This is a genomic window from Flavobacterium psychrophilum DSM 3660 = ATCC 49418 (genome assembly GCF_002217405.1).
Classification (GTDB): Bacteria; Bacteroidota; Bacteroidia; order Flavobacteriales; family Flavobacteriaceae; genus Flavobacterium; species Flavobacterium psychrophilum.
On sequence record NZ_MUHE01000014.1, the window covers coordinates 57,672 to 115,342 of the forward strand.

Genomic DNA, 57,671 nt, shown 5'->3' on the forward strand with positions numbered 1-57,671 from the left:
ACGGAGCTGCTTCAACTTTGGCTAAAGCCACTTCAAAAGGATTAGAATTGGTATTATATACTAAAACTGGTTTAGGAGATGGTCAGCAAGCAAATAATCCTTGGTTGCAAGAATTTCCAGATCCAATTACAAGAGCGTCATGGGATAATTATTTAACAATATCTCAGGCTGATGCTACTACTTCAGGTATTGAAAACTGGAATGTAGCTAATGGTGGGCTTAACGGAAGTTATGTTACTTTAACTGTAGATGGAGTAAAACTGGAAAAAGTTCCGGTAATAATTCAGCCAGGTCAAGCAAAAGGTACTGTTGGATTGGCTTTGGGTTATGGTCGTAAAGCGGCTATGAAAGAAGAAATGCAAGTGGGAGTAAATGCTTACACTTTATACAATAACTTTAGTAATGTGCAAAATGTATCAATTGCTAAAGAAGACGGAGAACATGAGTTTGCTTGTGTTCAGTTGCAAAGAACATTAATGGGTCGTGGAGATATTATCAAAGAAACTTCCCTTGATATATTTAATACAAAAGATGCTGAAGAATGGAATTTAGTTCCTATGGTATCTTTAGATCATAAAGAGGTGCCTGCTACTAGTGTAGATTTATGGGAGTCTTTCGATCGTACTGTTGGTCATCATTTTAATCTTTCTATCGATTTGAATGCTTGTACTGGTTGTGGGGCTTGTGTTATCGCTTGTCATGCAGAAAATAATGTACCAGTAGTTGGAAAATCTGAAGTGAGAAGAAGTCGTGATATGCACTGGTTGCGTATCGATAGGTATTATTCTTCTGAAACAACTTTTGAAGGTGATAATAAAGCCAAAGAGGGTAGCGAAGGGTTAATAGATTCTGTTGCTACTTTGCGTGGTATGGAAGTTCCTTCGGATAATCCTCAAGTTGCTTTCCAACCTGTTATGTGTCAGCATTGTAATCATGCGCCTTGTGAAACTGTTTGTCCTGTGGCAGCAACCTCTCATAGTCGCCAAGGTCAGAACCACATGGCTTACAATAGATGTGTTGGAACTAGATATTGTGCTAACAACTGTCCTTATAAAGTTCGTCGTTTTAACTGGTTCTTATATAACGGAAACGATGAGTTTGATTATCACATGAATGACGATTTAGGTCGTATGGTATTAAATCCTGATGTGAATGTTCGTTCTCGTGGAGTTATGGAAAAATGTTCGATGTGTATTCAAATGACACAAAAGACAATTTTAACAGCAAAACGTGAAGGACGAGAAGTTAAGGCTGACGAATTTGAAACAGCTTGTTCTAACGCATGTACTTCTGGAGCTATGGTTTTTGGAGATGTAAACAACAAAGAAGATAAAGTAACAGAATTGTCAGAAGATAAAAGAATGTATCACTTGTTAGAACACATTGGAACAAAACCAAATGTATTTTATCACGTAAAAGTTAGAAATTAGTAATAATAGGTACAAAGTAGAATTGTAAAATATAGATAAGAAAGATGATTTTTATAAATCTGAAATCTAAAATCTAAAATCTAAAATTAAATTATGTCGTCTCATTACGAAGCACCCATTAGAAAACCTTTGGTTTTTGGTAACAAAAGTTATCATGACGTTACTGTAGATGTAGCAAGACCAGTAGAAGGTAGAGCAAACAAACAATGGTGGACAGTATTTTATATCGCTTTAGCTGCATTTTTGTGGGGATTAAGCTGTATGATTTATACCATCACAACAGGAATAGGAACTTGGGGATTAAATAAAACAATTGGTTGGGCTTGGGATATCACTAACTTTGTTTGGTGGGTTGGTATCGGTCATGCTGGAACCTTAATTTCTGCGGTATTATTATTATTCCGCCAAAAATGGAGAATGGCTATTAACCGTTCTGCAGAAGCAATGACTATTTTTTCAGTAATGCAAGCAGGTTTATTTCCTATAATTCACATGGGTCGTCCTTGGTTGGGATATTGGGTTTTGCCCATCCCTAATCAATTTGGTTCTCTTTGGGTAAACTTTAATTCACCATTGCTTTGGGATGTTTTTGCAATCTCAACTTATTTGTCAGTGTCATTAGTTTTCTGGTGGACTGGTTTGTTGCCTGATTTTGCAATGATTAGAGATAGAGCTGTAACGCCATTTAATAAAAGGGTTTATTCTATATTAAGTTTTGGTTGGTCAGGTCGTGCAAAAGATTGGCAACGCTTCGAAGAGGTTTCACTTGTTTTGGCAGGTTTAGCAACTCCATTGGTTCTCTCTGTACACACAATTGTATCTTTTGACTTTGCTACTTCAGTAGTTCCAGGTTGGCATACAACTATTCTTCCCCCTTATTTTGTGGCAGGAGCTGTGTTTTCTGGTTTTGCGATGGTAAATACTTTGCTTATTATAATGAGGAAAGTATCTAATCTAGAAGATTATATCACAATTCAACACATCGAATTGATGAATATTGTCATCATGATCACTGGTTCTATTGTGGGATGTGCATATATTACAGAACTTTTTGTAGCTTGGTACTCAGGTGTTGAATATGAACAATATGCGTTTTTGAACAGAGCTACTGGTCCTTACTGGTGGGCATATTGGGCCATGATGTCTTGTAATGTTTTTTCTCCACAGTTCATGTGGTTCAAAAAATTGCGTACTAGTATAATGTTCTCATTTGTAATCTCTATTGTAGTAAATATAGGAATGTGGTTTGAGCGTTTTGTAATTATTGTAACTTCGTTACACCGTGATTACTTGCCATCATCTTGGACAATGTTCCAGCCAACATTTGTAGATATAGGTATTTTTATAGGTACTATTGGATTCTTTTTTGTATTGTTTTTACTTTACTCTAGATCATTCCCAGTGATTGCTCAGGCAGAAGTAAAAACTATCTTGAAATCATCGGGAGATAATTACAAAAGAGAAAGAGAACAAAATGGACATAATCACGATAATCACTAATCAGTCATGAGTAATAAAGTAATACATGCACTATATAATGATGACGATGTTTTGATGGATGCTGTAAAGCAAACCAGATTAGCACACCATCATATTGAAGAGGTTTATACCCCATTTCCAGTCCATGGTCTAGATAAGGCTATGGGATTGGCACCAACAAGAATTGCAATTTGTGCCTTTTTGTACGGATTAACAGGTTTGTCTTTTGGAACTTTTATGATGAATTATATCATGATTCAAGATTGGCCACAAGACATAGGTGGAAAACCAAGTTTTTCTTACATTCAAAATATGCCTTCTTTTGTGCCTATTATGTTTGAAGAAACAGTTTTTTTTGCTGCTCACTTAATGGTTATTACTTTTTATATGAGAAGTAAATTATGGCCGTTTAAACAGGCAGAAAATCCTGATGTTCGTACAACAGATGATCACTTCTTGATGGAAGTTGCAGTAAATAATAATGAAGATGAATTGACTTCTTTCCTAAAAAACACAGGAGCTGTTGAAGTTAAAGTAGTAGAAAAGCATTAATCAGAACTATGAAAAAAGTATATACACTAGCAGTTTTAATGGGGATGTCCTCATTGCTGTTTTCATGTCAAGATAAGTTAAAGCCTAACTATCAGTTTTTTCCTAACATGTATGAGTCTGCGGGTTACGAAACCTATTCTGAATCATCTGCTTTCAAAAACGGAAAAGAAGGACAGCTTCCTGTACAAGGAACTGTAAAAAGAGGTTTTGTTCCTTATGAAATACCAAATACTCCTGAGGGTTATTTAGCTTCGAAAAAGATTAATACCACACCTTTATACTCTACGAAAGTTGATTCAGATAAAGGAAAAGTATTATTTGATATTTACTGTGCTATTTGTCATGGTGAAAAAGGTGATGGAAAAGGTAATTTAGTAAAAAGAGAGAAGTATCTTGGTGTTCCTAGTTATGCAGACAGAGAAGTTTCTGTTGGAAGTATTTACCATGTTGAAACTTATGGGCTAAATTCTATGGGATCTTATGCTAATCAGTTATCACAAACTGAAAGATGGCAAGTTGCCGCTTATGTTTTGAAACTTAAGTCTGAATTATAATTGTAAAACAATCTATTTATAAATTATGTATACATTTTCAAGCAAATTAAAAAACTTATCATTTATCTTAATGCTTTTAGGAGCATTAGGTATAGGATATGGTTTTTTCACTGCCCCTAAAAATACACAAGATGTAGAAGCAATTCTTGCATCAAGTCATGGTGAGCATCATGAAGTATCTGCTCATGAACTTAAGGCAACTCATGTAGATGTTGCTCATGCAACATCGGTTGTTAAAAATTCAGTAGCTTTAAATGAAAATCATTTAGATTCTGTTTCAAAAATGGCTACAGAAAAACATATTGTATCTAAAGAAAAAGTAAGCCTTACAGATGCTCATGTAGAACACGAAGAGCATGTAGCGCATGTCTTAGGTCAGTTGCAAAACAAGCCTTGGGCCGCTTTGTACGTTGCTGCCTTATTCTTTATGCTAATATCACTTGGAGTCTTAGCGTTTTATGCTATTCAGCATGCTGCACAAGCAGGATGGTCTCCTGTATTGTTTAGAGTGATGGAAGCTATAACTTCTTATCTGGTTCCTGGTGCTATAATCGTTTATGTGTTATTGGTACTTTCAGGTTTGCATTTTAATCATTTATTCATTTGGATGAATGAGGGTGTTACTGAGCTCGGAAATGAAAATTATGACGAAATAATTGCTGGAAAATCTGGGTATTTAAACGTTCCGTTTTTCCTAATTAGAGCTGCTATTTTTATGGGTGGTTGGATATTGTATCGTAACTATACCCGCAAAAATGCCTTAGCATTAGACGAGACAAATGATGTGACTTATTATAAGAAAAATTTCAAAGCTTCAGCAGGATTTTTAGCCTTTTTCTTAGTGTCAGAATCTATGATGTCTTGGGATTGGATTATGTCTGTAGATCCTCATTGGTATAGTACTCTATTTGGTTGGTATGTTTTTGCAAGTTTTTTTGTAAGCGGAATTACTGTTATTGCTTTAATAACCTTATATTTAAAATCTAAAGGATATTTAGAAAACGTAAACAACAGCCATTTTCATGATTTAGCTAAATTTATGTTTGGTATATCCGTATTTTGGACTTACTTATGGTTCTCTCAATTTATGTTAATGTGGTATGCAAATATCCCAGAAGAAGTAACATATTTTAAATTTAGAATCGAACATTATAACTTGCCTTTCTTTGGTATGGTAGCTATGAACTTTGTGTTCCCAATTTTAATATTGATTAATACAGATTTCAAACGTGTCCCTTGGATAATATCTATGGCTGGCGTTGTAATTTTATGTGGTCATTATTTAGATTTTCATAATATGATTTATCCTGCTTCAGTAGGAGATCAATGGTTTATAGGAATTTCAGAAATAAGTTCAATATTATTCTTTGTGGGATTGTTTATATTTGTTGTCTTTACAACACTTGCAAAACAACCATTATTGCCAAAAGGTAATCCACTTATCGAAGAAAGTAAGCATTTTCATTATTAATATTTAAACAAAAAACAGATGACAAGTTTGTTGGTAATTATAGTTTTACTTTTAGTAGGTGTTGCAATTTGGCAAATGACGAAAATTTTCGATTTGACACAAATTGGCGCAAATAAAAATAGTTCTCAAATAGCAGATAATAAGGATAATAATCTTCAAGGTTATTTAATGTTCGGATTTCTCGCCTTTCTTTACATTTTTATAATCTTTGGATTGTTTAAATGGAGTCATCTAGTTTTAGTTGATCCTGCTTCAGAGCACGGAAAAGATTATGATAGTTTGATGGCTATAACATTTTGTGTTGTATTTTTTGTTGTAGCAATTACCCAAGCGCTTTTGCATTACTTTGCATTTAAATACAGAGGAGCAGAAGGTAAAAAGGCAATTTATTTTGCAGATAATGATAAATTAGAGTTTATCTGGACAATTATTCCAGTATTTGTTTTGGCAGGATTAATCCTTTACGGATTATATACTTGGACAAATATTATGTTTGTTGATGAAGACGAAGATGTAATGTATGTAGAGTTATATGCTAAACAATTTGCTTGGACTGCACGCTATTCTGGTAAAGATAATGTTCTTGGAAAAGCAAATGTACGTTTGATAGAAGGTGTTAATACAATGGGTGTTGATATGGAAGATCCAAATGCACAAGATGATATTTCGGTGTCTGAATTGCATATTCCAAAAGGTAAGAAAATTGTGTTCAAATTGCGTTCGCAAGATGTATTGCACTCTGCTTATATGCCTCATTTTAGAGCGCAAATGAACTGTGTACCTGGTATGGTTACTCAATTTGCTTTCCGACCTATTATGACTACTGACGAAATGCGTCAAACTGAGCACATGATAGAAAAAGTAGCAAACATTAACAAAATTCGTGCAAAGAAAAGTATCGAATTAGTGGCTAATGGAGAATCTCCTTTAGATCCTTATACTTTTGATTACCTATTATTGTGTAACAAAATTTGCGGAGCATCTCACTATAATATGCAAATGAAAATTGTTGTTGATACACCCGAGGAATACCAAGATTGGTTAAAAAGTCAGAAAACAATTGTAAATGCAATTGCTGATGATAAAGCAGCAAAAGCGGCCGAAAGTACTCCAGGAGCTACAACGGTAGTAATTAAAAAAGTAGATTCAGCAAAAGTTGCGGTAGTTGCAACTCCAGTTGCAGTAAAATAATTATACAATTAAAATTTAAAATAAAAACACTATGGCAGCAGCATCTCATGACCACGATCACGCACATGATCACGATCACGAACACCACCATAAAGATACTTTTATAACTAAATATATTTTTAGTTTAGATCACAAAATGATTGCTAAGCAATACCTGATTTCAGGTATTATTATGGGAATTATTGGTGTTATTATGTCCTTGCTTTTTAGATTGCAAATTGCTTGGCCTGAACAACCATTTAAAATATTCGACTTTCTTTTAGGAGATAAATTAGCACCAGGAGGTGTTATGCGTAACGATATTTATTTAGCATTAGTAACCATTCATGGTACTATTATGGTTTTCTTTGTGTTAACCGCTGGTTTGTCAGGAACTTTTAGTAATTTACTAATTCCTCTTCAAATTGGTGCTAGAGACATGGCTTCAGGTTTCTTAAATATGCTTTCTTATTGGCTGTTTTTTACTTCGGCTGTGATTATGTTGTCTTCTCTTTTTGTAGAGTCAGGACCAGCGTCTGCGGGGTGGACAATTTATCCGCCACTAAGTGCCTTGCCTCAAGCTATTCCAGGTTCTGGTACAGGTATGACATTATGGTTAGTATCTATGGCTATATTTATTGCTTCTTCATTAATGGGGTCATTAAATTATGTTGTTACCGTAATTAACCTAAGAACAAAAGGGATGTCTATGACCAGATTGCCTCTTACTATTTGGGCTTTCTTCGTTACCGCTATTATTGGTATTGTTTCCTTTCCAGTATTATTGTCGGCAGCATTATTATTGATAATGGATAGAAGTTTTGGAACATCATTCTTCTTATCAGATATTTTTATCTCAGGTGAAGTTTTACATTACCAAGGTGGTTCTCCAGTTTTGTTTGAACACTTATTTTGGTTTTTAGGTCATCCAGAAGTTTATATTGTATTATTGCCTGCTTTGGGTATTACATCTGAAGTTATTGCAACTAACTCTCGTAAACCAATTTTTGGATACCGTGCTATGATTGCTTCTATTTTAGCTATTGCGTTTTTATCGACAATTGTTTGGGGTCACCACATGTTTGTTTCAGGAATGAATCCGTTTTTAGGATCTGTATTTACTTTTACAACTTTGTTAATTGCAATACCATCTGCAGTAAAAGCTTTTAATTATATCACAACACTTTGGAAAGGTAACTTACAGTTAAATCCTGCTATGTTATTCTCTATCGGTTTGGTTTCTACTTTTATTTCTGGAGGTATTACAGGGATTGTTTTAGGTGATAGTACATTAGATATAAATGTTCACGATACTTATTTTGTGGTTGCTCACTTTCACTTAGTAATGGGTATTTCTGCATTGTACGGATTCTTTGCTGGTGTTTACCACTGGTTTCCAAAAATGTTCGGACGTATGATGAATAAAAATTTAGGTTATATTCACTTTTGGATTACTGCAATTTGTGCTTATGGTGTTTTCTATCCAATGCATTTTATAGGGATGGCTGGATTACCACGTCGTTACTACACAAATACTAACTTTCCATTATTTGATGATTTAGCTGATGTGAATAAAGTAATTACTACTTTTGCTTTGATTGGAGCAGCTTTCCAATTGGTATTTATGTGGAATTTCTTTACTAGTATTTTTTACGGAAAAAAAGCTGTGCAAAATCCATGGAGGTCTAATACCCTTGAGTGGACTACACCAGTGGAACATGTACATGGAAACTGGCCAGGTGCTATCCCAGAAGTTTATAGATGGCCTTATGATTACAGTAAACCAGGGCATGACGAAGATTTTGTTCCTCAAACTGTGCCAATGAAAGAAGGAGAAGAAGAACTTCATCATTCATAATAAAATTTAAAAATGCCTTTCTTAGTGAAAGGCATTTTTAGTTTAAAGTATTTTACTAACTTTAATCCATAAATATATATTATGCAAAAGCTTTTTAATGTTGTGTTATTACTTTTTTGTTTAAATGTTTTTTCGCAAGAGGAACTTAATTTTTCTGCAATAGATTCTTTATACCGTGAAGATCAGTTTTATTTTGGGGTTACTTATAATATCTTAAATTTGAAACCAATGGATGTTTCTCAAAACTCATTTTCTACAGGGTTGAATCTTGGTTTTTTGAGAGATTTTCCAATAAATAAAATGAGAACTTTTGCTGTAGCGCCAGGTTTGGGTTTTTCGTATAGTAATTATAAAGAAAATCTTCGGGTAGATGATTTTGGAGGAAGTATCAATTATAGTGTTATACCGTCGGGTGTTAGTTATGAAAAAAATAAATTGGCACTATATTTTGTCGATCTTCCAGTCGAATTCCGTTGGAGAACTTCTACCTTCGAATCGCATAAATTCTGGAGAGTTTATGCGGGTTTTAAATTAAGTTATTTGTTTTTAAGTCAGTCACGATATGTTGATGGGGATAAAATTTTTAAAATAAATAACAATCCAGATGTTAATAAAATTCACTATGGTGCTTACCTTTCTGCGGGATATAATTCTTGGAATTTGTATGCTTATTACGGATTAAATAACATGTTTAAAAATGGTGCTTTAAGTAGGGATCCTATCGAATTAAGTACTTTAAATGTGGGCTTGATGTTTTACATTTTATAGCCAAAAAAACAGCAGTAATAATTGTGAAAATAATCCTATTAGATAACCTAAAACTAGTTCTTTAATCGAATGCGCTTTCATATATAACCGTGATGAGGCTACAAGGCCAGTACTAAGTAGTAATGTGCTTATGATAATTATTTCGCGAACTTGAAAATACATACAACTGCTAATGCAAAAAACAGTTAATGACGCCATTCCTAGCATATGTAAGCTTACTTTCTTGCCAAAATAAACTAATAATAATGCAATTAAACTGCTAATTATACTGCCTAAAAAGAAGTAAAATAGTTCAGGAACTGTTTCTTTTGTGCCGCTTCTTATGATAAATAAAGAAAGTAGTGAGATATGTATAATTAGCGGTATTTTGCGTTGGGAAACGTTTGTAACCATTACCGAATCTATTTTTTCTAAAGCAATAAGTAAATAAAATATAGCCAAAGGGATAAATACAGTAACTATTAGTACTTGTATAGTGTACAAGTAAATAGCTTCATATATAAAATACCTGTCTTTTGTTATGAAAAAATAAAAAACAGTTGCCAGCACCGATATAAAAATAGGGTGGAAGAGGTAAGAAAAAAAAGGAAGTATCTTTTTCATCAAAATGTGTTTACGCAAATATACTTTTTTGAATTTAAAGTTTAATTAAAATAATCCATCCGTTTTGCTAAATAGAAAGCTGTGTTGGGTCATGTGTTGTTGTTTCTTTTATGTCGCTTAATTGTATAATAAACAGTTTTTTTAAATCTTATTATTTGGGAGTTGTTACAAGTGTTGGGCTTTGCGTTACAAGCGAAGTTCGCACAACTCTTATAAAAATAAAAATATAGTGAAGTAGTTTCTTTGAGCCAAAAAAAGCCTCGAAAAGAATTTTCCCTTCAATACCTAGCCAAAAAGCTGTTTTTAATGGTGTTAAGTCTTCTATGTTATTATAAGTACTTTAGAAACACGCCAAAAGGCTAATTGTTTTTCTAAAAACACCCTTTTAAACACCAAAATGATTTTACTATTTTATTTCCAATAAAATCAAAAATAGTATCTTGCAACACTATAAATTATATAATGCTATGAAATATTTAAAACTATTCCTTCTGTTATTTATTATTCAAACACAAGCCCAACAAGGGGGCATGTGGATTCCTTCTTTACTGAGCGGAATGAATGAAACCGAAATGAAAAACTTGGGTATGAAAATCTCTGCCGATGATATTTATTCGGTAAATCATTCGAGTTTAAAAGACGCTGTTCCTCATTTTAATGGCGGTTGTACATCGGAAGTTATCTCTCCAAAAGGATTAATTCTTACTAATCATCACTGTGGTTTCGATGCCATTCAGAACCATTCATCGGTAGACCATGATTATTTAACCAATGGTTTTTGGGCAATGAAAATGGAAGACGAATTGCCAAACGAAAATTTAGTGGTAACCTTTATCGTAAGTATAAATGACGTAACTGCTCAAATTTTAGATGGTGTTGCCTCAATTACTTCGGAAACCGAAAAACAAAATAAAATTCAAGAAAATATAACCAAAGTTACTGCCAGTTTTGCAAAAGAAGCTTGGCAGGAGAATAAAGTTCGTACCTTTTTTGAAGGGAATCAGTATATTCTATTTGTTACAGAAGTCTTTAAAGACGTTCGTTTAGTTGGTGCGCCACCAAGTTTGATTGGTAAATTTGGTTCCGATACCGACAATTGGGTTTGGCCACGCCATACAGGAGATTTCTCGATGTTTAGAGTTTATGCCAATAAAAATAATCATCCAGCAGCTTACTCTAAAGATAATGTTCCTTATATACCAAAACACTTTTTACCAGTTTCTTTAGACGGTGTTCAAGAAGACGATTTTACAATGGTTATGGGGTATCCTGGAAAAACACAAGAATATTTGCCGTCATTTGCCGTAGCGCAAATTGTAAACGAAACCAATCCTGCAAAAATAGAAATACGAGAGGCAGCGTTAAAAGTGCAAGATGGTTTTATGAGAAAAGACAACGCAATCAAGATTCAATACGCTTCAAAATATGCTGGCGTAGCAAATTATTGGAAAAAATGGATTGGGGAAAGCCAAGGGTTAAAAAAATCGAATGCCATTGGTCTTAAACAAAATTTCGAAAAAGATTTTCAACAAAAAGTAATTGCAGCTGGCAAACAGAACGAATACGGAAATTTATTAGCAGATTTTCAGAAATACTATACCGAAATTACTCCTTATGCAGTAAGTAGAGATTATTTTAATGAAGTGGTTGTAAAAAACACCGAATTATTAAGCTTAGGCTACAAATTATATCAGCTAGAGCAAGTGTTTATTACCAAAGGCGAACAAGCTTTTAATGACAGAAAAGAAAATTTAATAAAATCTCAAGCAGATTTCTTTAAAGATTTTAATTCAACTGTCGATGAGAAGGTTTTCGAACAATTGGTAGCTCTTTACGCAACCAAAGCACCAAAAGAGTTTTTGCCTATTTCTTTATTAAATGTAGAGTATAAAAAATTTGCACCATCAATATATAGTAAATCGAAATTAGTAGATTATGCAAATTTTAAAGCACTTTTGAGTGGCGATGCAAAAGCAGTGTTGAAAAAAATTAGTTTAGACAAAGGTTATGCTTTTGTGAAATCATTAGCAGATAATTACAGCAAAAATATTGCACCACGATACGACGAAATTAATCTAAAAATAAACGCTTTGCAAAGAATTTATATGAAAGCACAGTTAGAATTGTATCCCAACTCCCGCATTTTTCCTGACGCTAACAGTACTTTGCGTGTAACTTACGGAAAAGTAAAAGGGTATTCTCCAAAAGATGCAATCTATTACAATCCTACAACATACTTAGATGGGGCTATCGAAAAATATATTCCAGGAGATTATGAATTTGATGTTCCGAAAAAGCTAATTGACTTGTATAATAACAAAGATTACGGACAATATGGAGAAAACGGAAAGTTGCCAGTTTGCTTTATAGGTACAAATCATACAACAGGAGGGAATTCCGGTAGTCCTGCGGTAGATGCTCAAGGTAACCTTATAGGATTAAATTTTGACCGTGTTTGGGAAGGTACCATGAGCGACATACATTATGATCCTTCTATTTGTAGAAATGTAATGGTAGATATGAGATATGTCTTATTTATTGTTGATAAATTTGCTGGTGCAAAACATTTAATTAATGAGATGAAACTTGTTCACCCTAAGAAAAAATAAGATATTAATAACCAGTGATTTAAAAAGCAGGTGTTTATTTTAAAATAATTGTTTAACTCGTATTTTTTGGCACAGAAATTGTAATTTAATTACATGTTGACAAAGATTGATTTTTTTTTAAAAAAAGTAAAAAAAAAGTTTTACCTATCAAAAAATTTATATCTTTGCAAAGAATTAATAATTAACCTTTATAATTAAGTAAGATGAAAAAAGTTGTTTTAAGTTTAGCTTTAGTAGCTATGATGAGTGTTTCTTTCGTATCATGTAAAGATGCTGCTGCTGAGGCTCCAGTAACTGAAGAAGCTACTCCAGTAATGGAAGAAGCTGTTGATTCTGCAGCTGTTGTTGCTGATTCTGCTGCTACTACTGCAACTGAAGCTGTAGCACCTGCTGCTGAAGCTGCTGCACCTGCTGCTGAAGCTGCTGCACCTGCAAAAAAATAATTAGAAAACACTTCTAAAAATTTTAAACCACGCCATTGGCGTGGTTTTTTAGTTATAATAGTTTTTAAAGATTCTTCCAAAATTAAATAATGCTAATTTTATTTAGTATTCGAATTTGCTGGAAACAGGCGTGCTAGTTTTGTTGTTTGAAGGATTGTGGTCTATTAGGTCTAATGCTTGAATTCTTAGCTAATTAGGTGCTAAAAATATCATTACGTACCGCAATAAGTTTTTATAAGGCGAGGCGTGTGTAAAAGAGCGCTATTGCTCTTGTTCTAAATCATCAAAGAAAGTGAAATCATTATTGGAAAAATCGAGAATTTCTGATTTTGATGCGTATTTAATAATTTCATCAATCCCCTTCTGTAGCAGTAATTGTGTGGTGTATTTTCGGCTAATCGCCATTTCTTTATCATGAATAATTAGTCTAAAGAAAAACTTGCCTCTAGATGATTTGAATTTTAGAAAAACGGCATCGCCTACGGTGGCTTTTAGGAATTCAATTTCATCTTCACATTCAAATTTTAGTTCGAAATTATTGCTTGTAAAAATAACTTTACCTCTTCTGGAGGTAAATTCAAATTTATATTCGTCGTTAATTCTTTTGCTAATAATAAATGCGCTCATTTTTTTAAATAGGTTCTAGAAGGTGCAAATTCTAAAGAGGTTAAAATTTTTATTTGAGTTGTTAATAAATTAAAAATAAGATCTTAATTTTATTACGATCATTGTTTGATAAAATGTTGGTATTAATTTATTTGTGTAAAGTTTCTAAGTTGTCAGGTTTTCGATTGATGTCTTGTAATTTTGTTTTCGGATGCAGATGAAAACTAAATAAATTATTCGTTTTTGTGTTGTTTGTGGTAATGTTTCTTAGTGTGTTCCTGTGTGTTTCTGTTGGGTTTTTATTTTGTTTAAAGAGGTTTTTGTGGTTTTGTATAAAATTTGTTGATTTTTTTTAGTGTGTATAAGTCCTAGGTTTCTGCAAGGGGTGTAATTTGCATTACAAACGTAGTTGGCTGAACTCTAATAAAAGTAAAGTAAAAATTCCTAATGCAAAATGCTGTAATTAATAGAATTAAGCTAGCTGATTAGTGGTAATAATATTATTTAATGTGTTTAGGTGGGTGATATAAATAAAAAAAGCTTCAAACATAGTTTGAAGCTTTTGTACTCGGGACGGGACTTGAACCCGTACGACCATTACAGTCACTGGATTTTAAGTCCAGCGTGTCTACCAATTTCACCACCCAAGCAGTTTTGTTTTTCCAAAATTAAATATAATTTTGTTTGGTATAGAGCGAAAAACGGGGCTCGAACCCGCGACCTCGACCTTGGCAAGGTCGCGCTCTACCAGCTGAGCTATTTTCGCATTTCATTTTTTTAAAGAGCATCAATACGTTGCTGTATTGCGAGGGCAAATTTAAGACATTTATTTAATTAAACAATGGTTTTTTTAATAAAAAAAAAACTTTTTTATAATGTCCTGTAAATCTATGCTTTACAAAACTTATTTTTTGCTTAACATTCGTTTTATTTCGTTTAACTTCATTAATGCTTCAACTGGAGTTAAGGTATTGATGTCTAAATTGAGTATTTCTTCTTTTATTTCTTCCAAAAGAGGGTCGTCGAGATTAAAAATACTCAGTTGCATATCGTCTTTATTTCCTTTTGTGCCACTTAAAGCTTCGGCCGAATGGTTTTTTTCTAATTTTTTTAAAATCTTTTCTGCCTTCTGCAAAACGATTTGTGGCATTCCAGCCATTTTTGCCACGTGAATACCAAAACTATGTGCGCTTCCGCCTTTTACTAATTTACGAATGAACAAAACGGTATCTTTTAGTTCTTTAACCGATACATTATAATTTTGTATTCGTGGCAACGATTCGGTCATTTCGTTTAGTTCATGATAATGCGTAGCAAACAATGTTTTGGGTTGTGCTGGGTTTTCATGTAAGAACTCGGCTATTGCCCAAGCGATAGAAACTCCGTCGTAAGTACTGGTGCCACGACCTATTTCGTCGAGTAAAACCAAACTTCTGTCGGAAATGTTATTCAAAATAGATGCGGTTTCATTCATTTCGACCATAAAGGTAGATTCCCCCATCGAAATATTATCGCTAGCTCCTACTCGGGTAAAAATTTTATCAACAATTCCCATTTGAACGCTTTCTGCGGGCACAAAGCTTCCCATTTGTGCTAGCAGTACAATAAGTGCTGTTTGGCGTAAAATAGCCGATTTACCCGACATATTTGGTCCAGTAATCATAATTAATTGCTGTGTATCTCTATCTAAATAAACATCGTTCGCAATATACGGAACGCCAATTGGTAATTGTTTTTCGATAACAGGATGGCGTCCGTTTTTAATATCTAAAGCAAAAGAATCATTTATCTGGGGGCAAACATATTTATTATCTATAGCCAATTGTGTAAACGAAATTAAACAATCTAGTTGTGCTATTAGGTTTGCATTCAATTGCACTGGCTTTATGTAAGTGGCAATCCAACTAACTAATTGTTCGAATAACTGGTTTTCTATTTGCTGAATTTTTTCTTCGGCTCCTAAAATTTTAGTTTCGTATTCTTTGAGTTCTTCGGTAATATATCGTTCGGCATTTACAAGGGTTTGTTTTCGGATCCATTCTGTTGGGACTTTATCTTTGTGTGTATTTCTGACTTCGATATAATACCCAAAAACATTATTGAATGATATTTTTAATGACGAAATGCCTGTTTTTTCAGATTCTCGTTTTTCAATTCCTTCTAAATATTCTTTTCCTAAAGCAGAAATTCCTCGCAATTCGTCTAATTCAGGATGAATACCAGCCGCAATCGCATTTCCTTTACTTATCGCAACGGGTGCTTCTTGGTTTAGTGTTGTTTTAATTTTTTCTCGCAACAAATCGCAACTGTGCAAACTATCGCCAATAACTTTTACCGCTTCTTGTGGGCTTTTTAATGCCAATTCTTTTATCGGAATAATAGCGTCTAATGATTCTTTTAGGTAAATAATTTCTCGTGGACTAATTCTGCCTGCTGCTACTTTAGATATTAATCGTTCTAAATCTGAAATTTGTTTAATCTGATTTTGAACCTTTTGAAGTATTTCTTGGTGGTCTTTAAAATAAGCTACCACTTCATGGCGTGATTTTATTATAGTAGCATTTTTTAGCGGAAGTGCCAGCCATCGTTTGAGCATTCGTCCGCCCATTGGCGAAAGTGTCTTGTCTATAATGTCGAGCAAAGTTACCGCATTTGGGTTGTAACTATGGTATAATTCTAGGTTTCTAATCGTGAATCTATCCATCCATACGTAAGCATCTTCGGCAATACGGTGTATCGATGTGATGTGCTGAATCTTATTGTGTTGTGTTTCCGATAAATAATACAAAATTGCTCCTGAGGCTATAATTCCGCTTGCTAATTCTTCGATACCAAAACCTTTTAGTGAATTTGTTTGAAAATGATTTGTTAAAGTTTCTGTGGCATAATCTTCTTTATAAACCCAGTCTTCGAGATAAAAAGCATGAAAATTATCTCCGAATTTTTCTTTGAAATCGCCTTTGTTTTGTTTGGGAACTAAAATTTCGCTTGGGCTAAAGTTTTGTAACAATTTGTCTATATATTCTTCGTTTCCTTCGGAAGTAAGAAATTCGCCAGTAGAAACATCAAGAAATGAAACGCCAATGATTTTTTTGCCAAAATAAATCGAAGCTAAGAAATTATTTGTTTTCGAATTTAACACTTCATCATTCATCGAAACCCCAGGAGTAACCAGTTCCGTTACTCCTCGTTTTACAATGGTTTTGGTCATTTTCGGGTCTTCTAACTGGTCGCAAATAGCCACTCTAAGTCCTGCTTTTACTAATTTGGGTAAATAAGTATTAATAGAATGATGCGGAAAACCAGCCAAAGCTGTTTCGGTAGGTGAGCCAGCACCACGTTTTGTAAGTGTAATGCCTAAAATTTTTGAGGCTCGAACAGCATCGTCTCCAAAGGTTTCGTAAAAATCGCCTACACGAAATAGTAAACAAGCATCAGGATATTTCCTTTTTATCTCGTTATATTGCTTCATTAATGGTGTTTCTTTGATTTCTTTTGTAGACAAAATTTTTAATTTTAATTAATAGGTTACGAAATTACTTATTTTACCTAAATATACGGTCAAAAATTTAACAACAATTTTAGATAAAAAAAGTATTGTAATTCGAATTTATTTTTACATTTGCTATGTTAAACTATAACTAAAAATTAGAAATGAAAAAACTTATATTTATTTTGTCAGCTATTGCTTTTTTTGGAGCAAATGCTGTTAGTGCTCAGGAAGTTGCTACTAAAGCAAAAGTAGAAGTAACAAAAACTAAAAAAGCAATAAAAGCCAAAAAAGGAGCCGTTGCAGCACTTCCAAAAGTAGAAGGAGCTGGAATGGTTTTTGAAAACGAAACTATCGATTACGGTACAATTGCGCACAATGCAGAGCCAAATCGTCAGTTTGTATTTACAAATAATGGTAACAAACCACTTATTATTACAAATACTCAAGGGTCATGTGGTTGTACAGTGCCTACAACACCAAAAGAACCAATTGCTCCAGGGGCAAAAGGAATTATTGGTGTAAAATATGCTACTGATAGAGTAGGACCGTTTACAAAAACGGTAACTGTGAGTTCAAATGCAGAAGGAATGCCATCAAAAATACTAACTATTAAGGGGACTGTTTTGCCAGATGCGACTCCAGCAGCAGGTACAGTAACAGTAGAGCCTGTAAAGAGCTAATAAATAAAGAATAATATTACTAAAGCTTCCTAAATATTTAGGAAGCTTTTTTTATAAAAATAACATGAGAAAATTAGAAAACAGCGAACTAGACAGGAAATCTATTTCGGATTTTAAAGAAGCTAAAAAAACACCTATAATCATTGTTCTTGATGATATTAGAAGTTTGCATAATATAGGATCCGTTTTTAGAACTGCCGATGCTTTTCTTATCGAAAAGATTTATCTGTGCGGTATAACTGCAACGCCACCCAATAAAGAAATTCACAAAACGGCACTTGGTGCAACCGAAACGGTTGTTTGGGAACACCACGAAAATGTTTTGGAAGTGATTGAAAATTTAAAAAAAGACGAGATTTCTGTTTTTGCAATCGAGCAAGTAGAAAATGCTATTTTTCTTAATGATTTTAAAGTAGAGGCGACTAAGAAATATGCTCTAATTTTTGGTAACGAAGTTTTTGGTGTAAACCAAGAAGCTATAAAATTATGCGACGGAACTATTGAAATTCCGCAATTGGGAACCAAACATTCGTTAAATATTTCGGTAAGTACGGGAATTGTAGTTTGGGATTTGTTTTGTAAATTGAATGATTTAAAAAACAGAATAATCTAAATTTGAAGGTCTAATTTTTCCTGAATTATATCTAAAATCTTTACGTAATCTTCTTGTTTTTCTACAAAATCGAAATCAGAAACATCAATTACCAAGACATTCAAATCTGTTTGAGATTTAATATAATCTAGATAACCGTGGTTTATTTTTTCTAAATATTCGGCTTCAATTTCTTGCTCGTAGCTTCTGCCTCTTTTTTTAATATTTTGCAGTAATCGGTCTGTGTTTTGGTACAAATAAACATACAAATCAGGTTTTGTCATTTCTTTGTAAATAATGTCGAAAAGTGTTTTGTATAGCCTAAATTCGTCTTCTTGCAGGGTTACTTTAGCAAAAATTAGAGATTTGAAAATATGATAATCGGTCACAACAAAATCTTTAAACAAATCAAATTGCGATAAGTCATCAGATAACTGCTGGTATCTATCGGCTAGAAACGACATTTCTAGAGGAAAAGCATATCGGTTTTGGTCTTTATAAAATTTGGGTAAAAAAGGATTGTCAGCAAAACGTTCTAATACTGTTTTAGCGTTAAAGTCTTGGGCTATTTTTGTGGTTAATGTTGTTTTTCCTGCACCAATATTTCCTTCAATAGCAATATAGTTTAGCGCATTGATCTTGTATTTTTTTAAAAATAGATTTAAATTTGAAATCACTTTACAATCACTTATGTCTTCGCAGGCCTTAATAAGTTCTGGAACTGATTTTTGCAGCATTGGGTGTTGCCATTCTAGTTTCAAATCTAACATTGGTAATAAAACAAAAAGTCTATTTTGCATTTGCTGATGCGGAATAGTTAATGTTTCGGAATTGTGTATTTGTTCATCAATAGCAATAATATCAATATCAATAACCCGAGCTTGGTAATGGCCCGTGTGATGTTTAATGCGGCCTAAATCTGTTTCTATACAGGCAATTTTTTCAAGTATTTTTTCGGCAGCAAAAGAAGTATGCAAAATTAACGCACAATTGTAAAAAGCATCACTACTAAAACCCCAAGAGGGTGTTTCGTATAAATTAGAAATACGCAGAATTAATCCAATTTTCTGATGAATAAGTTGGATACAATTTTCGATATTTTTTAGACGATTTCCTTGGTTACTGCCAAGGGATAAAATTACTTTTTGCTGCATTTTCATATATAAAGCAAATTAACTAAAAAGAAATTTACAATCTTATTATATTTGCCAAGTGTTAATAACTAATTTGATTTGTAACAAATTCAATAAAAACACGACTTATTAAGTATTAAATAATTAATTATGAAGTTTTTAGGAAACGTATTGGCGACCATTGTTGGTTTGTTTGTGTTCTGCATGTTGTTCTTTTTTGGAATATTATTTATTGCAGCTATTTTTGGGGGTGGATCGGCAACAACTTTTGTCGAAGATAATTCGGTTTTAGAGTTAAATCTAGAAGAGGTAACTAATGATTACGGTGGGAAATTTAATTTTGCAGAAATAGGATATTACGAAGCCAAGCATGATGGGCTTACAGATATTCTAAAAGCTATTGATGCGGCAAAAACCGATGATAAAATAAAAGGAATTTCAATTCTAAATAACACTTTGGCACTTGGTGTAGCACAAACCAAAGCCCTACGTGACGAATTAGAAATTTTTAAAAAATCAGGAAAATTTATCATGGCTTATGGTAATGTATATTCGCAAAAAGATTATTATTTGAATTCGGTTGCCAATACAGTTTATTTAAACCCTGTTGGAGAACTAGATTTTAAAGGACTCTCGACCGAAGTTATGTATTACAAAGATTTTCAAGACAAAACAGGATTGAAGATGGAAGTCATTCGACACGGAAAATACAAAAGCGCTGTCGAACCCTTTTTGCTAAACGAAATGAGTCCAGAAAATAGAGATCAAATTACCACTTTCTTAACTTCGATTTGGAATTCGATGGTTAACGATATTTCTAAATCCCGAAAAATTTCGATAGCACAATTAAACACTATTGCAACAGGATTGCTAGCTAGAACGCCAGAATTGGCTTTAAAAAACAAACTAATAGATAAAATTGCTTACGAAGATGTATATCACGACGATATTAGAAAAGCACTAAAAGTAGCGGCTAACGAGGATTACAAAACCGTAAATATTATAGATTATGCTCAAGATATTGCTACATCAACTTCCGATTCTAATACAAAAGACAAAATAGCAGTCATTTATGCTCAAGGAGAAATAGGTTCTGGCGAAGGTGATATAAATACAGTTGGCGAAGGCTCTATGCGTCGTTCGTTGCAAGAAGCTAGAAAAGATGATAACATAAAAGCTATTGTCTTGCGAGTAAATAGTCCAGGAGGAAGTGCTTTAACTTCCGATTTAATTTGGAGAGAAATAGAAATTACTAAAAAAGTAAAACCAGTGATCGTATCTATGGGGAATTTAGCCGCTTCTGGCGGTTATTATATTGCCTGCAATGCTAATAAAATTTTTGCCGAAGCTAGTACAATAACAGGATCTATTGGTGTTTTCGGGACTTTGCCAAACTTGTCTGCAGTGACAAAAAAATACGGAATTAATACCGAGCTAGTAGAAACACATGAAAATGCTTCAGGGTATAGCTTGTTTAAGCCACTAGAGGACAATTTCAGACAAATCACACAAGAAGGAGTAGAGCATATTTATAATGTTTTTGTAACCCGTGTGGCTAAAGGAAGAAAAATGACTTTTGCTCAAGTAGATGCCATAGCGCAAGGCCGTGTTTGGGCTGGATCTGATGCTTTGCGATTAGGATTGGTTGATAAAATAGGCGGTTTAGATGATGCTTTGGCTTACGCTTCTAATCTAGTGAAGCTAAAAGAATACTCGACTGTCGATTATCCTAAATACGAAAAAGACTTTAAAGAACTGTTTAGCGGTAGTGGCTTGCCATTTATGAAATCCCGAGAAAATTTAATTAAAGAAGAAATAGGTATCGAAAATTATAAAATAATCGAACAAATTAGAAAAATGAACGCCCAAAAAGGTGTTCAAGCCATCATGCCGTTCGAAATTAATGTAAAGTAATATTTAAAATTAAAATAACCGACAAAAAAAATCCGTTTTACTAAATTAGTAAAACGGATTTTTTAATAAAAATTTTACAATACAACTAAACTATAAATGTTATTTTTGTGAAAAAAAAAGTTAGGCAAGATATTTGCTTTACGCTATCTAGAATTAAATTCAAACAATATGAAGAAGAAAATTTTTATAGGAATTGGTGTTTTTTTGTTAATAATAATTGCTTCATTAGCCGCAATTCCAATATTTTTTAAAGACCAAATAAAGGCTAAAATAGAAAAAAGTATCAATGAAAATGTAGATGCCAAAGTAACTTTTGCCGATGCAAGCCTAAGCTTGTTTAAAAACTTCCCACAAGCCAATGTAGGAATTCAAAAGCTAATTATAATTAATAAAGCCCCTTTTGCTGGCGATACTTTGGTAGCTTTCGAAGAGTTAAATCTTCAAATGTCTGTCAAAGAATTGTTTAATGGCGAAAACCAACCCATGACTTTAAAAGCAATTTCTGTCAAAAACGGAAAAGCAAATATCCTTTTCAATAAAGACGGCATTGGAAATTTCGATATCGCCATCAAAGACAATAATAAAGAAGAATCTAAAAGCAAACCGTTTGCTATGAATATTCAGAATTATGCTTTAGAGAATTTCAATTTCAAATATTACGACGAACGTTCGAAAATAAAAATGGTTATTAATGAGTTAAATCATACAGGAACTGGAAATTTTGCAGCACAAATTTTAGATTTAGACACAAAATCGACAGCAAAAATTTCGCTCGACATGGACAAGATGAATTACATGAAAAATGTAGCCATTTCGCTCGACGCTGTTCTTGGAATCGATTTAGAAAAAAGCAAATATACCTTTAAAGACAATACAGCAAAAATTAACGAATTGCCTTTACAATTTAACGGGTTTATTCAATTGTTGGAAGATGGTCAGGATTATGATTTAACTTTCAAAACCCCAACCTCATCCTTCAAAAACTTCTTAGGACTAGTTCCTGCAGCTTATGCTGGCGATTTAAATACTGTAAAAACCACTGGCGATTTTACTGTTGCTGGTTTTGCAAAAGGTAAACTAACAAATGCAACTATTCCCAAATTTAATATTGCCATTGCCTCAAACAATGCTTCATTTCAATACCCAGATTTGCCAAAATCTGTTCAGAATATTATTATCGATACAAAAATCATCAACGAAACAGGTTTGATGAATGATACTTATGTAAATCTCGACAAACTATCTTTCAAGATAGATCAAGATGTTTTTACGGCCAAAGCCAATATTAGAAACGTGGCTACAAATGCCTTAGTCGATGCTGCGCTAAAAGGAACAATTAATTTAGGAAACGTAACCAAAGCTTATCCTGTAAAATTAGCAATGCCACTTTCAGGAATATTAAAAGCAGATGTGACTACAAAATTTGATATGAAATCTGTAGAAACCAGTCAGTATCAAAACATTCAAAACGCAGGAAATATGACCCTTACAGGATTTAATTATACTGGCGAAGGCATGGCAAAACCTGTGCAAATTAAACAAGCTATTGTGGCTTTCAATCCAAAACAAATTCGTTTGAATCAATTGGATATGAAAACAGGGAATTCTGACATTCAACTCACAGGAACTTTAGATAATTTTTACGGATTTTTGTTTAGAAAACAAATTCTGAAAGGAAATTTTGATATGAATTCTAGCAATTTCCTTGTTTCAGATTTTATGGCACCAACAGCAGTAACAACAACAGAAGGCAAAAAAACTACTAAAGAAGCCGTAAAAATACCCGCCTTTTTAGATTGCGCTATTACGGCCAAAGCCAATACCGTTGTTTATGATAATTTAACGCTAAAAGCAGTTTCAGGAAAAATGATAATTCGTGACGAAGCAGTTACTTTACAAAATATAAAGACTAATATTTTTGACGGACAAATTGGACTAAGCGGATTGGTTTCGACCAAGGGGAAAGTGCCAACATTTAGCATGAATTTAGATTTAAATAAAGTAGATATCGCCAAGACTTTTACCCAACTAGACATGTTAAAAAAAATTGCGCCAATTGCTGGTATTATTAATGGGAAGCTAAATTCAAACATCAAATTATCTGGGAATCTTAATGCGATTGAAATGACACCTGATTTAAACACTATTTCGGGCGATTTGTTGGGGCAATTGTTATCTACGACCGTCAATTCTAGTAATTCTAAAGTGCTGTCGGCTTTGGGGGCTCAGGTTAAATTTTTAGATGTTAGCAAATTAAATTTGAATGATATAAAAGCAGCTATTTCTTTTAATGATGGAAAAGTTACTGTAAAACCATTTAAAATAAAATACCAAGATATCGTTGCCGAAATTGGTGGTTCACACGGTTTCGACCAGAATATGAATTATAATATAAAAATGGATGTTCCTGCTAAATATTTGGGTGCCGAGGTAAATAAAGTATTAGCAAAACTAACACCAGCTGATGCTGCTAAAATAGATAATATTCCAATTACAGCATTAGTTACTGGGAATTTTGCAAATCCAAAAGTTAGTACTGATATGAAGCAAGCATCAACAAATTTGGCTTCTCAAATCTTAAAATCACAGAAAGATAAGCTAATAAACCAAGGGGCTTCTGCTTTAGGTAATTTGTTGGGCGGAGGCAAAAAAGACCCTGCAGACACAACAAAAACAAAAGATCCTAAAAAAGAGGCTATAAAAAATGCCGCTGGAGATTTGCTAAACGGTTTGTTTGGTAAGAAAAAATAGCTAGGATTAGCGCCTTTCTTTAGTAATTACTGCTTTTTTAAAATCTCATTATTTGGGCGTTACCACAGCGGTTGGGCTTTACATTGCAAACAAATTTTGCCGAACTCTTATAAAAAAGATCGTGAAAATTCCTAGCGTAAAACGCTGTAATGAATAGCGTTAAGCCGTAATTGCAAAGGCCTAAAAACTTATACGACCTTAATATGTTATGTAGTTCAAATTATAGCACTACATAAATATATTAAGGTCATATTTTTTGTTACAAACTAATTTTTACTACATAACCTTCAAAAGTCCTTACGTTAAAAACCGTTCCGTCTTCAAAAATTAAGTATTGCCCTTTTATTCCTGATAATTTACCAGAATAATTAGGCGATTTATCAAGATTTAGGCTGGTTACTTTTTTGGGATATTGCAAAACAGGAAAATGCAATTGGTACAAATCATTTTTATTTGCATCGAAATATTCTTGAGCCTCTTTTGGAATTAAATATTTTAAACTCGCTCGTTCTTTTATTAAATCGGCAACTGGCACTTCATTTTTTAGCATTTTTTGCCAATTGGTTTTGTCTGCATAATGACTTTTTAGGGCAACTTCGGTGATTCCTGCTAAGTACCTGTTGGGAACTTCTACGATAGGAATGGCTTGTACAGCACCTTGATCTATCCATCTAGTTGGCACCTGAGAGCCACGAGTTACGCCAACTTTTACTTCGCTAGACAAAGCCAAATAAACAATATGTGGTTGCAATTGCACTTTCTTTTCGTAAACTAAATCTCGGTCTTCAATATCTAAGTGGGCTGTAGAAAGTTCGGGTTTCATAATCCAATCGCCTGCTGAGGCACTTCCCATAAAGCAATCGTAACAAAATCCTTGTCGGAAAATTTTTTTCTTTTTCTTACAATTCAAACATTGGTATCCCTGAAAATTAATCTCTAATTCTTTGCCAAGTAGCTGGTTCATATTTAGAAAACTGTTTTCGAATACTAAATAATATTGAATTGGATTTCCAATTTCGGTTTGCATTTTTGTTAAAACTCCTTCGTATTGCATATTTCAGATTTTAGATTTTTGTATTTAAACTTCAAAAATCTTTTTTTTTTACTATTTTAGCGTAAAGATAAACATCAAATATATATACTTGTGAAGAAATTAATGAAATTATCAATCGTAGTACTAGTTTTTCTTTGTTTTGCTTTTATACCAAAAAATGATAAAATCACAGTTGTTATTGATGCCGCCCATGGTGGGTCAGATTTAGGAGCTACAATGAATGGCTTTTCTGAAAAAGAAATTGTTTCATCAATTGCACAAAAAATAGAGAATTTAAATTTAAATTCGAATATAGAAATCCTTCTTACTAGGAGTGATGACCAAAATATTCCTAATCAAGAAAGAGTAGCATTTATTAATGCTATGAAACCTGATTTAGTAATTTCGCTTCATGTAAATGCAAGTAAAAACTCCGAATTTAATGGGTTAGAGGTTTTTGTTTCAGAAAAATCTACAGAATATTTAGCGTCTAAAGAATTTGCAAGTAAATTTCACGCATCAATTACAAATAAAATGCCATTAAAAATACATCCTTTAAAGAATGCTAATTTTTTAATTTTGAGAAGGTCAGATGTTCCAGCAATGTTAGTAGAACTTGGTTATTTATCTAACCAAAACGACAAGGCATACCTTGAAAATAAAGACAATCAAATAGAAATTGCTCAAAACATTTTAACTTTTGTTGCCAATCTAAAATCATAAATCTAAATTCTAAAATCTTTTATGTCTTTACCAATCATAAATTCTATAGCTTCTTGGTTTTTAAAACAACGCATTCATCAGATTGAGCTGTTCCTTAAATACCCTAACGAAGTGCAAGAGGAATTGCTGATAAATCTTATCAGATCATCAGAAAACACGATTATAGGTAAGCAATATGGTTTCGATTCTATAAAATCGTATCATACATTTCAAGAACGAGTTCCTGTTTCTACTTACGAAGATTTAGAACCGCTTATAGAACGCACTAGAAAAGGCGAACAGCAAGTTTTTTGGCAAGAACCTATAAAATGGTTTGCAAAATCGAGTGGAACTACAAATGCTAAAAGCAAATTTATTCCCGTTAGCAATTCTGCTTTAGAAGATTGTCATTATAAAGGAAGTAAAGATTTGTTGTGTTTGTATTTAAATAATAACGAAAACTCACAATTGTTTACTGGTAAAAGTTTACGACTTGGCGGAAGCAAGCAATTGTATGAAGATAACAACACTTTTTTTGGCGATTTATCAGCAATACTAATAGATAACATGCCTTTTTGGGCAGAGTTTAGTAGTACGCCAAGCAACAAAACATCGCTTATGAGTGATTGGGAAACTAAATTACTAGCTATTGTAAACGAAACAAAAATAGAGAATGTAACCAGTTTTGCAGGTGTTCCGTCTTGGATGATGGTTTTGCTAAACAAAGTTTTAGAAGAAACTGGAAAAAATAATTTGTTTGATGTTTGGGCAAATCTCGAAGTCTATTTTCACGGTGGCGTAAGTTTTGATCCGTATCGTGACCAATACAAAAAAATATTGCCAAAACAGGATTTTAAATATTACGAAATATATAATGCTTCTGAAGGTTTTTTTGCCATTCAAGACCTAAATAACTCTAACGATTTATTATTAATGTTAGATTACGGAATCTTTTACGAATTTATTTCGATGGACATTTTTGGTACACCAAACGAAAAAATAATCCGCTTGGCGGAAGTAGAAATTAATAAAAATTATGCCATTGTGATTACTACAAATTCTGGTTTGTGGCGTTATTTAATAGGAGATACAGTACGATTTACGTCATTAAATCCTTACAGAATTAGAATTACAGGAAGAACAAAGCACCATATTAATGTTTTTGGCGAAGAATTGATGGTCGAAAATACTGATATGGCGATTGCCAAAACTTGTAAAATGACAAACTCTGAAGTTAAAGATTATACCGTTGCGCCCATCTTTATGGAAGGCAAAGCCAAAGGTTCTCACGAATGGATTATCGAATTTAGAAAACAACCAGACAATATTGCCTTTTTTACAAAAATTTTAGACGAAAACATTCAGGCTTTAAATTCCGATTATGAAGCCAAACGTTACAATAATATGACCTTAAATCAGCTTACTGTAAATATTGCCCGTGAAAATCTTTTTTATGATTGGTTAAAAAAACACGACAAATTAGGCGGGCAACACAAAATTCCTCGCTTATCGAATAAGAGAGATTATTTAGAAGAATTATTGCTCTTGTAAGTCTAAATTTTTAAATAATGCTTTATATTCTTGCCCTAACAAATGTGTTTCAAAACCACGTTTGTTGCGCCTTTATTCATATTTACAAAAGTGCTGCAAATATGTCCTTTTTCAAATCTTTCGTCAGGATTTTGAATTAAATTGTCCAAAATTTCATTCAATTCCTTCTGGTTCGAAATAGAAACACATCCTGTCATATTTACCAATGCCGTAGCTTCTGCAAAATGAGAAAAATTTGTGCCAATAACAATTGGAACCCCAAAAGTAGCTGGCTCTAATAGGTTGTGAACACCAGGGTTTCCAAACCCACCGCCTACATAAGCTATATCTGCATAAGAATATATTTTAGTCAAAATGCCAATCGTGTCAATAATAAACACATTAAAACTAGATAAATCTTGATTTTCTTTTTCTGTAAATAAAACAGCTTTTTTTGTAATAGCTTTTTTTAATTCCTGAATTTGTTCTGATTTAATGTTATGTGGTGCAATAATAAACTTTACCTCATTTGAGGATTTATTAATATAGTTTACCAATAAATTCTCGTCTTTTGGCCACGAACTTCCAATAACAATAGTGGTTGTGTTATTTTTGAATTGTTCGATAAAACCTAATGAATTATCACGTTCTAAAACAGATGCTACCCTGTCAAAACGAGTGTCTCCAGAGATTTTTACATTATTAAAACCAATGCTTTGTAAGAGTTTCTTAGAACTCTCGTTCTGTACAAAAAAGTAATCGAAAGATTGTAAAGCATTTCTATAAAAGCCACCATACCATTTAAAAAAAGATTGCTTTTCTCTAAAAACACCCGAAATTAGATAGGTTTTAATATTTTGTTTTTTGAGTTCATGCAAATAATTAGGCCAATATTCGTATTTAATAAAGAAAACCATTTCGGGATGCACTAATTTTAAAAAATCTTGAGCATTGCTTTTAGTATCTAAAGGCAAATAAACCGTAACATCAGCAACCTTATTTGTTTTCCTAATTTCATAACCAGAAGGGGAAAAAAAGGTAACTACAATTTTGTGAGCAGGAAAATGCTCTTTTATTTTTTCAATTACAGGCAAACCTTGCTCATACTCGCCTAAAGAGGCAGCGTGAAACCAAATAGTTTTATCTTCTAAATTAATTTTGCTTCGTAAAGTGGCAAAAACAGTCCTTCGTCCAGAAACAAAAAGCTTAATTTTTGGACTAAAAAACGCCACGATTTTTAATAAAAAACTGGCAAAGTGAACGATTAAATTATAAATGAAAAGCATTAAATAAAATTTGATTTCAAAAATACATTTTTCTTTACATTATATAATAAGTATAAATCTAAAATTCCTATTTTTGTTCTAAATTCTAAACTTTGCGAGCCTAGCGAAAGCTTCGTAAACTTTGTGGTTAAACGAAAAAAAATCGATGAAAAAAATTCAAATGGTTGACTTAAAAAGTCAGTACGAAAAAATAAAAGATACAGTAAATACCTCTATTCAAGAAGTTTTAGATACAAATGCTTACATAAACGGACCAGAAGTACACAAGTTTCAAAAAAACCTTCAAGAATACCTAGATGTAAAACACGTGATTCCTTGCGCAAACGGAACAGATGCTTTGCAAATAGCCATGATGGGATTAGATTTAAAACCAGGTGACGAAGTCATTACTGCCGATTTTACTTTTGCAGCCACTGTCGAAACCATTGCGCTTTTGCAGCTTACACCAGTTTTAGTCGATGTTGATATGCATAATATGAACATTAATATCGAAGCCATTAAAAAAGCAATAACGCCAAAAACAAAAGCTATTATCCCAGTGCACTTGTTTGGTCGCACCACTAATATGGAAGCAATTATGCAAATTGCAACCCAACATAACCTTTTCGTAATCGAAGACAATGCACAAGCAATTGGTGCCAATTGCGAATTTTCTGACGGAACAAAAAAGAAAGCGGGAACAATAGGTCATGTGGGAGCAACATCATTTTTTCCCTCTAAAAATTTAGGTTGCTATGGCGATGGAGGTGCTATTTTTACTAACGATGATACCTTAGCACACAAACTACGAGGTATTGTAAACCACGGTATGTATGAGCGTTATCACCACGACGTTGTAGGGGTAAATTCCCGTTTAGACAGTATTCAAGCAGCAGTTCTTAATGCAAAATTACCACTTTTAGATACCTATAACAAAGCCCGTCAAGAGGCAGCTAGAAAATATTCAGTGGCTTTCGAGGGGCACAAAAACATTGTAGCACCAAACATTTGCGACATCTGCGATTGTCACGTATTTCACCAATATACATTACGAATTGTTGATGCCGACAGAAATGGTTTAATGAATTATTTATTAAGCAAAGACATTCCGTGTGCCATTTATTACCCAATTCCGTTGCATTCTCAAAAAGCTTATTTAGATTCTAGATATAAAGAAGAAGATTTTCCAGTAACTAATCAATTAGTTCAAGAAGTATTGTCGTTGCCAATGCACACAGAACTTGACGACGAACAAATAAAATTTATAACCAATTCAGTTTTAGAGTTTTTAAATAAATAAATTTTTTTTAGGAGCTAATCCAGCTATCCGTTGCAATCTCGCCAAGAAAAATGGCGAGGATTTTCACTGCTATCTGGGCTAAAAAGTAACAAATACAAATCACAACATCTATTGAAAATACTAGTAACAGGAGGTCTCGGATTTATAGGTTCTCACACCGTTGTCGAATTACAAAACGAAGGCTTCGAAGTCGTAATTATAGACAACCTTTCTAACTCGTCCGAAGAAGTACTAAAAGGCATTGTTGCCATTACAGGTAAAACACCATTGTACGAAAAATTAGATTTAAGAGAAAAAAAATCAGTACAAGATTTTTTCAAAAAACATGATAACATCAATGGTGTAATTCATTTTGCCGCTTCAAAAGCAGTAGGCGAAAGTGTCGAAAACCCTTTGTTGTATTACGAAAATAATATTAACACCTTGGTTTATATTCTGCAAGAATTACAACAAAAGGACAACGCTAATTTTATCTTTAGTTCCTCTTGTACCGTTTATGGACAAGCAAAAAAAATGCCAATTACCGAAAAAGCACCTATTCAACCCGCTATTTCTCCTTACGGAAATACCAAGCAAATTGGCGAAGAAATCATAACCCATGTTTGTGCTATTAGCAACATTAATGCGATTTTGTTAAGATATTTTAACCCAATTGGAGCACATTCTAGTGCAGAAATTGGCGAATTGCCTATTGGCGTTCCTCAAAATTTAGTACCTTATATTACCCAAACTGCTTTTGGTTTGCGAAAAGAGTTGTCTATTTATGGAAATAATTACCCAACACCCGACGGAACTTGTATTCGGGATTATATTCATGTAGTCGATTTGGCAAAAGCACATGTTCTTGCCTTGCAACGACTTATTAATAAGAATAATATACTCAATATAGAAACCTATAATTTAGGAACAGGAACAGGAACATCAGTCCTAGAAGTAGTTCATGCTTTCGAGAAAATTTCTGGTAAAAAAATGCCTTACACAATTGTTAACCGTCGAGAAGGAGACGTAGTTTCTGCTTACGCCGATACTAAAAAGGCAAATGTCGTTTTGGGCTGGAAAGCACAATTTAGCTTAGAAGAAGCCTTGTCAAGTGCTTGGAAATGGGAACAAAAAATTAGGAAAAAACAGGAAGATTACAAATAAAAAAGGTTTCTTTCTTATCTAAAAAAAACAGCAGCCCCAAAAACCATTTTCAAATGATTATTTTAGCTAATTGTAGTAGTAATTGTTTGGGCAACTACTTCTTTTGGGATTTTTCTGGCGATAGATGCCATACCGCCTTGGTATATTACTTCTATACGGCAAGTTTTGGCATCACTAATTTTTTAGAAAAAAAATCAGAAATAAAAAAAAGTCCTCATAAATATTTATAAGGACTTTTTTAGTATTATTTAACAGATTTTTTTACTTTATCTGCAGCGTCAATGATCTTATCAGCTCCTTTGTCAACTGCGTTTTTCAGTTTTTGCTCTGTTTTTGCTTTTACTGTGTCTAAAGTAGTTTCTGTTTTAATTTTTGCAGAATCTACAGTTTCCTTTACCTCAGAAGTTACAGCTTCGGTAGCAACTTCTACTTTGTCTTTGGTTTCTTCTTTACAAGAAACAATTAGCGTTACAATTGCTAACGATAGGATTAATTTTTTCATAGTTATAAAATTTGATTTATTATTAGCCAAGTTACAAAATTAATAATACAAAAAAACACTTTCAATATTATTTTTGTGGTTTAAAACCAGTCTTTTTGGGTATAAATTTTTAGGTTTTATTTTTCTAAATTGGTTTGTTTTCTAAAAAAAATTAAGCCGAATGAGTTTCTATTTCTTTATTAATTTTATTAACCAATCCTACTAATACTTTTCCTGGGCCAACTTCTGTAAATAAAGTGGCGCCATCTTGTATCATTTGTTGCACAGATTGTGTCCATTTTACAGGAGCAGTTAATTGTGTAATTAGATTTTTCTTAATCTCATTTGGATCCGAAACAGCACTTGCAGTTACATTTTGATACACAGGACAAATAGGAACAGAGAAAGTTGTTGCTTCAATAGCAGCCGCTAACTCTTCACGAGCTGGCTCCATCATTGGAGAGTGAAATGCTCCGCCAACAGGTAATATTAGGGCTCGTTTTGCGCCAGCTTCTTTCATCTTTTCGCAAGCCAATTCTACTGCTTTATATTCGCCAGAAATAACCAATTGTCCTGGACAGTTATAATTTGCAGCTACAACCACACCCTCAATAGAAGCACAAATGTCTTCTACAATTTTATCATCAAGATTCAAAACAGCCGCCATTGTAGAAGGTGCAATTTCGCAAGCTTTTTGCATTGCCAAAGCCCTTTTTGAAACTAATTTTAATCCGTCCTCAAACGACAAAGCACCATTGGCAACCAATGCCGAAAATTCTCCTAATGAGTGACCAGCAACCATTTCGGGTTTAAAATCGGCTAAAGTTTTTGCTAGAATTACCGAATGTAAAAATACCGCAGGTTGTGTTACTTTGGTTTCTTTTAGTTCCTCGGCAGTTCCCTCAAACATAATATCTGTAATTCGGAAGCCTAATATTTCGTTTGCTTTTTCAAATAATGCTTTTGCTAATTCTGAATTTTCATATAAGTCTTTGCCCATTCCTGAAAATTGTGCGCCTTGACCAGGGAATACGTATGCTTTCATGTCTTTAATTTAAAGTATATAATGTAAGAAAATTTATAATCTCAAGCAAAAATAGTGTTTTTTTTAGAAGCGCAAACTTTTAGGCTTCTCTAGAAACTTGGTTTCCCGCTGTCATTCCAAATCTTTATGTCGTCAAAAAAGACTTCCATAAAGGATTTTCCCTTCCATCGGGGCTAAAGAGCAAACTAGTTTTTATTTTGTTATTTCGGCAAGCAGTCTAAAATAAGTAGCAATAAATCTTTTATTCACGATTTTTCCAGCAACTTCTGCTTTTCTAATCGTTTTGCAAAAGCCATCTTTGGCATGTGCATTACCATGCTCGTCTATTTTTGTGCCCTCTACAAAATAAGATTTTCCATCTATGCGAACAGCAAGATCACACCCTTTTGCATTTATCCCAAACTGACACTGACCGCAAGAAGCCTCAACGATTTTCGTTTTTTGAGTAGTTTTGCTCTCTTGCGCATTTACAAGAAATGCAATAAGAAGTAATAATAGTGTAAATACTTTTTTCATGACTTTAAACCTGTACTTTGCGGTCTTTATTTTTTTCAAAATTATTCTTTTTACAAACCTCGACACATCTTTTTCCGGGACCACAACCTAATCTGCGAGGACCACAAGCAGTTAATAATAAAAATATTGCAAGCACTAAAAATATTCTTTTCATATTTATAAATTTACTTTTACTAAAGTAGCCATTTTTTTTGCACGTGTTACAATTTCTTCAATTGGCGTTTCTAAAGTGTCGTTTGTTAGTACTACCCCCATTCTTCGGTAGGGTCTAGAGGTAGGTTTGCCAAAAATTCTAAAATCGCTTTTGGGCAAACAAGCTATGTTTTCTATGCCAGAATAGGTAGGATTGTTGCTGTTTTCAGAAGCCAAAATAACGGCGCTAGCACCTGCTTTTTCTAAAGTAATGTCAAAAATAGGCAAGCTCAAAATAGCCCGCAAATGCAATTCGAATTCGTTAAAATTTTGTGTTCCTGCAAGTGTTACTATTCCTGTATCGTGTGGGCGAGGCGATAATTCAGAAAAGTACACGCCATCATTAGTCAAGAAAAATTCGACACCAAATAAACCTGCACCACCTAACGCTTCAGTAACTTTTCTCGCCATATCTTGTGCTTCGTGCAAATCTTTGTCGGAAATTCTGGCTGGTTGCCAACTTTCTTGGTAATCGCCACGTTCTTGTCGGTGACCAATTGGTGCACAAAATAAGGTTGGATTGTTGTTTTGGGCAACGGTTAATAAAGTGATTTCGGAATTAAATTTCACAAAAGCTTCTACAATGACTTCTACAATGACTTCTACTACATCACCACGAGAACCTTCTACGGCATAGTTCCAAGCTTTCTCTATATCTTCGACTGTTTTTATAGTTGATTGCCCTTTTCCTGAGGAAGACATTAATGGTTTTACAACACAAGGCATTCCTACTGCTTGCACCCCTTTTTGTAATTCCTCGGCAGAAGTTGCATAACGATAATTAGCAGTTTTTAAGCCTAATTCTTTGGCTGCTAAATCACGAATAGCTTTTCTGTTCATTGTAAAATTTGCTGCTTTCGCCGATGGAACTACTGTAATTCCTTGTTTTTCGTACTCATAAAAGCGTTCGGTACGAATGGCTTCTATTTCGGGAACGATGAAGTCGGGTTGGTGTTTAGCAACTATTCTATCTAATTCGGAACCATCGAGCATATTGATGACTTCAAATTGGTGGGCAACTTGCATGGCTGGGGCATTTGGGTAATTATCGACAGCGATTATAGTTTGACCTATTCTTTGTGCTGCAATGGCAAATTCTTTTCCTAATTCGCCTGAACCGAGTAGTAATATTTTCATTTTTTTTGTGTAATGTTGAGTTTGAGGTTTTTTTGCGTGAGGGATTGAGGCGGTATCCTTTTTTGAGGCACGAAAAAAAGATATAGCCGAAAGCCCGACCCCGCCATTAAAAGCGGGGTCACGCCCAAATGTATAAAAAAAGCCTCAAGTTTCCTTGAGGCAAATAATTAGGCTAATACTTCTTTTATTCTTCGAATGGCTTCGGTTAGGATTTCTTCGCTGGTTGCGTAGGAGATTCTGATGCAGTTTGGGTTTCCAAAAGCGTCGCCAGTTACGGTGGCTACATTGGCTTCGCCTAATAGGTACATCGAGAAATCATCGGCATTGTTTATGGTTTTTCCTCTTAAGGTTTTTCCGAAATAAGCAGAAACATCTGGGAATACATAAAAGGCACCTTCTGGGGTGTTTAGTTTTAATCCGGGAATTTCTTTGATTAATGCTACGACTAGGTCACGGCGGCTTTTGAAGGCTGTTACCATTTCGTTTAGTACGCTTGGGTCGGCATCGACAGCGGCAATTGTGGCTCTTTGTGCGATGCTATTGGCTCCACTGGTTACTTGTCCTTGCATTTTTGTGCAGGCTTTTGCGATAAATTCTGGTGCGCCAATGTAGCCGATTCTCCAACCTGTCATGGCAAATGCTTTGGCAACTCCGTTTACGGTAATGGTTCTGTCGAACATTCCTGGGATTGAGGCTATGCTACAAAATGTGCCTGAAAAGTTAATGTGTTCGTATATTTCGTCAGAAACGATAAAGATGTTTGGGTGTTTTTCTAAAACTTTGGCTAAAGCGGTTAATTCTTCACGATTATATACGGATCCGCTTGGATTGCAAGGTGAGCTGTACCAAATCATTTTTGTTTTTGGGGTGATGGCTGCTTCTAATTGTGCGGGTGTGATTTTGAAATCGCTTTCTACAGATGTTGGAACTTCTACTGGAATTCCGCCAGACATTTTGATTATTTCGTAATAAGACACCCAGTATGGTGCTGGGAGTATTACTTCGTCACCATCGTTTATCATTACTTGTGCAATGTTGTATAATGATTGTTTTGCTCCTGTAGAAACTACAATGTTAGCTGGTTTGTATTCTAGGTTATTGTCTCTTTTAAATTTGCGACAAATGGCGTCTTTTAGTTCTGCGTATCCTTCTACAGGGGTGTAAGTACTGTAGTTTTCGTCGATGGCTTTTTTTGCGGCTTCTTTAATAAAATTAGGCGTGTTAAAATCTGGTTCGCCTAAACTTAAGCTAATTATGTCTTTTCCTTGGTTTTTTAATTCTCTGGCTAAGGCTGCCATTGCTAGGGTTTGCGATGTGGATAGCTTGTTAATTCTGTCTGAAAGAAAATTGTTCATTTGTTGTATTTGTAGTTTAATATAAGTTCAAATATATAAAAAAAGACGCACAATGGCGTCTTAAATATTATGCTAATTGGGGTTTTTGTCCCAAATCTTTTAAATGACGAAAGTGGGCTAAAACAGCGCTTGTCATTGTTTCGTATTCGTGATAGGGTAATTCGCATTCTTTTGCAGTTTGTTTTACAATTTCTGCAATTTGGCCATAGTGAACATGACTAATGTTTGGGAAAAGATGGTGTTCTACTTGGTGGTTTAGTCCTCCAGTGTACCAGTTGACTATCCAGTTTTTAGGGGCAAAATTTACGGTTGTAAACAATTGGTGTATTGCCCAGGTGTTTTCCATTTCGCCTTCTTCGTTAGGATTTGGGTTTGTTGTGTCATCTGTGATATGTGCCAATTGAAAAACAATGCTTAATATAAGTCCTGCAGTATAGTGCATTACGGTAAATCCTATTAAAACCTTCCACCAAGTGATGCCTACAACAAGTGGCAATACAATCCAGAAACTAAAATAAATTATTTTCGATATTACTAATCCGATCCATAAGTTGGTAGGATTTGGTGCGTCTCCGTAAGATAAATTTCTTTTTAAATAACCCCCCATTTGTTTAAAATCGGTAGTCAAACACCAGTTAAAAGTTAATAATCCGTAAAGAAAAACAGAATAATAATGTTGAAAAGCGTGAAACTTGTACCATTTTGCTTCTTTGGTAAAACGAATTACTCGTCCTGCATCAAGATCCTCATCGTGACCAGGAATATTAGTATATGTATGGTGTAAAACATTGTGCTGTACTTGCCAGTTGTACACGTTTCCTGCTAAAATGTAAATGCTTCCGCCCATGATTTTGTTTAGCCATGATTTTGAAGAATAAGAGCCATGATTTCCGTCATGCATGACATTCATTCCTACTCCAGCCATTCCTATTCCTATGATTATAGATGATAGAAAATAAATCCAAAAAGGCATATTGGTAAAATAAAGAATTGCAAAAAAAGGCAAGAAAAACAAAGAAAACATGATTACGGTTTTTAAATGTAATTTCCAGTTTCCAGTTTTTTGAATATTATTGTCTTTAAAATAAGAATTAACTCGTGTGTTTAAAGTTTTGAAAAACTTCATAGAATCGTTACGAGCAAATGTGGGTGTTGTTGTATTCATATATATTATGTATAATTTACAAAGATAATTATTAAAACATTTTAATTGTTAAAATTCAGATAAATATTTCGATTGTAAAGTATTACTTTTGTTAAAAAAATAAGTATGGAAGAAATTTTGAAGCATTTTCCTGATTTGACCAATCTTCAAATTACTCAATTTGAAAAACTAGAAGCACTATATCAGGATTGGAATGCAAAAATAAACGTTATTTCTAGAAAAGATATCGACGAGTTATATACCAAACACGTTTTGCATTCTTTGGCTATTGCCAAAATTCAGAAATTTGAAGCAGGAACTTATGTCCTAGATGTTGGGACAGGTGGTGGGTTTCCAGGTATTCCGCTAGCAATTTTGTTCCCAGAAACTCGTTTTTATTTGATAGATGTTATCTTGAAAAAGATAAAAGTAGTTCAGGCTGTTGCCGAAGCACTAGGACTTAAAAATGTAAAAGCCGAGCAAATTCGTGCCGAAAATGTGAAAGGAGATTTCGATTTTATAGTAAGTCGTGCGGTTACCAATATGCCTGATTTTGTTTGTTGGATAAAAGATAAAATTAAAAAAACAAACAAACATGAACTAAAAAATGGAATTTTGTATTTAAAAGGAGGCGATTTGACCGAAGAGCTACAAGATTTTCCTAAAGCTAAAGAATATAATATTTCGGAATTTTTTGCAGACGATTTTTTTGAAACTAAAAAAGTAGTGCACGTACCGTTGAAGTTTAAGCTTTAAAAATCTGAGATCTATTAATAAAAAAAAAACTCACAAAATATAATTCTTGTGAGTTTTTGTTTCTTATAATTGCATCTTAGCCTAAAAATGGGTAAGCATAATGTTCTGGAGTTACAAAAGTTTCTTTGATAGTTCTAGGCGAAACCCAACGCAATAAGTTTTGTGCAGAACCTGCTTTGTCATTTGTTCCTGAAGCACGAGCCCCACCAAAGGGTTGCATTCCTACTACTGCTCCCGTTGGTTTATCATTAATATAAAAATTACCCGCAGCATTTTGTAAAGCTACCGTAGCTTCTTCAATAGCGTAACGATCTTGACTTAGGATCGCACCAGTTAATGCGTATTCTGAAGTTGAATCAATTAATTGTAATGTGTCAGACCAGTTTTTATCTTCATATATATAAATTGTCATGACTGGACCAAAAAGTTCGGTTTCCATGGTTGCATATTTAGGATTTGTAGTTACAATAACTGTTGGTTCTACAAAATATCCTTTCGATTTGTTGTAGTTTCCACCCACAATAATTTCTGCATCTGTATCTTTTTTAGCTTGGTCTATAAAACTAGCTAATTTGTCGAAAGAGCCTTCGTGAATAACTGCGGTAATAAAGTTAGAGAAATCTTCTGGCGAACCCATTTTCATCGATTTTACATCGGTAATTAGTTGTTCTTTTACTGCTTGCCACATAGATTGTGGAATATATGCTCTTGAAGCTGCTGAGCATTTTTGTCCTTGAAATTCGAAAGCGCCACGAGTAATTGCAGTTGTAACTTGTTTTACGTTTGCCGATGGGTGTGCGATGATAAAATCTTTCCCTCCAGTTTCTCCAACAATTCTTGGGTATGTTTTGTAATTGTGAATATTGGTTCCAATTTTTTTCCAAATTTCTTTGAAGATAAATGTTGATCCTGTGTAGTGAATCCCAGCAAAATCTGGAGAGGCTAAAACTGTATCGGTAATCATAACTGGATCACCAAATACAACATTAATTACTCCGTCTGGAACTCCAGCTTCCTTAAAAATATCTATGATTATTTTTGCAGAAAACACTTGGCTGTCACTTGGTTTCCAAACTACAACATTACCCATTAATGCTGCGCTTGCAGGAAGGTTTGCTGCAATGGCTGTAAAGTTGAAAGGTGTAACGGCGTAAACAAAACCTTCTAAAGGGCGGTATTCTACCCTGTTCCACATGTCTGAATTAGATGCGGGTTGGTCTTGGTAAATTTGTGTCATAAACTCTACGTTGAAACGTAAAAAGTCTATTAATTCGCAAGAAGCATCTATTTCTGCTTGGTGAATTGTTTTAGATTGTGCAATCATTGTTGCCGCATTTATTTTTGCTCGGTATGGTCCTGCAATTAGTTCGGCTGCTTTTAGGAAAATAGCAGCACGTTGTTCCCATGCCATATTTGCCCATTTTGTTCTGCTTTCTAAAGCGTTTGCGATGGCTTTTTCTACATGAGATTTTTCAGCTAAATGATAGGTTCCCACGATGTGTTGGTGGTCGTGTGGTGCTGTCATGTTTTTTGTGTTTCCTGTACGAATTTCTTCGGCACCAATGTATAATGGTACATCGATTTTAGTATTCCACATTGTTTTGTAAGCTTCTAAAACTCTTGTTTTTTCTGGAGAGTTTGGTGCGTAAGTTTTTACGGGTTCGTTTACTGCTTTTGGTATGTTAAAAAATCCTTTTAGCATTTGTTAGGTTGTTAGGTTGTTAGACTGATTTTGTTTGTAAATTTTTAAATGAAAAATTTACACAAAAGTACAAAGGAAAAATGATTTTTGCTAAATCAAAATATTATTTTCAGTTTATAATTAGGACAACTTCTCTATTATTTTTTTTGGCTCTACAATCATATCTTTTTTGTCTTGCAACCTTGCTTCATATAATTGCGCTATTTTCTCCATTTTTTCTTTATTGTCTTGGTAAAGGTTTTGAAATTCTTGATGACCAATAAATGTTCTGTTATCATTCTTGTTTTGATGATAAATAATATTGGGAATACAAAAACCCTGAAATTTTATTAATAGATGAAGCTACTTCTGCTTTAGATAGCAATTCGGAACGAATAGTAAAGGAAGTAATTGATGATTTTAAATTGAAAGGTAAAACTATCATTGTTATAGCTCACAGATTAAGTACTATTGCTAATGCGAATACCATTTTGGTGATGGAAAACGGTGCGATTGTAGAAGAAGGGAATCATAATGACCTATTGAGCTTGAGGGGTAAATATTTTGATTTATGGGGCAAGCAAAGTTTGGTAAATTAGCGTATGTAGCCGTTGAAAAAAAATCTTGATAGTATTTTTCTGTTTTTAGCCCAGATGGAAATGGAAAGCTTTTTGAGGTCTTGTTGCATTTTTTCTTGTAAAAAAAGAGCGACGATAGGAGCTCCTTTTTTTGCTTAGAAAAAAGCAAACAAGCCGAAAAAACTTGTAGTGTACAGCTGGATTGGCTTCTAATTTAATGCAAATAGTGCGTTTAGTTTGAAGGCCGGAACGATTACTTTGAATGATTTTGTGGTGGTAAAATTGATCATTTCGAAATGACCTTTCATTGTGCCAAATGGTGCGCAAAGCAAACAGCCTGAGCTGTATGTATGAGTTTCGCCTGGTTTTAGCACTGGTTTTTTGCCTATTACGCCTTCGCCATCTACGGTTTCTAGATAATTTAGGGCATCGTGTATTTCCCAATGTCTGGTTATGAGTTGTACGGAGTCTTTGCTGTGATTTTCGATTGTAATGTGGTAACTGAATGCAAAGTGCATTTTGTTGTTTTTGAAGTATGTTCCTTCAAAAGTTGTTAGAACCGAAATTTTGATGCCTCTTGTGGTTTGAATTACCATAACTGTTTGTCTACTTTTACAAAGTTATAAAATTTATAGATGCAAAGCTATGATTGCATTGTTTTTTTTAGTTGGTGATGTTTGTAGAATTTGCATTGCCTTTGCCTATAACTCGGTCGTATAGTTCTCCGTTTTGGCGGTAGTAAACGATGGCTGTATATTGGTTTTCGGTTTCGTAAAAATTCCCGTCGATGGGGTCTTTGTCGGATATGTTGTTCTGTGAATCTAGAATGGTGTAATTGTAATTTGTGAATCCTTGTTTGATTAGTATGGCTTTTTCAAAAACACCTTTGTTTGTATTATAGTCCATTTTATTTTCGGGCGAAATGGTATTGTTGTTAAACATTCCTGTGATGTAAATATTGGTGCTTGCGGGGGCATTGATAGCAAAAAGGGTAAAATATATCCATGAGTAATCGGCTTCGATGTCGTTGTTTTGAGCTGTTAGATTTCGGATTTTGAAATTCCCGTTTATATCAGGGTAATAGGAATATGATTTGTATTTCCTAGCGCTATCTGTGTATAAGTGAGAATTGTATAAGCCTGTATTCGAATTTACTTTGGCTATTGTATTTGTTGCTACACGTATTTCTTTGTTGTCGAAATATAAATATTCGTTTCCAGCAAAAAACTGTGTTTCTTTGTCGTATTTGAAAATTAAATCATTGCCAATTGTATATTGTGGTTTTATGTTTACGATGGCATTGTCCCATTTTCCGTTTTGTAGTAATATAATTTTTACGTTTTGAACGGGGTTTTGGAATAGAATAGAATTTGATTTGATGCTAAATTCGAGATTGTGTTTGTACTTGTTGTCGGTAACATTTCGGGCTCTTTTTACTTGCATGGGCACATCTACAAGTTCTTCGTAAATGATGATTTTTTTGGTAAATATAATTTCTTTGTTACTGTTAAAGATAGATACTAGATAGTTACCGCTTTTGGTTATTTGGGTATAATTATTTGGAAAATTTAGCCTGTAATGAGAGTATATTTGTAATGTGTTGAACGAGTTTTCGTAGTCTTGAATTCTCTGGTTGTCGTTACCGTTGAGGTATTCGTTTTTAGATAATAGGGTAGGTGTCCAGTTGTAGTTGTATTGTGCGATGGTATAATAATAATCTTCTTCGGTGCCAAATAAATCATCGAAACTTAATTGAAATGGTTCGCCTAATTTGAAAACTGGAATTACATTGTTTGTGTTTTGTGTGAAAGTAACCGTTTTTATATTGAATGGCGGTATGGTTTCAGAAATTGTTTGACCAATAACGGAATTCATCAATAATATTGATAGAAATAATAAAAATACTCTTTTTGCCATGATTATAATTTGAACCGAAGTAAATATATAATTTTAGAACGTATAATTGTGCGTTTTTATTGTTTTTTAAAGCAAACAGGAATAATTTCTCCTTTTGCCAAACAATATTTTGTAACTAATTCTGGAGCAATTTTGTTTGTATAATCTTCTTCAATAACTGTAAAACCAATGCTTCTTAGTTTGTCGAAATAATCGCGACCGTATATGCGAACGTGGTCATATTGCCCGAATATTTTAGCCCGCTCTTTTTGATCGGTAATAGTGTCGTCAGAAAAAGTAGTTGCTCGAGATAAATCTTGTGGTATTTGAAGAATTGCCATTCCGTTTGGTTTGAGTACTCGAAATAATTCTTGCATGGCTTTTGTGTCGTCAGGAATATGTTCTAGAACGTGATTGCACAAAATGATATCATATTGATTGTCATAGAAAGGAAGATTGCAAATATCTGCTTTTACATCGGCTAGAGGCGACAGTAAATCGGTCGTGGTATATTCGATATTTTGCTGTTTTCGGAAACGCTTATAGAACTCTTGTTCTGGTGCAAAATGCAACACTTTTTTCTTTTCTTTTGATGTAAAAAAATCGGTTTCATTCTTGAGATATAACCATAATAAGCGATGTCTTTCTAACGAAAGCGTACTTGGTGATAATACGTTATTTCGTTGTGTTCCGTAACCATAAGGCAGGAACATACGGAAGCTTTTTCCATCTATTGGATCGGTAAATTTGCTTCCTTTTAGTAACAATGCTAAAATAGGACGTGCCACATAACTCAATCTAATTAAGATAGGTCGTGGGATAGTGTTGAGTATGAGTTTGAATACAGATTTCATCTAGATTCCAACTTTATTAGTATTCAGATAATCCTCAATAAACATCTTTTCATTCAAAATATCAATTTCAAAAAAATTACCATATTTTTCAGTTAAAATAGTTTGTAAAGTTTTAAAATCATTAAAATCTGTTGATTTTAGCGAACTAAATACTACTACAACTTCAATTTTTTTACTGTAAAATTCAATTTTTGAAATATTGTTTTTTAAATATAACTTAATAATTTCATTAATAGATTGAAATACTTTGGAAATTATTTCCATTGTTTTTTGCCAATTATGACTAAAATTGTAAACACGCTCGTCTTTGAATTCTATTAAATAATATGTATCTAAACTAAATTCCAAAGCATCAACTGTGCAATTTTTTTTGTCGAAATTATCAAAATCAAAACACCCCTTATCCGAATTTATTAAGTGTTCAACTGATAACTGGTGTTTTGTATGATTGTCGTTTAAACTTAATGCTTTTAAAGTTTTCCTTTTTAGATGTTTGTCTAATAAATCGATTGTAGCATTACTCATTCTTATAAATTTTTCTCAATTGATATGATGCTTCAGAAATTGAAGAATAAATTTCACTCAAATTATCATTTACATCAACAATTTTAGAAGACAATCCATCTTTATTTTTTTCTGCAAAATAGAAATTAGTTAATTTTTCGTAATCGTGTTTTTTCGAAAATCCTTCTAAAGCTTCAATAAAGTAAGGGCTGTGAGAGGTTAAAAGAATTGGGATAGCAAATTCTTTAGATAATCTAACTAAAATTTCTGCATACTTAACTTGCCAAGTGGGATGTAAGTGAACTTCGGGTTCGTCAATAATTAGCAAAGTATTTGAGTTTAATTTTCCTTTTTGTAAAAGTAATTGTAATATTCCAAAGCTTTTTATTCCAGTTGCAACATTGTTTAAATCAAATTCAATTTCATTTTTTTTGAATATCAATTGATTTTTTGAATTAAATTCAAAAGCCCCTTTTATAACATCAGAAATTATTAAATTTAATTTTTCTGTATCATTACTTCTATCTGAAAAAATATCTTGTTCTTTATTCGGTTCAAAAATTTTACTATTTAAGTATTGGTTTTTATCGCGGAGTATATTGTTGAATCTTAAGAAATTTCTATCCTCTAATTTTATCGGGGATTCAATAAAGAATACTTCATCGTAATAAAAATTTGACATACTATCAAAACCTTCGAAATGAATAGGTTCTTCGAAGGTTATTTTTTTTTCTTTTATTCCTTCAATATTAATATAAGAATTTCCTTTTTTAAATTTGTTTTTAATTTGATTTCCAAATTCATTTTCAAAGAAAGATTCTAATTCATAATGCAATACTTCATTTGAATCAATTGAAATTGAAATACGATTTATTATATCATTTATAAAAGTTCCAAGTTGTGTTTTGATAGATACATTCGAGTAATCGTAATATAAATTATTAATTTCGTTTAGTTCGGATAAAAGAATGTTTGTTGATTCAGAATCTTCAAAATTGATTCTAAAGCTATATTTGCCAAACAAAGAGTCATCGTTTTCTAAATAAGTTAGAATGAATTTTCCTTGAATTTTTTCGTCATCAATATTAGATGATTTAGTTCGTAATAGAAGGTTTCTAATATCTCGGATTCTATTTATTATAAATTCATTTTTAGACGAATTGAATCTGTTTTCATCAATGTTCACTCCTCTAATCAAAGCATATAAAACCTTCCCAACCGTACTTTTTCCAGAATCATTTTGACCTGCAATTAAAGTAATTCCATCAATATTAATATCGGCTTCTTCAATAATTCCAATATTTTGAAGTTTTAATATCATTCTATATTATTTTGCGTAAAAGTAGTTATTTTTTTAAACTTAAGGATAAATATAATCCTTGTGAAATTTTATTTTGAAATAATTCTCTTTAAATTACCAAAGGCACTTTTCTAAATTCATCTTCTTCATTGCTTACAATCCCTAAAGCTTTATAAACATAAGCAAAAGTGGAAAGTAATTCTGGTTTTCCATCTATAATAGCTACATCGTGTTCGAAGTGGGCTGAAGGTTTTCCGTCGGCAGTGGTAATTGTCCAACCGTCTTTGTGTTGTTTGATATTTTTAGTTCCCATGTTTATCATAGGCTCTATGGCAACAACCATACCTTCTACAAAAAGTTTTCCACGACCTCGTTTTCCGTAATTTGGCATTTCTGGATCTTCGTGCATTTTTTGACCTAAACCATGGCCCACTAATTCTCGAACCACACCATAACCATGAGATTCGGTATATTTTTGAATGGCATTTCCAACATCTTCTACTCTGTTTCCTGCTTTAAATTCTCGAATGCCTACGTATAATGATTCTTTAGTAACTTGTAATAGTTTTTTGGTTTCTGGAGCTACTTCGCCAATCTCGAAAGAATAGGCATGGTCGCCATGGTAGCCGTTTTTGAAAGCACCACAATCGACCGAAATAACATCGCCACTTTGCAAAGGAATGTTATTTGGTATTCCGTGTACAACCTGAGAGTTAGGACTCATGCAAAGTGAGTTCGGGAAACCATATAGTCCTAGAAAACTAGGTACTGCGCCATGGTCACGAATAAATTCTTCGGCTAGTTTGTCTAAATATAAGGTAGTGACACCTTCTTTTATTTCGGAAGCAATCATTCCTAATGTTTTAGATACAATTAGGGCACTTTCACGCATTAATTCTATTTCTTCACGAGTCTTTTGGATAATCATTTTGTGAGTTTTAAGATTACAAAAGTAACGATTTTTTTATATCTTTTTTAATTAGGATTGGCTATGATTTTGAATAGTTCTGCATGGGAAACGAAATACCTGTTTTCGAGTGATATTTTAGATAATTGTGCACTAACTAAATTGTTTTCGCGTGTGTTTATTAAAAAAACTGCACTTTCTCCAAATGAAAATAATCGCTCCTCCGAATTGAGCATTGTAATATTATCTTCAACTAAACTATTGATGATTTTTTTTTGATTTTTTATCGATTGAATTTCTGCTTGGTAACTGCTTATTTTGTTTTTTAACTGAAGCCTTTCTAAATATAATGAATATTGAGCATCTTGTAATTTAAATTGCGCTAATTTTAAACTACCTCGCTCCTTGCGAAGGAACAAAGGATAATAAAAATGTATGCCCACTTTATAATTGTTGAACTGATAATTATCGAAATACCGAGGTTCCGATAAATAACTGTAACTAAAATCTATTTTGGGTAAAAGCAAATTTGCTTTCAGTTTTTTATCGATTGTTAAGATTTCAATTTTATTTTCAAGGGCATTTATTTTGGGATGATTGTCTAGTGTTTTTTCTGGGTTTGAAAATTGATTGGTTTTTAGTGTTTCTTCTATTGTGATTGGTAGTGTTTCTTCGGGGGTCAAATTATCGGAAATCTCTACAGGAATCATGTTTTCTAACCAAATAAAATTAGATAATTCTAGTTTTGCTTTTGTAAGTTTTAATTGGGAATCTAAAAGGTTTAAAGCTCTATTTTTTACTACAATACCTGCTTCAATACTATCGATAGCGGGTTTGTCGCCTAATTCTATTAGTTTTTTAATAGCCGTATATCTCGAATCGGCTTGTTTGTTGTATTTTTCGTATAATTTTACTTCTGCAAAGTTTTTTTTCCAATTAAAATATGCCAATGAAGCATCGTATAGCACAGCAGTTGCTTGTAATTTTATTTCGGCTTGACTCAAATTGTATTGAATTTTAGCTTTCTTCAAATCGGCCATTCGTTGGTTAATAAAAAGACCTTGTCCTAATGGAACAGTAATTCCAATGGCGGTTAATGCCTGATTTGAGGTTGAGTTTTCAGGATCTAAATACAAACCATCATTACTGTCTAATCCTGCTTTAATCTCGATGCCATACCAAGTTGGAATTTTAAAACTACTATTTAATTTAGAATAGTAGTCTTTGCTTTTAAATTGTTTTTCTGAAAAATCTACTTCAAATTTAGGGTCAAACGCGCCTCTAGCCATCATCAAATTAGCTTGTGCCATATTTAATTCTAGATTTGCTTTTTTAACTAATGGGTGAAATTTTTTTACATACCCTAGAAATTCATTGTACAGCAATTCATTAGAATCTTTGCTTTGCGCAAATGTTGTTCCAATGGTAAATAGTAAGTATATAAGGAAGCCAATTCTCATGTTTTATTTTTTTTCTTTATTGTCTTTTTTAGTGTTTTGCTTGTAATAATTGGGTGGAAATCCGTTTAATGTTCTCCAAACTTCAAACCAAACAGGTACTGTATTTAATAACGCAATGGTTTGTGCGCCTGACCCTATGCTTAGTTGTTTGGGCCATTTTGCTTCATTCTCGTCAGGAGCAATGAGAATTCTGTATTTCCCATTTTCGCTAATAAAATTTTCTATGGCAATAACTTTACCCCCAAAAGTACCATAAGACATATCGGGCCATCCAGAGAAAACAATGGTAGGCCATCCGTCAAACCATACTCTTATTTTTTCACCTTTAGAAATTAAGGGCAAATCTATTGGAGAAACATAGGTTTCTACCGCAATTTCGTAGTGGGCAGGCATGATACTAACTATTGAGGTTCCTTCTTTAATCGTTTCTCCAATACCTGATTGTAACGATCTGTTTATGTAACCACTTTGCGGTGCTTTAATGTAGTACATTCCGTTTCTAATGCTGCAATTTACATATTGGTTTTGTAGTTTATTTACTTGAGCTTCTGTGTCGTATTGATTGCTTAGCGCCGTAAATTTATCACTTTTTGCTTTGGCCGATTTTTCGGAATATTCGGCTAAAATTCGATTAATTTCTACTTTAGTATTAATGTATTCGTTTTTACTTGTTAAAAATTTATTCTCTTGTGTAATTATTTTTGCTTCTACTTCTTGTTGTTTTAATCTTTTTTCTTCGACATCGGTCATCGGTTTTAGCCCTTCTTTATTGAGTTGAGAAGACCGAATAAATTGGGTATTGACAATTTTTAATTGTGTTTTTACTGCTTCAAGATCTATACTGTCGCTTTTTATTTTGAGCAGGGATTGTTTAATTTTATTTTTTGCTTGTTCCAGTTTTAGCTTTTTTTCATTCTCAATAGCATTTATTTGAGAACCTAACGAAGAAACTTTCCCGTCATAAGATTCTAACGCCATTTTTTTGGCTTCGACTTGGTTTTTTGTGTTTCCTACAAGATTAGGGTCAAAATAATCTTCTTTTATTTCGGAAATAAACAAGATGGTATCTCCTTTTTTAACAAAATCACCTTCTTTTATATACCATTTTTCTATCCTACCAGCAATTGCTGTTTGTATGGTTTGTGGTCGCTGGTTTGGTTTTAGCGTGGTTACAAAACCGCTTCCAGAAATGTTTTGTGTCCAAGGGAGAAACAAAATGATTATCCCTAAAATCGATACAAAAAGTATGATTTTGTTTAATATTTTATAATGAGGGCGATTGCTCAGGTTTTGTATCGTTCGAAATCGCGCTATCGTCTTTTGTTCTATTTTTGATTTGCTATTGTTGGAAAGATTTAGCATGGCTATTATTTTTTTGAATCATTAAGTATTTGACCATTTTTCATCGTAATTGTTCTTGTGGCAAGATTTTGCCAATGCTTGTTTTTTGAAGTTGTTAGAACCGTCCAATCATTTTTATCCGACAGTATAAAGTCTATTATTTGGTTAGCAACAGGTTCGTCCATTAAGTCGGTTGCTTCTTCAAAAAACAAGAGTTGCGGTTTTTTGATGATACTTCTAGCTAATACTATTTTTTGTGCATTTGATGACGAAAGTTGTTTGCCTTCAGGGAAAATTTTAGTATCTAATCCTTTTGGTAAGGTTTTAATGTATGGTGTAAGCTGCACCGCATCTAACGCCCATTTTAAATCTTCATTACTAATTGTAGGATCGTTGTAGGTTATGTTTTCTAAAATAGTTCCTTCAAAGGGTGTTTCTCCATGTACAATAGCCCCTATTTGGCTTCGATATTGGTTTAAATCCATTTTTCTAAACGTATTGTCATTAATACTAAAAGAGCCCGATGTTTTTTCTATAGCACCCGATAATATTCGCATTAGTGTGGTCTTACCAGAGCCGTTTTTGCCTAGCAATACTATTTTTTCGCCAGGCTCAATTTTTAAGTTGATACCACTTAAAATGTCGTTTTGTGAATCTGGAAATCTAAAACTAAGGTTGTCTGTTTCTAATGAAATGTTTGAATAATTGAGTGAATGATCCTCTAATTCATTGCTATCCTCGATATTCATATCTGTAACTTGTCCAATTTTTTCAACGGCAGTTAGTACATCGTAAAATGTTTCTAGGCCTAAAATTATTTTTTCTACAGAATTAATTACCAATAAAATGATGATTTCTGCGGCCACAAATTGACCAATATTCATTTGTTGGTTTAGCACTAAATATCCTCCAATTAGTAATAAGCTTGCGGTAATAATCACTTTAAAAATAATTAACTGACTAAATTGCTTTTTAATAATGCTAAAATGACTTTCTCTATATTTTAGATAATCAGTTACCAAATCATCATTTTTCTGAAGAGAAAAATTAAAAGCTGTATTTTTCTTGAAACTCGTATTCTTTCTAGCCATTTCTTGAAGCCATCCCGCAACTTTGTATTTAAATTTCGATTCTTTCATGCTTGTTTCTAGCCCTTTGTTGTATGAAAATTTGAAAATACCATACAAAAGAAGGAGTAATAAAAGTCCAAAAATGATGAAAAACGGATGGTATATAGACAAAAGCAGGATGCCGAAAATAATTTGTAATAAAGCTGCAGAGAAGTCAATCAATAATTTAGAGGTTCCTTTTTGTATGGTTAAAGTATCAAAAAAACGATTGGCTAATTCGGGCGGATAGGTATTGTACATTTCTTCAAACTTAATTTTGGGTAACCTATAGGCAAACTCAAAGGAAGAACGAACAAATAGTTTTTGCTGTAAATTTTCGGTTATGCGAAGTTGCATTAAGGATAATATACCTACTAAAGCAACTCCAATTACAACAAGAATAATTAAAATAATCCATGATACACTAACCCTTCCAGATTGTATAAAGTTAATTATAGCCTGTATTCCCAATGGTAGCGATAAACTAATTAATCCTGCAAAAATGGCATAAAAAAACACCTGATAAACGTCTTTTTTATCTAAAGATAAAAGGTAGAAAAATCTTTTTAGTGGAGACATATTTTTTATTTTTTAAATAGGGTTGTTATAAGGTTTAAATAAAAGTCAGTAGGCGTAATTTCTTGATTGCAATTTGTTATGGTTTTTAAATGCTCTTTTAAAAAATGCTGATGTAATGATCCTTCAATTATAGTAGATGCTAATGATTTTGCAAACGAATACTCGGGATTTACTTGTTCTATTATGCTTACAATTCTATTAACCACTCTTTTATATACTAAAAAAAAACCTTCTTTGTTTTCTTGGTCAATTTCCTTGGTTAGTAATGTTTTAGTGAATTCAGAAATTATTATTTTATTTAATATTGCTTCATTTATATGTTTTGTAGTACTATCATCGATAATCTTTTCTGTAGCAATAGTAACGGCTATTTTTAATTTTTCGAATACATTTTCTATGTTGTTTGTAGATAAGACCATTCGGTATTCTATCCAACTCCAATACCATGATGACAAATATAATAAAAGCATGTGTTTGTTTTCAAAATATCGATAAATCGAACTTTCGTTTGAACCTATTTTTTCGCCCAGTTTTTTAAATGTGAAATCATCGAAACCAATGTCATCAATCAGGATAATGCTATGCTCAATTATTTTTTTTCCTAAAACAGAAGTTTCTGGGTCTTTCTGATACAGTTTTTCGTTGACCTGAATTTTTATGTTTGATAGTAAATTGTTCATAATTATATTTATTTATGCAAATATAATAGTATTACTATTAATAATGAAATTTTAACTTTTATTTGTATGTTTTTTATTATTATGAGATGCGTTTTGTCATATTTTGGCTAATTTTACGTTACTAATTTTATAAATAAATTATAATTATTATGGGTAAATATGTTTCGGCTCAAGAAGCCGTAAAAATTATAAAATCTAATGATCGAATATATGTTCAAGCTGCCGCTGCAACGCCAACAGTTTTAACAAAAGCTTTGACCGAACGGGCTTCCGAATTAAAGAATGTTGAGGTTTGTCATTTACATACAGAAGGCGAAGCAGCTTATGCAAATCCTGAATTGTCTGAAAGTTTTCATGTAAACTCTTTCTTTATAGGTAAAAATGTTAGGCATACTCTAGTAGCGGGTAATGGCTCATATACCCCAGTTTTTTTAAGTGAATTGCCTTATTTGTTTAGAAAGAATGTGGTTCCTCTAGATGTTGTTTTTATTCATGTTTCGCCACCAGATATTCATGGGTATTGTTCTCTAGGAGTTTCTGTAGAAGCAACGCTGGCTGCAATAGAGAATGCAAAAACAGTTATTGCTCAGGTAAATCCTAAAATGCCAAGAACTTTTGGTGACGGAATTCTTCATGTATCAGAAATAGATTATTTAGTAGAAGTTGATACTCCAATATACGAACATGAGATTGGAATTATTTCTTCTATCGAGGACAAAATAGGAACATATATTGCTTCGCTTATAGAAGATGAAAGTACTTTGCAAATGGGAATTGGATCTATCCCAAATGCGGCGTTAACCAAATTAACAAATCATAAAAATCTCGGATTGCATACCGAAATGTTTTCTGATGGCGTTATAGATTTAATCGAAAAAAACGTAATAAATTGCGATTACAAAGGAATAAGCAGAGGGAGAGCTTTAGCTACATTTCTTATAGGTTCTCAGCGATTATATGATTTTGTAAATGACAATCCGTTTGTAGAAATGCGCGAATCTTCTTATGTAAACGACACTTCGAAAATTAGAAAAAACCCAAAAATGGTAGCTATAAATTCGGCTATTGAGGTAGATGTAACTGGGCAAGTTTGTGCAGACTCTATTGGTGCCAAAATGTATTCTGGTGTGGGAGGACAAATGGATTTTATTCGAGGAGCCTCTTTAAGTAATGGCGGAAAAGCAATTATTGCATTGCCATCAATTACTAAAAATGGCGTCAGTAGGATTGTTCCGTATCTAAAACAAGGGGCAGGAGTCGTAACCACTCGTTCGCATGTGCATTATGTAATTACTGAAAATGGAATTGCAGATTTATACGGAAAAACATTAAAACAAAGAGCTTCCGAAATGGTAAAAATCGCACATCCAAGTCATCAGGAGTGGATTGAAAAATCTTATTTTGAGATGATTAATTGATAATTATAAAAAAAAAACAGACAGAATTTATATTCTGTCTGTTTTTTTTAATAAACGCTTTTTTCTAGCACAAAACAAAAATATGTTTCGATAAAAACACAGTAAAAATACTTGTATTTAATATATTAGAAGATTAATTTGATGCAAAAGCAAACAAAAATAGTTGTTATAGGAGCATGCAGGAATTCATAAAAGAGTTCTATTTTACTATAAAAAAAGCGGTTTTTGCTTTGATATTCAAATTATTGCATTTTTTTTAAAACATTGTTTTATTCAATACATAATAAATTTCATACATAAATGAAAAAAATAATCTTCAAATCTTGGATAATTAATTTAGTGATAAGTATTTCATTATTTATAATTTACAGGCTAATTATTGCAGAAACCAATTATTTAGCGAGCACGAGTATGTTTGAAAAATTTTTATTCTTTATAGATGTGCTATTAAATATTTGGGTTTCAATCCTCTCTCTTATAGCGATGTTTTTTTGTTCACTGTTTTTTTTTCTAAATTTAGTAGTAAATATTAGAAATAATTACTATTTATCATCTTTGTCATTTTTAGGAATACCAACCATTTGGATTATTTATTTAATTGTAATTAATATTTATACAGGCTTTGGGTTTTACAGAACTATTTTAGTGCTCTCAATGATTTATCTGTTTCTTACAGCAGTACAGTTTTTAAAATTCAGAAAGAAAATAAAAAGCTATGCCTTGTATAAATAAAAATTGCCGCTACAATAAGGTTGTGAAACGCGACACTTAATTCTACAATAAACAACTTTTTTAAACCTCATTATCTGGGGCTTACCACAAGGGTAGGGCTTTAGGTTACAAATGAAGTTTACGGAAATCCGATGATAATAAAAGTGTAATGAAGTAGAAATCCTTTTTGAGGCAGAAAAAGCTTCAAAAAGGATTTTTACTTCACCCGAGCTTCAAAGAACGAACTAGCGAAGCAATTCCTAACGCAAAATACTGTAATTAATAGCATTAAGCCATCTTAAGTTGGTTTTACGTCTAAAACATTTGTATAACCCGAAAATTTAGGCTAATTTAGTCTCAATCCCAAAGTAGTAGCGGGACATTAGCCTATACCCTAAAACGAAAACATAAAAACATGGAGCATATACATACACATGACAAAAAGGGCAAACAACTTTGTTGCAAACACAAAGAAAAAAAAGCCTGTTGTACCACTCACACGCACAGCCATGATGACCATGCAGGCACAGAGCAAACGATGTTTCAAATGTTCTTGCCAGCAATGATAAGTTTTATATTATTACTTGTTGCAATTGGTTTCGATAATTATTTTTCGCAAACTTGGTTCGCTGGTTGGGTACGAATAGCGTGGTATATCGTAGCATACATTCCTGTAGGTTTTCCTGTACTAAAAGAAGCGTTTGAAAGCATTGGTAAAGGCGAAATATTTTCGGAATTTCTACTCATGTGCATTGCTACAATCGGTGCCTTTTCGATTGCACAATTTGCAGAAGGCGTTGCTGTAATGTTATTTTATGCCATTGGCGAAATCTTTCAAACATTGGCAGTGCAAAAAGCAAAATCTAATATCCAACTATTACTAGCCCAACGACCAGACGAAGCAACAGTTTTAAACAATGGAAATGCAATTACAAAAAAAGCATCTGAAATTAACATTGGCGAAATAATTCAACTCAAATCTGGCGAAAAACTAGCACTAGACGGAAAATTATTAACCCACAATGCCACATTTAACACCGCTGCGTTAACCGGCGAAAGTAAACCCGATACCAAACAAAAAGGGGATACTGTTTTGGCAGGAATGATAAACCTAAACACCATTGCACAAGTAGAAGTTACAACTGCTTATACCAATAGTAAACTATCCAAAATACTACAAATGGTGCAAGAAGCCACCGCCAGAAAAGCACCAACAGAATTGTTTATACGCAAATTTGCCAAAATTTATACCCCAATAGTTGTATTGTTGGCAATGGCTATTTGTGTGTTGCCTATATTCTTTACAGCCAATTATGTTTTTAGAGATTGGTTGTACCGTGCATTAGTTTTCTTGGTTATTTCTTGTCCTTGTGCTTTGGTTATTTCGATTCCGTTGGGCTATTTTGGTGGCATAGGTGCTGCTAGTAAAAACGGAATTTTGTTTAAAGGATCCAGTTTTCTTGATATAATGGCGTCTATTCAAATGGTCGTAATGGATAAAACAGGAACGCTAACTAAGGGAGTTTTTAAAGTTCAAAAAGTGGTTGCCGTTGGTATTTCTGAAGCCGATTTGGTTAAATTTACATCGGCACTCGAAACCAAATCTACACACCCTGTTGGAACCGCAATACTACAATACGCAAACGGAACAGAAAAAAATGTAACCGTTACCGAAGTTCAAGAAATTGCAGGTCACGGGCTAAAAGGCAAAGTAGATGGAAACGAAATTTTGGCAGGAAATGTCAAATTGATGAAAAAATTTAATATTAGTTATGATGCCCAAATAGACAACACCCCATTTACAATTATTATCGTGGCAATTAACCAAAAATATTCAGGGTATTTTCTAATTGCAGACCAGATAAAAGAAGATGCAAAACAAGCTATCGAAAGTTTACACAAAATAAACGTAAAAACCATGATGCTATCGGGCGACAAACAAGCCGTTGTAAATGCTGTTGCCAAACAACTTAACATCGATTTGGCCTACGGAGATTTATTGCCAGAAGATAAAGTAGCAAAAGTTTCGGCACTAAAATTACAAAATCTAAAAATTGCTTTTGTGGGCGATGGTGTAAACGATGCGCCAGTAGTTGCGCTTGCCGATGCAGGAATAGCAATGGGCGGTTTAGGGAGCGATGCAACAATAGAAACTGCCGATATTGTAATTCAAAACGATCAACCTTATAAAATATATACCGCTATACACATTGGTAAAAAAACAAAACAAATTGTGTGGCAAAATATCGGTTTAGCATTTACAGTAAAAGTAATTGTTTTAGTGCTTGGCGCAGGAGGATTAGCCACTATGTGGGAAGCTGTTTTTGCAGATGTTGGTGTGGCACTATTGGCTATTTTAAACGCCGTAAGAATTCAGAGAATGAGATTTGACAATTAAGGCAAAAAGCAAGCCTACTAACAATTGTAGCTGTTGTATAACTATTTAGTTTTCAAAAAAAAACTGTAATCTCTGGTGATTATGTTGTTTCAAGGAACGAGGAATCTCATAATCTGAACAACTCGATAGAATTTTTATTCCTCGGAATAGCAAACTGTGTGTTCTTTATTCCAGTAAATTTAATAATAAAATGGTATAACTATTTTGAAGAAAGTTTTGTACATAAACATCGCTGTCTAACTACTGTATTTTTCGAAGTTCTATGCAAGTTATCAATTAATGTTTCTTCTGATTCAGATAAAATTAAAAATCTCATAGGGTATTAAGATATGAGTAAATGTACTAAAAAGCGGTTTTATTATTTTTAGCTACTTATTATTTAAGCTTGCAATTGTTTTTGCATCAATTATTTAAGGCGATGATATAATTAAGAAGCGCATCCACGAAAAACAGTAAATACAATACCAGTATTCAAAATAATTCTTACATTTGCGATAACTTTAGGGGTGTCTGCAAAATGTAGGCTGAGATTTTACCCTCGAACCTGATGCAGTTCATACTGCCGTAGGAAAAAGTAAGATGACTTCTGTGTCCCATATCTTGGGCAATAGTAGCCATTCCTAAAGTATATAATCACATACTAAATTTAAAGGAATGGAGCTAAAAATAAACAATAAAACAAAACAATTTGCTGCAAATAGTCTAACTGTTCAAGCACTTCTTGACTTAGAAATTCCCACAAAACAAAAGGGAATCGCCCTAGCTATTAATAATATTGTTATTCCGAAATCTGATTGGAATTTTCATCTAATCAAAGAAACCGACGATGTTTTAATCATTTCTGCAACGCAAGGCGGATAAATCTTTTAATGCAAAGATTGAAAGATTTGATGATTAAAATGTTTGTCAAACCCATCTCTTCAATCTTTTTTAATTTTAAATCTTTCAATTAAAAAAATATGAACAACGAAGAAAAAATTTCAAGAACTCCATTTCCAAACTCGAAAAAAGTATATATAGACGGAGAAATTCATTCGATAAAAGTAGCCATGAGAGAAATTTCACTTGCCGATACTAAAATGTCAAATGGTCGAATAGAAAAAAATCCATCAGTTACTGTTTACGATACTTCAGGGCCATTTACCGACCCAAATATCGAAATAGACATTCGTAAAGGATTACCCCGCATTCGCGAACAATGGATTTTAGACCGAAATGACGTAGAAGAATTAACCGAAATTACTTCCGAATACGGAAAATTACGCCTAAATGATGAGAAACTAAACAATTTGCGTTTCGAATATTTGCACAAACCAATGCGTGCCAAAAAAGGAACTAATGTTTCCCAATTGTATTACGCAAAACAAGGTATTATCACCCCCGAAATGGAGTATATTGCCATTCGTGAAAACCAACGCATCGAGCAAATTAATGCCCAATCTAAGGAAATGCAATGTCAGCACGCAGGTCATAGTTTTGGAGCCAACACCCCAAAATCTAAAATAACCCCAGAATTTGTTCGTAGCGAAGTGGCTAGGGGTCGTGCTATTATTCCAAATAATATAAACCATCCCGAAAGCGAACCTATGATTGTAGGACGTAACTTCTTGGTAAAAATAAATGCCAATATAGGAAACAGCGCAGTAACGTCAAGTATCGAAGAGGAGGTAGAAAAAGCAGTTTGGGCTTGCCGCTGGGGAGCCGATACTATTATGGATTTATCAACTGGAAAAAACATTCATGAAACCAGAGAATGGATTATTCGTAATTCGCCAGTCCCTATTGGTACGGTGCCTATTTACCAAGCGCTAGAAAAAGTAAACGGAATCGCCGAAGATCTAACTTGGGAAGTATTTCGTGATACCTTAATCGAACAAGCCGAACAAGGCGTTTCTTATTTTACCATTCACGCAGGGGTTTTATTGCGCTATATTCATCTAACAGCTAATAGGGTTACAGGAATTGTTTCGCGTGGTGGTTCTATCATGGCAAAATGGTGTTTGTTTCACCACAAAGAGAACTTCTTATATACTCATTTCGAAGATATTTGCGAAATTATGAAGCAGTATGATGTTGCCTTTTCATTAGGCGACGGATTGCGTCCTGGGTCTATTGCCGATGCTAATGATGCGGCACAATTTGCAGAATTAGAAACCTTAGGCGAGCTAACAAAAATTGCTTGGAAGCATGATGTACAAGTATTTATTGAAGGGCCTGGTCACGTACCCATGCACATGATTAAAGAAAACATGGACAAACAACTGGAACATTGCGACGAAGCTCCTTTTTATACTCTAGGGCCATTAACAACAGATATTGCTCCTGGTTACGACCACATTACTTCTGCTATTGGAGCAGCCATGATAGGTTGGTACGGTTGCGCTATGTTGTGCTATGTAACTCCCAAAGAACACCTTGGTTTACCTAACAAAAAAGATGTAAAAGACGGTGTGATTACTTACAAAATTGCCGCACATGCTGCCGATTTGGCTAAAGGTCATCCTGGTTCGCAATACCGAGACAATGCCTTGAGTAAAGCCCGTTTCGAAT

General features: G+C 33.4%; 48 protein-coding genes, 2 tRNA genes and 1 riboswitch (2 of these 51 cut by a window edge). Of the genes, 22 read left to right on the forward strand and 28 right to left on the reverse strand.

Going from position 1 to position 57,671, the window contains the following annotated elements; translation table 11 throughout:
• The 8 genes from B0A57_RS04455 to B0A57_RS04490 all read left to right on the forward strand — a co-directional run.
• Nucleotides 1–1,430: the 3' end of a TAT-variant-translocated molybdopterin oxidoreductase gene (locus tag B0A57_RS04455; protein ID WP_034099084.1), read on the forward strand. 1,600 nt of this gene lie to the left of the window's left edge; 1,430 of the gene's 3,030 nt are visible here — the last part of the coding sequence; its start codon lies off the left edge, out of view; the stop codon is at nt 1,428–1,430.
• 93 nt (nt 1,431–1,523) lie between these two features.
• Entirely contained in the window at nt 1,524–2,930 is a 1,407-nt protein-coding gene (gene nrfD, locus B0A57_RS04460) for an NrfD/PsrC family molybdoenzyme membrane anchor subunit (RefSeq protein WP_011962545.1), read from the forward strand.
• 6 nt (nt 2,931–2,936) lie between these two features.
• Nucleotides 2,937–3,461 carry a DUF3341 domain-containing protein gene (locus B0A57_RS04465; protein ID WP_011962546.1) on the forward strand — a complete coding sequence of 175 codons (525 nt, stop codon included), beginning with the start codon at nt 2,937–2,939 and terminating at the stop codon, nt 3,459–3,461.
• Between the two features lie 8 nt (nt 3,462–3,469).
• Nucleotides 3,470–4,015 (forward strand): c-type cytochrome, encoded by a 546-nt coding sequence (locus B0A57_RS04470; protein ID WP_034099081.1) that lies wholly within the window; start codon nt 3,470–3,472, stop codon nt 4,013–4,015.
• 25 nt (nt 4,016–4,040) lie between these two features.
• On the forward strand, nt 4,041–5,486 hold the full coding sequence (locus B0A57_RS04475) for a quinol:cytochrome C oxidoreductase (RefSeq protein ID WP_011962548.1): 1,446 nt from the start codon (nt 4,041–4,043) through the stop codon (nt 5,484–5,486).
• 18 nt (nt 5,487–5,504) lie between these two features.
• On the forward strand, nt 5,505–6,677 hold the full coding sequence (locus B0A57_RS04480; RefSeq protein ID WP_034099079.1) for a cytochrome c oxidase subunit II: 1,173 nt from the start codon (nt 5,505–5,507) through the stop codon (nt 6,675–6,677).
• A gap of 31 nt (nt 6,678–6,708) precedes the next feature.
• Nucleotides 6,709–8,514 carry a cytochrome c oxidase subunit I gene (locus B0A57_RS04485; RefSeq protein WP_034099077.1) on the forward strand — a complete coding sequence of 602 codons (1,806 nt, stop codon included), beginning with the start codon at nt 6,709–6,711 and terminating at the stop codon, nt 8,512–8,514.
• 81 nt (nt 8,515–8,595) lie between these two features.
• Complete coding sequence (locus B0A57_RS04490) at nt 8,596–9,282, forward strand: porin family protein (RefSeq protein ID WP_034099075.1); 687 nt, start codon at nt 8,596–8,598, stop codon at nt 9,280–9,282.
• Here the strand turns inward: B0A57_RS04490 and B0A57_RS04495 are convergent.
• Entirely contained in the window at nt 9,277–9,885 is a 609-nt protein-coding gene (locus B0A57_RS04495; RefSeq protein ID WP_038466006.1) for a hypothetical protein, read from the reverse strand. The two genes, B0A57_RS04490 and B0A57_RS04495, sit on opposite strands and share 6 nt — an antisense overlap.
• Before the next feature lie 467 nt (nt 9,886–10,352).
• Here B0A57_RS04495 and B0A57_RS04500 point away from each other — a divergent pair, with 467 nt between their 5' ends.
• A complete protein-coding gene (locus tag B0A57_RS04500; protein ID WP_034099073.1) occupies nt 10,353–12,494 on the forward strand; it encodes a S46 family peptidase in 2,142 nt (713 codons plus the stop codon).
• Nucleotides 12,495–12,675: 181 nt separating this feature from the next.
• Here B0A57_RS04500 and B0A57_RS12310 read toward each other — a convergent pair whose 3' ends face one another.
• From B0A57_RS12310 to mutS, 5 genes are all read right to left on the reverse strand, one after another.
• Entirely contained in the window at nt 12,676–13,017 is a 342-nt protein-coding gene (locus tag B0A57_RS12310) for a hypothetical protein (protein ID WP_011962554.1), read from the reverse strand.
• Between the two features lie 181 nt (nt 13,018–13,198).
• Nucleotides 13,199–13,564 (reverse strand): hypothetical protein, encoded by a 366-nt coding sequence (locus tag B0A57_RS04510; RefSeq protein ID WP_011962555.1) that lies wholly within the window; start codon nt 13,562–13,564, stop codon nt 13,199–13,201.
• Nucleotides 13,565–14,108: 544 nt separating this feature from the next.
• Nucleotides 14,109–14,193, reverse strand: a tRNA-Leu gene (locus B0A57_RS04515).
• A gap of 43 nt (nt 14,194–14,236) precedes the next feature.
• Nucleotides 14,237–14,309, reverse strand: a tRNA-Gly gene (locus tag B0A57_RS04520).
• Between the two features lie 138 nt (nt 14,310–14,447).
• Nucleotides 14,448–17,015, reverse strand: coding sequence for a DNA mismatch repair protein MutS (gene mutS / locus B0A57_RS04525; RefSeq protein WP_371126863.1), 2,568 nt, complete (start codon nt 17,013–17,015; stop codon nt 14,448–14,450).
• A gap of 182 nt (nt 17,016–17,197) precedes the next feature.
• Here mutS and B0A57_RS04530 point away from each other — a divergent pair, with 182 nt between their 5' ends.
• A complete protein-coding gene (locus B0A57_RS04530; protein WP_011962565.1) occupies nt 17,198–17,716 on the forward strand; it encodes a DUF1573 domain-containing protein in 519 nt (172 codons plus the stop codon).
• Between the two features lie 64 nt (nt 17,717–17,780).
• Nucleotides 17,781–18,329 carry an RNA methyltransferase gene (locus tag B0A57_RS04535; protein WP_034099057.1) on the forward strand — a complete coding sequence of 183 codons (549 nt, stop codon included), beginning with the start codon at nt 17,781–17,783 and terminating at the stop codon, nt 18,327–18,329.
• Here the strand turns inward: B0A57_RS04535 and folK are convergent.
• On the reverse strand, nt 18,326–19,468 hold the full coding sequence (gene folK / locus B0A57_RS04540; protein ID WP_034099055.1) for a 2-amino-4-hydroxy-6-hydroxymethyldihydropteridine diphosphokinase: 1,143 nt from the start codon (nt 19,466–19,468) through the stop codon (nt 18,326–18,328). The genes B0A57_RS04535 and folK overlap by 4 nt on opposite strands.
• Before the next feature lie 123 nt (nt 19,469–19,591).
• On the opposite strand from folK, the gene sppA reads away from it, so the two are divergent.
• Together sppA and B0A57_RS04550 are read left to right on the forward strand one after the other, a co-directional pair.
• Nucleotides 19,592–21,355 (forward strand): signal peptide peptidase SppA, encoded by a 1,764-nt coding sequence (sppA, locus tag B0A57_RS04545; RefSeq protein ID WP_011962568.1) that lies wholly within the window; start codon nt 19,592–19,594, stop codon nt 21,353–21,355.
• A gap of 168 nt (nt 21,356–21,523) precedes the next feature.
• Nucleotides 21,524–24,106: an AsmA-like C-terminal region-containing protein gene (locus B0A57_RS04550; RefSeq protein WP_011962569.1), complete on the forward strand. Its 2,583-nt coding sequence runs from the start codon at nt 21,524–21,526 to the stop codon at nt 24,104–24,106.
• Between the two features lie 259 nt (nt 24,107–24,365).
• Here B0A57_RS04550 and B0A57_RS04555 read toward each other — a convergent pair whose 3' ends face one another.
• Complete coding sequence (locus B0A57_RS04555; RefSeq protein ID WP_011962570.1) at nt 24,366–25,160, reverse strand: DUF2797 domain-containing protein; 795 nt, start codon at nt 25,158–25,160, stop codon at nt 24,366–24,368.
• Between the two features lie 102 nt (nt 25,161–25,262).
• On the opposite strand from B0A57_RS04555, the gene B0A57_RS04560 reads away from it, so the two are divergent.
• Nucleotides 25,263–25,862 carry an N-acetylmuramoyl-L-alanine amidase family protein gene (locus B0A57_RS04560; RefSeq protein WP_034099053.1) on the forward strand — a complete coding sequence of 200 codons (600 nt, stop codon included), beginning with the start codon at nt 25,263–25,265 and terminating at the stop codon, nt 25,860–25,862.
• A 21-nt stretch (nt 25,863–25,883) separates the two neighbouring features.
• On the forward strand, nt 25,884–27,392 hold the full coding sequence (locus B0A57_RS04565) for a GH3 auxin-responsive promoter family protein (protein ID WP_034099051.1): 1,509 nt from the start codon (nt 25,884–25,886) through the stop codon (nt 27,390–27,392).
• A gap of 35 nt (nt 27,393–27,427) precedes the next feature.
• On the opposite strand, the gene B0A57_RS04570 is transcribed toward B0A57_RS04565, so the two are convergent.
• Nucleotides 27,428–28,657: a 3-deoxy-D-manno-octulosonic acid transferase gene (locus B0A57_RS04570; RefSeq protein ID WP_011962573.1), complete on the reverse strand. Its 1,230-nt coding sequence runs from the start codon at nt 28,655–28,657 to the stop codon at nt 27,428–27,430.
• 145 nt (nt 28,658–28,802) lie between these two features.
• On the opposite strand from B0A57_RS04570, the gene B0A57_RS04575 reads away from it, so the two are divergent.
• Nucleotides 28,803–29,936: a DegT/DnrJ/EryC1/StrS family aminotransferase gene (locus tag B0A57_RS04575; RefSeq protein WP_011962574.1), complete on the forward strand. Its 1,134-nt coding sequence runs from the start codon at nt 28,803–28,805 to the stop codon at nt 29,934–29,936.
• A gap of 111 nt (nt 29,937–30,047) precedes the next feature.
• Nucleotides 30,048–31,079, forward strand: a complete 1,032-nt coding sequence (galE, locus tag B0A57_RS04580) for a UDP-glucose 4-epimerase GalE (protein ID WP_034099065.1) — start codon at nt 30,048–30,050, stop codon at nt 31,077–31,079.
• Between the two features lie 244 nt (nt 31,080–31,323).
• On the opposite strand, the gene B0A57_RS04585 is transcribed toward galE, so the two are convergent.
• From B0A57_RS04585 to B0A57_RS04610, 7 genes are all read right to left on the reverse strand, one after another.
• Nucleotides 31,324–31,581 (reverse strand): hypothetical protein, encoded by a 258-nt coding sequence (locus tag B0A57_RS04585; protein WP_034099049.1) that lies wholly within the window; start codon nt 31,579–31,581, stop codon nt 31,324–31,326.
• Nucleotides 31,582–31,732: 151 nt separating this feature from the next.
• The gene (gene fabD / locus B0A57_RS04590; protein ID WP_011962577.1) at nt 31,733–32,605 is read right to left on the reverse strand and encodes an ACP S-malonyltransferase; all 873 of its coding nucleotides are present in this window, start codon (nt 32,603–32,605) and stop codon (nt 31,733–31,735) included.
• A 192-nt stretch (nt 32,606–32,797) separates the two neighbouring features.
• Nucleotides 32,798–33,121 carry a DUF6370 family protein gene (locus B0A57_RS04595; RefSeq protein ID WP_034099047.1) on the reverse strand — a complete coding sequence of 108 codons (324 nt, stop codon included), beginning with the start codon at nt 33,119–33,121 and terminating at the stop codon, nt 32,798–32,800.
• Between the two features lie 4 nt (nt 33,122–33,125).
• A complete protein-coding gene (locus B0A57_RS12055; RefSeq protein WP_106388615.1) occupies nt 33,126–33,275 on the reverse strand; it encodes a hypothetical protein in 150 nt (49 codons plus the stop codon).
• 2 nt (nt 33,276–33,277) lie between these two features.
• Nucleotides 33,278–34,495, reverse strand: coding sequence for a formate-dependent phosphoribosylglycinamide formyltransferase (purT, locus tag B0A57_RS04600; protein WP_074460283.1), 1,218 nt, complete (start codon nt 34,493–34,495; stop codon nt 33,278–33,280).
• A 122-nt stretch (nt 34,496–34,617) separates the two neighbouring features.
• A complete protein-coding gene (locus tag B0A57_RS04605; protein ID WP_034099044.1) occupies nt 34,618–35,805 on the reverse strand; it encodes a pyridoxal phosphate-dependent aminotransferase in 1,188 nt (395 codons plus the stop codon).
• Between the two features lie 67 nt (nt 35,806–35,872).
• A complete protein-coding gene (locus B0A57_RS04610; RefSeq protein WP_034099042.1) occupies nt 35,873–36,970 on the reverse strand; it encodes a fatty acid desaturase family protein in 1,098 nt (365 codons plus the stop codon).
• 105 nt (nt 36,971–37,075) lie between these two features.
• Here B0A57_RS04610 and rsmG point away from each other — a divergent pair, with 105 nt between their 5' ends.
• Entirely contained in the window at nt 37,076–37,705 is a 630-nt protein-coding gene (rsmG, locus tag B0A57_RS04615; RefSeq protein WP_034099040.1) for a 16S rRNA (guanine(527)-N(7))-methyltransferase RsmG, read from the forward strand.
• A gap of 76 nt (nt 37,706–37,781) precedes the next feature.
• On the opposite strand, the gene pruA is transcribed toward rsmG, so the two are convergent.
• From pruA to B0A57_RS04680, 12 genes are all read right to left on the reverse strand, one after another.
• On the reverse strand, nt 37,782–39,407 hold the full coding sequence (gene pruA / locus B0A57_RS04620) for an L-glutamate gamma-semialdehyde dehydrogenase (protein WP_034099038.1): 1,626 nt from the start codon (nt 39,405–39,407) through the stop codon (nt 37,782–37,784).
• Nucleotides 39,408–39,681: 274 nt separating this feature from the next.
• The gene (locus B0A57_RS12210; RefSeq protein ID WP_155275779.1) at nt 39,682–39,831 is read right to left on the reverse strand and encodes a hypothetical protein; all 150 of its coding nucleotides are present in this window, start codon (nt 39,829–39,831) and stop codon (nt 39,682–39,684) included.
• Nucleotides 39,832–40,173: 342 nt separating this feature from the next.
• The gene (apaG, locus tag B0A57_RS04635; RefSeq protein ID WP_011962585.1) at nt 40,174–40,560 is read right to left on the reverse strand and encodes a Co2+/Mg2+ efflux protein ApaG; all 387 of its coding nucleotides are present in this window, start codon (nt 40,558–40,560) and stop codon (nt 40,174–40,176) included.
• 67 nt (nt 40,561–40,627) lie between these two features.
• Nucleotides 40,628–41,881 (reverse strand): type IX secretion system plug protein, encoded by a 1,254-nt coding sequence (locus tag B0A57_RS04640; RefSeq protein WP_034099036.1) that lies wholly within the window; start codon nt 41,879–41,881, stop codon nt 40,628–40,630.
• Nucleotides 41,882–41,937: 56 nt separating this feature from the next.
• Entirely contained in the window at nt 41,938–42,714 is a 777-nt protein-coding gene (locus tag B0A57_RS04645) for a class I SAM-dependent methyltransferase (protein WP_038466020.1), read from the reverse strand.
• On the reverse strand, nt 42,715–43,239 hold the full coding sequence (locus tag B0A57_RS04650; protein WP_038466021.1) for a hypothetical protein: 525 nt from the start codon (nt 43,237–43,239) through the stop codon (nt 42,715–42,717).
• A complete protein-coding gene (locus tag B0A57_RS04655) occupies nt 43,232–44,539 on the reverse strand; it encodes an AAA family ATPase (protein ID WP_038466022.1) in 1,308 nt (435 codons plus the stop codon). Before B0A57_RS04655 ends, B0A57_RS04650 begins: the two co-directional genes overlap by 8 nt.
• A gap of 88 nt (nt 44,540–44,627) precedes the next feature.
• Nucleotides 44,628–45,446: a type I methionyl aminopeptidase gene (map, locus tag B0A57_RS04660; RefSeq protein WP_034099032.1), complete on the reverse strand. Its 819-nt coding sequence runs from the start codon at nt 45,444–45,446 to the stop codon at nt 44,628–44,630.
• A 47-nt stretch (nt 45,447–45,493) separates the two neighbouring features.
• Nucleotides 45,494–46,885, reverse strand: a complete 1,392-nt coding sequence (locus B0A57_RS04665; protein ID WP_011962589.1) for a TolC family protein — start codon at nt 46,883–46,885, stop codon at nt 45,494–45,496.
• A 3-nt stretch (nt 46,886–46,888) separates the two neighbouring features.
• Nucleotides 46,889–48,247 carry an HlyD family secretion protein gene (locus B0A57_RS04670; protein ID WP_034099031.1) on the reverse strand — a complete coding sequence of 453 codons (1,359 nt, stop codon included), beginning with the start codon at nt 48,245–48,247 and terminating at the stop codon, nt 46,889–46,891.
• A 5-nt stretch (nt 48,248–48,252) separates the two neighbouring features.
• Nucleotides 48,253–49,914, reverse strand: a complete 1,662-nt coding sequence (locus B0A57_RS04675) for a peptidase domain-containing ABC transporter (RefSeq protein WP_011962591.1) — start codon at nt 49,912–49,914, stop codon at nt 48,253–48,255.
• Between the two features lie 5 nt (nt 49,915–49,919).
• Nucleotides 49,920–50,594, reverse strand: a complete 675-nt coding sequence (locus B0A57_RS04680; RefSeq protein ID WP_011962592.1) for a TetR/AcrR family transcriptional regulator — start codon at nt 50,592–50,594, stop codon at nt 49,920–49,922.
• A 149-nt stretch (nt 50,595–50,743) separates the two neighbouring features.
• Here B0A57_RS04680 and B0A57_RS04685 point away from each other — a divergent pair, with 149 nt between their 5' ends.
• From B0A57_RS04685 to thiC, 4 genes are all read left to right on the forward strand, one after another.
• The gene (locus B0A57_RS04685) at nt 50,744–52,012 is read left to right on the forward strand and encodes an acetyl-CoA hydrolase/transferase family protein (protein ID WP_034099030.1); all 1,269 of its coding nucleotides are present in this window, start codon (nt 50,744–50,746) and stop codon (nt 52,010–52,012) included.
• A 1,126-nt stretch (nt 52,013–53,138) separates the two neighbouring features.
• Complete coding sequence (locus tag B0A57_RS04700) at nt 53,139–55,121, forward strand: heavy metal translocating P-type ATPase (RefSeq protein WP_034099027.1); 1,983 nt, start codon at nt 53,139–53,141, stop codon at nt 55,119–55,121.
• A 492-nt stretch (nt 55,122–55,613) separates the two neighbouring features.
• A riboswitch (TPP riboswitch) is annotated at nt 55,614–55,709 on the forward strand.
• A gap of 66 nt (nt 55,710–55,775) precedes the next feature.
• Nucleotides 55,776–55,982, forward strand: a complete 207-nt coding sequence (gene thiS, locus B0A57_RS04705) for a sulfur carrier protein ThiS (RefSeq protein ID WP_011962596.1) — start codon at nt 55,776–55,778, stop codon at nt 55,980–55,982.
• A 98-nt stretch (nt 55,983–56,080) separates the two neighbouring features.
• A protein-coding gene (gene thiC / locus B0A57_RS04710; protein ID WP_011962597.1) for a phosphomethylpyrimidine synthase ThiC crosses the window boundary here: on the forward strand, nt 56,081–57,671 show its 5' portion. Its footprint extends 233 nt past the window's final position; the window shows 1,591 of its 1,824 coding nt (coding positions 1–1,591); it begins with the start codon at nt 56,081–56,083; its stop codon lies off the right edge, out of view.

What these genes read in the sequence shown, in the direction of transcription:
- B0A57_RS04480 (WP_034099079.1), top strand. Translation starts at nt 5,505, where the DNA reads ATGACAAGTTTGTTGGTAATTATAGTTTTACTTTTAGTAGGTGTTGCA.
- map (WP_034099032.1), bottom strand. Translation starts at nt 45,446, where the DNA reads ATGATTATCCAAAAGACTCGTGAAGAAATAGAATTAATGCGTGAAAGT.
- B0A57_RS04610 (WP_034099042.1), bottom strand. Translation starts at nt 36,970, where the DNA reads ATGAATACAACAACACCCACATTTGCTCGTAACGATTCTATGAAGTTT.
- B0A57_RS04565 (WP_034099051.1), top strand. Translation starts at nt 25,884, where the DNA reads ATGTCTTTACCAATCATAAATTCTATAGCTTCTTGGTTTTTAAAACAA.
- B0A57_RS04595 (WP_034099047.1), bottom strand. Translation starts at nt 33,121, where the DNA reads ATGAAAAAAGTATTTACACTATTATTACTTCTTATTGCATTTCTTGTA.
- B0A57_RS04490 (WP_034099075.1), top strand. Translation starts at nt 8,596, where the DNA reads ATGCAAAAGCTTTTTAATGTTGTGTTATTACTTTTTTGTTTAAATGTT.
- B0A57_RS04550 (WP_011962569.1), top strand. Translation starts at nt 21,524, where the DNA reads ATGAAGAAGAAAATTTTTATAGGAATTGGTGTTTTTTTGTTAATAATA.
- B0A57_RS04510 (WP_011962555.1), bottom strand. Translation starts at nt 13,564, where the DNA reads ATGAGCGCATTTATTATTAGCAAAAGAATTAACGACGAATATAAATTT.
- B0A57_RS12055 (WP_106388615.1), bottom strand. Translation starts at nt 33,275, where the DNA reads ATGAAAAGAATATTTTTAGTGCTTGCAATATTTTTATTATTAACTGCT.
- B0A57_RS04605 (WP_034099044.1), bottom strand. Translation starts at nt 35,805, where the DNA reads ATGAACAATTTTCTTTCAGACAGAATTAACAAGCTATCCACATCGCAA.
- apaG (WP_011962585.1), bottom strand. Translation starts at nt 40,560, where the DNA reads ATGGTAATTCAAACCACAAGAGGCATCAAAATTTCGGTTCTAACAACT.
- folK (WP_034099055.1), bottom strand. Translation starts at nt 19,468, where the DNA reads ATGAAAATGCAGCAAAAAGTAATTTTATCCCTTGGCAGTAACCAAGGA.
- B0A57_RS04570 (WP_011962573.1), bottom strand. Translation starts at nt 28,657, where the DNA reads ATGCTTTTCATTTATAATTTAATCGTTCACTTTGCCAGTTTTTTATTA.
- B0A57_RS04640 (WP_034099036.1), bottom strand. Translation starts at nt 41,881, where the DNA reads ATGGCAAAAAGAGTATTTTTATTATTTCTATCAATATTATTGATGAAT.
- B0A57_RS04575 (WP_011962574.1), top strand. Translation starts at nt 28,803, where the DNA reads ATGAAAAAAATTCAAATGGTTGACTTAAAAAGTCAGTACGAAAAAATA.
- thiS (WP_011962596.1), top strand. Translation starts at nt 55,776, where the DNA reads ATGGAGCTAAAAATAAACAATAAAACAAAACAATTTGCTGCAAATAGT.
- B0A57_RS04535 (WP_034099057.1), top strand. Translation starts at nt 17,781, where the DNA reads ATGAGAAAATTAGAAAACAGCGAACTAGACAGGAAATCTATTTCGGAT.
- mutS (WP_371126863.1), bottom strand. Translation starts at nt 17,015, where the DNA reads ATGAAGCAATATAACGAGATAAAAAGGAAATATCCTGATGCTTGTTTA.
- B0A57_RS04665 (WP_011962589.1), bottom strand. Translation starts at nt 46,885, where the DNA reads ATGAGAATTGGCTTCCTTATATACTTACTATTTACCATTGGAACAACA.
- B0A57_RS04485 (WP_034099077.1), top strand. Translation starts at nt 6,709, where the DNA reads ATGGCAGCAGCATCTCATGACCACGATCACGCACATGATCACGATCAC.
- nrfD (WP_011962545.1), top strand. Translation starts at nt 1,524, where the DNA reads ATGTCGTCTCATTACGAAGCACCCATTAGAAAACCTTTGGTTTTTGGT.
- B0A57_RS04500 (WP_034099073.1), top strand. Translation starts at nt 10,353, where the DNA reads ATGAAATATTTAAAACTATTCCTTCTGTTATTTATTATTCAAACACAA.
- B0A57_RS04555 (WP_011962570.1), bottom strand. Translation starts at nt 25,160, where the DNA reads ATGCAATACGAAGGAGTTTTAACAAAAATGCAAACCGAAATTGGAAAT.
- B0A57_RS04670 (WP_034099031.1), bottom strand. Translation starts at nt 48,247, where the DNA reads ATGCTAAATCTTTCCAACAATAGCAAATCAAAAATAGAACAAAAGACG.
- B0A57_RS04645 (WP_038466020.1), bottom strand. Translation starts at nt 42,714, where the DNA reads ATGAAATCTGTATTCAAACTCATACTCAACACTATCCCACGACCTATC.
- B0A57_RS04585 (WP_034099049.1), bottom strand. Translation starts at nt 31,581, where the DNA reads ATGAAAAAATTAATCCTATCGTTAGCAATTGTAACGCTAATTGTTTCT.
- B0A57_RS04495 (WP_038466006.1), bottom strand. Translation starts at nt 9,885, where the DNA reads ATGAAAAAGATACTTCCTTTTTTTTCTTACCTCTTCCACCCTATTTTT.
- pruA (WP_034099038.1), bottom strand. Translation starts at nt 39,407, where the DNA reads ATGCTAAAAGGATTTTTTAACATACCAAAAGCAGTAAACGAACCCGTA.
- B0A57_RS04700 (WP_034099027.1), top strand. Translation starts at nt 53,139, where the DNA reads ATGGAGCATATACATACACATGACAAAAAGGGCAAACAACTTTGTTGC.
- B0A57_RS04655 (WP_038466022.1), bottom strand. Translation starts at nt 44,539, where the DNA reads ATGATATTAAAACTTCAAAATATTGGAATTATTGAAGAAGCCGATATT.
- B0A57_RS04675 (WP_011962591.1), bottom strand. Translation starts at nt 49,914, where the DNA reads ATGTCTCCACTAAAAAGATTTTTCTACCTTTTATCTTTAGATAAAAAA.
- rsmG (WP_034099040.1), top strand. Translation starts at nt 37,076, where the DNA reads ATGGAAGAAATTTTGAAGCATTTTCCTGATTTGACCAATCTTCAAATT.
- B0A57_RS04530 (WP_011962565.1), top strand. Translation starts at nt 17,198, where the DNA reads ATGAAAAAACTTATATTTATTTTGTCAGCTATTGCTTTTTTTGGAGCA.
- fabD (WP_011962577.1), bottom strand. Translation starts at nt 32,605, where the DNA reads ATGAAAGCATACGTATTCCCTGGTCAAGGCGCACAATTTTCAGGAATG.
- B0A57_RS04560 (WP_034099053.1), top strand. Translation starts at nt 25,263, where the DNA reads ATGAAATTATCAATCGTAGTACTAGTTTTTCTTTGTTTTGCTTTTATA.
- B0A57_RS04470 (WP_034099081.1), top strand. Translation starts at nt 3,470, where the DNA reads ATGAAAAAAGTATATACACTAGCAGTTTTAATGGGGATGTCCTCATTG.
- B0A57_RS04685 (WP_034099030.1), top strand. Translation starts at nt 50,744, where the DNA reads ATGGGTAAATATGTTTCGGCTCAAGAAGCCGTAAAAATTATAAAATCT.
- B0A57_RS12210 (WP_155275779.1), bottom strand. Translation starts at nt 39,831, where the DNA reads ATGATAGTTTTACCTTTCAATTTAAAATCATCAATTACTTCCTTTACT.
- B0A57_RS04650 (WP_038466021.1), bottom strand. Translation starts at nt 43,239, where the DNA reads ATGAGTAATGCTACAATCGATTTATTAGACAAACATCTAAAAAGGAAA.
- B0A57_RS04475 (WP_011962548.1), top strand. Translation starts at nt 4,041, where the DNA reads ATGTATACATTTTCAAGCAAATTAAAAAACTTATCATTTATCTTAATG.
- sppA (WP_011962568.1), top strand. Translation starts at nt 19,592, where the DNA reads ATGAAGTTTTTAGGAAACGTATTGGCGACCATTGTTGGTTTGTTTGTG.
- B0A57_RS04465 (WP_011962546.1), top strand. Translation starts at nt 2,937, where the DNA reads ATGAGTAATAAAGTAATACATGCACTATATAATGATGACGATGTTTTG.
- B0A57_RS04680 (WP_011962592.1), bottom strand. Translation starts at nt 50,594, where the DNA reads ATGAACAATTTACTATCAAACATAAAAATTCAGGTCAACGAAAAACTG.